This window comes from Janthinobacterium amylolyticum (assembly GCF_051380655.1).
GTDB lineage: Bacteria > Pseudomonadota > Gammaproteobacteria > Burkholderiales > Burkholderiaceae_D > Janthinobacterium.
Genome location: NZ_JBNYXL010000002.1, coordinates 623,117 through 667,728 on the forward strand (window position 1 = coordinate 623,117; position 44,612 = coordinate 667,728).

General features: G+C 63.0%; 37 protein-coding genes and 1 other RNA gene (1 of these 38 cut by a window edge). 19 read left to right on the forward strand and 19 right to left on the reverse strand.

All coding sequences use genetic code 11. From position 1 onward, the window contains the following. From ACQ4WR_RS06355 to ACQ4WR_RS06370, 4 genes are all read right to left on the reverse strand, one after another. A protein-coding gene (locus tag ACQ4WR_RS06355) for a PepSY-associated TM helix domain-containing protein (RefSeq protein ID WP_436486040.1) crosses the window boundary here: on the reverse strand, nucleotides 1-1,006 show its 5' portion. 617 nt of this gene lie to the left of the window's left edge; the window shows 1,006 of its 1,623 coding nt (coding positions 1-1,006); the start codon lies at nucleotides 1,004-1,006; its stop codon lies beyond the left edge, outside the window. Then, nucleotides 1,003-1,338, reverse strand: a complete 336-nt coding sequence (locus ACQ4WR_RS06360) for a DUF3649 domain-containing protein (RefSeq protein ID WP_436486042.1) — start codon at nucleotides 1,336-1,338, stop codon at nucleotides 1,003-1,005. The genes ACQ4WR_RS06355 and ACQ4WR_RS06360 overlap by 4 nt, the downstream gene beginning before the upstream one ends. Before the next feature lie 2 nt (nucleotides 1,339-1,340). Beyond that, nucleotides 1,341-2,087 carry a DUF4198 domain-containing protein gene (locus tag ACQ4WR_RS06365; protein WP_102292690.1) on the reverse strand — a complete coding sequence of 249 codons (747 nt, stop codon included), beginning with the start codon at nucleotides 2,085-2,087 and terminating at the stop codon, nucleotides 1,341-1,343. 72 nt (nucleotides 2,088-2,159) lie between these two features. Continuing rightward, nucleotides 2,160-4,421: a TonB-dependent siderophore receptor gene (locus tag ACQ4WR_RS06370; protein WP_436486044.1), complete on the reverse strand. Its 2,262-nt coding sequence runs from the start codon at nucleotides 4,419-4,421 to the stop codon at nucleotides 2,160-2,162. Nucleotides 4,422-4,896: 475 nt separating this feature from the next. Between ACQ4WR_RS06370 and ACQ4WR_RS06375 the strand changes: the two genes are divergently transcribed. Beyond that, a complete protein-coding gene (locus tag ACQ4WR_RS06375; RefSeq protein WP_436486046.1) occupies nucleotides 4,897-6,540 on the forward strand; it encodes an alpha-D-glucose phosphate-specific phosphoglucomutase in 1,644 nt (547 codons plus the stop codon). A gap of 113 nt (nucleotides 6,541-6,653) precedes the next feature. Here ACQ4WR_RS06375 and ACQ4WR_RS06380 read toward each other — a convergent pair whose 3' ends face one another. From ACQ4WR_RS06380 to groES, 5 genes are all read right to left on the reverse strand, one after another. Then, complete coding sequence (locus tag ACQ4WR_RS06380) at nucleotides 6,654-8,228, reverse strand: POT-type proton-dependent oligopeptide transporter (protein WP_102292687.1); 1,575 nt, start codon at nucleotides 8,226-8,228, stop codon at nucleotides 6,654-6,656. A gap of 81 nt (nucleotides 8,229-8,309) precedes the next feature. Continuing rightward, nucleotides 8,310-8,942 carry a GNAT family N-acetyltransferase gene (locus ACQ4WR_RS06385; protein ID WP_102292686.1) on the reverse strand — a complete coding sequence of 211 codons (633 nt, stop codon included), beginning with the start codon at nucleotides 8,940-8,942 and terminating at the stop codon, nucleotides 8,310-8,312. Between the two features lie 58 nt (nucleotides 8,943-9,000). After that, nucleotides 9,001-9,474 (reverse strand): hypothetical protein, encoded by a 474-nt coding sequence (locus ACQ4WR_RS06390; protein WP_436486048.1) that lies wholly within the window; start codon nucleotides 9,472-9,474, stop codon nucleotides 9,001-9,003. Nucleotides 9,475-9,775: 301 nt separating this feature from the next. Beyond that, on the reverse strand, nucleotides 9,776-11,425 hold the full coding sequence (gene groL, locus ACQ4WR_RS06395) for a chaperonin GroEL (RefSeq protein ID WP_010400981.1): 1,650 nt from the start codon (nucleotides 11,423-11,425) through the stop codon (nucleotides 9,776-9,778). 50 nt (nucleotides 11,426-11,475) lie between these two features. Continuing rightward, nucleotides 11,476-11,766, reverse strand: coding sequence for a co-chaperone GroES (gene groES, locus ACQ4WR_RS06400; RefSeq protein WP_010400979.1), 291 nt, complete (start codon nucleotides 11,764-11,766; stop codon nucleotides 11,476-11,478). A 516-nt stretch (nucleotides 11,767-12,282) separates the two neighbouring features. Between groES and ACQ4WR_RS06405 the strand changes: the two genes are divergently transcribed. The 5 genes from ACQ4WR_RS06405 (at nucleotide 12,283) to ACQ4WR_RS06425 (ending at nucleotide 14,696) form a co-directional block, all read left to right on the forward strand. After that, nucleotides 12,283-13,029, forward strand: coding sequence for a hypothetical protein (locus ACQ4WR_RS06405; RefSeq protein WP_436486050.1), 747 nt, complete (start codon nucleotides 12,283-12,285; stop codon nucleotides 13,027-13,029). Nucleotides 13,030-13,185: 156 nt separating this feature from the next. Further along, entirely contained in the window at nucleotides 13,186-13,449 is a 264-nt protein-coding gene (locus ACQ4WR_RS06410; RefSeq protein WP_099378049.1) for a DUF904 domain-containing protein, read from the forward strand. After that, nucleotides 13,449-13,760 carry a cell division protein ZapA gene (locus tag ACQ4WR_RS06415; protein WP_034747344.1) on the forward strand — a complete coding sequence of 104 codons (312 nt, stop codon included), beginning with the start codon at nucleotides 13,449-13,451 and terminating at the stop codon, nucleotides 13,758-13,760. Before ACQ4WR_RS06410 ends, ACQ4WR_RS06415 begins: the two co-directional genes overlap by 1 nt. 201 nt (nucleotides 13,761-13,961) lie before the next feature. After that, nucleotides 13,962-14,139, forward strand: a non-coding RNA gene (gene ssrS, locus ACQ4WR_RS06420) — 6S RNA. Between the two features lie 92 nt (nucleotides 14,140-14,231). Next, the gene (locus ACQ4WR_RS06425; protein ID WP_102292684.1) at nucleotides 14,232-14,696 is read left to right on the forward strand and encodes an EVE domain-containing protein; all 465 of its coding nucleotides are present in this window, start codon (nucleotides 14,232-14,234) and stop codon (nucleotides 14,694-14,696) included. 9 nt (nucleotides 14,697-14,705) lie between these two features. Here the strand turns inward: ACQ4WR_RS06425 and lgt are convergent, their stop codons facing one another. Together lgt and ACQ4WR_RS06435 are read right to left on the reverse strand one after the other, a co-directional pair. Beyond that, a complete protein-coding gene (gene lgt, locus ACQ4WR_RS06430; RefSeq protein ID WP_436486052.1) occupies nucleotides 14,706-15,536 on the reverse strand; it encodes a prolipoprotein diacylglyceryl transferase in 831 nt (276 codons plus the stop codon). A 93-nt stretch (nucleotides 15,537-15,629) separates the two neighbouring features. Further along, nucleotides 15,630-16,538: a LysR family transcriptional regulator gene (locus ACQ4WR_RS06435; protein ID WP_436486053.1), complete on the reverse strand. Its 909-nt coding sequence runs from the start codon at nucleotides 16,536-16,538 to the stop codon at nucleotides 15,630-15,632. Nucleotides 16,539-16,710: 172 nt separating this feature from the next. Between ACQ4WR_RS06435 and ilvD the strand changes: the two genes are divergently transcribed. Next, nucleotides 16,711-18,576 (forward strand): dihydroxy-acid dehydratase, encoded by a 1,866-nt coding sequence (gene ilvD, locus ACQ4WR_RS06440; RefSeq protein WP_436486055.1) that lies wholly within the window; start codon nucleotides 16,711-16,713, stop codon nucleotides 18,574-18,576. A gap of 227 nt (nucleotides 18,577-18,803) precedes the next feature. After that, nucleotides 18,804-19,103, forward strand: coding sequence for a c-type cytochrome (locus ACQ4WR_RS06445; RefSeq protein WP_102292700.1), 300 nt, complete (start codon nucleotides 18,804-18,806; stop codon nucleotides 19,101-19,103). 114 nt (nucleotides 19,104-19,217) lie between these two features. On the opposite strand, the gene ACQ4WR_RS06450 is transcribed toward ACQ4WR_RS06445, so the two are convergent. Further along, the gene (locus ACQ4WR_RS06450) at nucleotides 19,218-20,222 is read right to left on the reverse strand and encodes an NAD(P)H-binding protein (RefSeq protein ID WP_436486057.1); all 1,005 of its coding nucleotides are present in this window, start codon (nucleotides 20,220-20,222) and stop codon (nucleotides 19,218-19,220) included. 88 nt (nucleotides 20,223-20,310) lie between these two features. Between ACQ4WR_RS06450 and ACQ4WR_RS06455 the strand changes: the two genes are divergently transcribed. Beyond that, on the forward strand, nucleotides 20,311-21,213 hold the full coding sequence (locus ACQ4WR_RS06455) for a LysR family transcriptional regulator (protein WP_436486059.1): 903 nt from the start codon (nucleotides 20,311-20,313) through the stop codon (nucleotides 21,211-21,213). Here the strand turns inward: ACQ4WR_RS06455 and ACQ4WR_RS06460 are convergent. The 5 genes from ACQ4WR_RS06460 to folD all read right to left on the reverse strand — a co-directional run bounded on the left by ACQ4WR_RS06460 (nucleotide 21,206) and on the right by folD (nucleotide 26,702). After that, nucleotides 21,206-22,348 (reverse strand): branched-chain amino acid ABC transporter substrate-binding protein, encoded by a 1,143-nt coding sequence (locus ACQ4WR_RS06460; RefSeq protein WP_436486061.1) that lies wholly within the window; start codon nucleotides 22,346-22,348, stop codon nucleotides 21,206-21,208. The genes ACQ4WR_RS06455 and ACQ4WR_RS06460 overlap by 8 nt on opposite strands. Before the next feature lie 480 nt (nucleotides 22,349-22,828). After that, nucleotides 22,829-23,224: a DUF2486 family protein gene (locus ACQ4WR_RS06465; RefSeq protein WP_436486063.1), complete on the reverse strand. Its 396-nt coding sequence runs from the start codon at nucleotides 23,222-23,224 to the stop codon at nucleotides 22,829-22,831. Further along, complete coding sequence (locus ACQ4WR_RS06470; RefSeq protein WP_102292678.1) at nucleotides 23,221-23,646, reverse strand: DNA polymerase III subunit chi; 426 nt, start codon at nucleotides 23,644-23,646, stop codon at nucleotides 23,221-23,223. Before ACQ4WR_RS06470 ends, ACQ4WR_RS06465 begins: the two co-directional genes overlap by 4 nt. Before the next feature lie 5 nt (nucleotides 23,647-23,651). After that, on the reverse strand, nucleotides 23,652-25,721 hold the full coding sequence (locus ACQ4WR_RS06475) for a M3 family metallopeptidase (protein ID WP_436486065.1): 2,070 nt from the start codon (nucleotides 25,719-25,721) through the stop codon (nucleotides 23,652-23,654). A gap of 135 nt (nucleotides 25,722-25,856) precedes the next feature. Continuing rightward, complete coding sequence (gene folD, locus ACQ4WR_RS06480) at nucleotides 25,857-26,702, reverse strand: bifunctional methylenetetrahydrofolate dehydrogenase/methenyltetrahydrofolate cyclohydrolase FolD (protein WP_072455517.1); 846 nt, start codon at nucleotides 26,700-26,702, stop codon at nucleotides 25,857-25,859. A 974-nt stretch (nucleotides 26,703-27,676) separates the two neighbouring features. Between folD and aceE the strand changes: the two genes are divergently transcribed. The 4 genes from aceE to ACQ4WR_RS06500 all read left to right on the forward strand — a co-directional run bounded on the left by aceE (nucleotide 27,677) and on the right by ACQ4WR_RS06500 (nucleotide 35,623). Further along, a complete protein-coding gene (gene aceE / locus ACQ4WR_RS06485) occupies nucleotides 27,677-30,373 on the forward strand; it encodes a pyruvate dehydrogenase (acetyl-transferring), homodimeric type (protein WP_436486067.1) in 2,697 nt (898 codons plus the stop codon). Between the two features lie 93 nt (nucleotides 30,374-30,466). Continuing rightward, complete coding sequence (gene aceF / locus ACQ4WR_RS06490) at nucleotides 30,467-32,143, forward strand: dihydrolipoyllysine-residue acetyltransferase (RefSeq protein ID WP_436486069.1); 1,677 nt, start codon at nucleotides 30,467-30,469, stop codon at nucleotides 32,141-32,143. A 10-nt stretch (nucleotides 32,144-32,153) separates the two neighbouring features. Then, nucleotides 32,154-33,941, forward strand: a complete 1,788-nt coding sequence (gene lpdA / locus ACQ4WR_RS06495) for a dihydrolipoyl dehydrogenase (protein WP_436486070.1) — start codon at nucleotides 32,154-32,156, stop codon at nucleotides 33,939-33,941. 497 nt (nucleotides 33,942-34,438) lie between these two features. Further along, complete coding sequence (locus tag ACQ4WR_RS06500) at nucleotides 34,439-35,623, forward strand: hypothetical protein (RefSeq protein ID WP_436486072.1); 1,185 nt, start codon at nucleotides 34,439-34,441, stop codon at nucleotides 35,621-35,623. A gap of 19 nt (nucleotides 35,624-35,642) precedes the next feature. Here ACQ4WR_RS06500 and ACQ4WR_RS06505 read toward each other — a convergent pair whose 3' ends face one another. Next, nucleotides 35,643-36,368, reverse strand: a complete 726-nt coding sequence (locus ACQ4WR_RS06505) for a TetR/AcrR family transcriptional regulator (protein WP_436486073.1) — start codon at nucleotides 36,366-36,368, stop codon at nucleotides 35,643-35,645. A gap of 145 nt (nucleotides 36,369-36,513) precedes the next feature. Here ACQ4WR_RS06505 and ACQ4WR_RS06510 point away from each other — a divergent pair, with 145 nt between their 5' ends. Genes ACQ4WR_RS06510 through ACQ4WR_RS06520 form a run of 3 tightly spaced genes read left to right on the forward strand, consistent with a single transcriptional unit; the run spans nucleotide 36,514 to nucleotide 40,850 of the window. Beyond that, nucleotides 36,514-37,716: an HlyD family secretion protein gene (locus tag ACQ4WR_RS06510; RefSeq protein WP_436486075.1), complete on the forward strand. Its 1,203-nt coding sequence runs from the start codon at nucleotides 36,514-36,516 to the stop codon at nucleotides 37,714-37,716. Nucleotides 37,717-37,722: 6 nt separating this feature from the next. After that, nucleotides 37,723-39,321 (forward strand): DHA2 family efflux MFS transporter permease subunit, encoded by a 1,599-nt coding sequence (locus tag ACQ4WR_RS06515; protein WP_102292671.1) that lies wholly within the window; start codon nucleotides 37,723-37,725, stop codon nucleotides 39,319-39,321. 50 nt (nucleotides 39,322-39,371) lie between these two features. Next, complete coding sequence (locus ACQ4WR_RS06520; RefSeq protein ID WP_436486077.1) at nucleotides 39,372-40,850, forward strand: efflux transporter outer membrane subunit; 1,479 nt, start codon at nucleotides 39,372-39,374, stop codon at nucleotides 40,848-40,850. 9 nt (nucleotides 40,851-40,859) lie between these two features. On the opposite strand, the gene ACQ4WR_RS06525 is transcribed toward ACQ4WR_RS06520, so the two are convergent. Continuing rightward, nucleotides 40,860-41,777, reverse strand: coding sequence for a LysR family transcriptional regulator (locus ACQ4WR_RS06525; RefSeq protein ID WP_436486078.1), 918 nt, complete (start codon nucleotides 41,775-41,777; stop codon nucleotides 40,860-40,862). Between the two features lie 111 nt (nucleotides 41,778-41,888). On the opposite strand from ACQ4WR_RS06525, the gene ACQ4WR_RS06530 reads away from it, so the two are divergent. The 3 genes from ACQ4WR_RS06530 to ACQ4WR_RS06540 form a co-directional block, all read left to right on the forward strand. Further along, a complete protein-coding gene (locus ACQ4WR_RS06530) occupies nucleotides 41,889-42,488 on the forward strand; it encodes a short chain dehydrogenase (protein WP_102292669.1) in 600 nt (199 codons plus the stop codon). A gap of 114 nt (nucleotides 42,489-42,602) precedes the next feature. Beyond that, nucleotides 42,603-44,342, forward strand: coding sequence for a dipeptidyl-peptidase 3 family protein (locus ACQ4WR_RS06535; protein ID WP_436486080.1), 1,740 nt, complete (start codon nucleotides 42,603-42,605; stop codon nucleotides 44,340-44,342). Nucleotides 44,343-44,432: 90 nt separating this feature from the next. Continuing rightward, on the forward strand, nucleotides 44,433-44,612 hold a 180-nt coding region (locus ACQ4WR_RS06540), incomplete at its 3' end, for a transposase (RefSeq protein WP_436486082.1).

A 44,612-nucleotide genomic window follows, 5' to 3' on the forward strand; every position in this document is an offset into this window, starting at 1 on the left:
CTTGCGTGGCCGCCGCACCGGGCTGCGTGTCGCCATCGGCTGACAACAGCTTGCCGGAGACGCCATCGAATTCCATCGACGGCTGCTTCGATGACATGGCGCGCCCACCGGCGCGCGTCAGCGAGATGGTGGCGTTGGCGTCGCCCGGATGGTTGACGGAAATGCGCTCGACCTTGCCGCCGCCCCAGTGCTGTTCCGCCTGGCGCACGAGGGGCGCCAGCGGCGTCAGCGGCGCGGCCACGCCGGCCGGCTTGCTGTCGCCCGAGCGGCCCGGGAAGGCTTCGGCGAAGAAGGCGTCCTGGTCGCCCTTGTAGGCGGCCGTGGCGCCGGACGGCATGTACAGGAACATCAAGGTGACCAGGCCCGTGTAGGTAATCATGATGTGGTAGGGCAGGGCCAGCACGGCCGTCACGTTATGCGCGTCCAGCCACGAGCGCTGGCCCTTCTTCGGCCGGAAGGTAAACAGGTCCTTGAAGATGCGCTTGTGCGTGACGATGCCGCTGATGATGGAGACGAACATGAACATGGCGCAGAAGCCCACGATCCAGCGGCCCCAGATGGCCGACATGTAGTGCAGGTCGAAGTGCAGGCGGTAGAGGAATTCGCCGCCCCGCGTCTCGCGCGGCTTGGACAGCACTTCGCCCGTGGCCGGGTCGGCTTTTTCGCTGTGAAAATTGCCGCGCCGTCCGCGCTTCTTTTCACCGGGTTTCGACGGCTTGCTCCAGCCCAGCTGCGTGGCGGGGCTGCGTTCGCCGGGCAGGCTGATGAACCAGCGCGTGGCGCCTTCGGCCCGCTCTTGCATCGCCTGTTGCGCCACCCTGGCCGCTTCTTCCGTCGTCACCTTGCTGGCGGCGGCGCCGTGCAGTTCGGGCTGCATCCACAGGGTGATTTCATTGCGGTAGTAGCTGGCCGTGCCGGCGCAAAACACCAGCAGCAGGATCCAGCAGACGAGCAGGCCGGACCAGGTGTGCAGCCATGCCATCGACTGGCGAAAACCTTCTTTCATGCGAGACTCCAGGATAAGGCGTCCATCCATTGCAGGATGGCGGCGATGATGGCGGCCGGGATCAGCAGGCCCAGCCAGGCGCGCAGGGCGCTGCCGGTGGCGAAGACCCACATCACGGCGCAGGTGTAGATGGCAAACGACAGCAGGGTAGCCGTCATGACGGCTTCGGAACGGGCCATGGGCAGGCTCACCGACAGCAGCATGGTGACCAGCGCGGCCAGCACGTAGCCGCCGACGATGGCGGCCACGCTGCGCGAGGCCACGCCGAACCGGTACGCGGCGCCGGCGGAGAGCCGCAGGCGCGGCATTTTAGTGATGGCTGGCGCTTGCATGGTCAGTCGTGATCCTTGCTGGGTGGCAGGGCCGGACCGGCAGGCAGCGGCGCTACGCCTTGCGGCTGCACCAGGCTCAGGGTGGTCACATACATGGCCTTGTCATAGGCGACGCCTTCGTGCTGGCCGGCCTGCTTGTCCGTGTGCTGCACTTCCAGCACATAGGTACCCTGCCATGGCAGCGGGAAGCTGACCAGGCCTTGCGCGTCGCTCCAGGCTTCCTTGCCCCAGCCCGACTGCACCACGGCGTTGACCTTGGCTTGCGCCAGCGGCTTGCCCTGGTAGCTGACCTGGAACTGGCCTGCCGTGCCGGTCGGCACCAGGTCCAGGGTCAGCGCGGCGGCCTGCGCCTTGCCGTCGGCGACCAGGCGCGCGGCGGGGATCCACACGGTGCGCGTGGCCTTGCCATCCTTTTTCTCTTCCCATGACGGATAGTGGCGCTCCTCGGCGATGATGCTTTCGCCGGCCGCCACCTTGCCGTTCAGGACAAAGGCGCCGGCCGTCTTGCTGGCCTGCAGGGGCTTGCTGCCGGACGGCGAGATCCACGTCACGTTCCTGATGCTGAACTTGTCCAGCAGGCCGGGCGACGCTTCGCGCAGGTTGTCGCCGAATTCGCCGAAGTAGACGCTGGCCGACTTGCCGTCCTGCTGCAGCCAGATCTGGTGCGCGCTGGCCGTGCCGGCCGCGAAGACGCCGGCCAGCAAGGCGGCGGAGAGGGCGCCGCGGCGGGCGATGGTAGCGATGTGCATGGTGTATCCCTTATCTTTTTATAGGAAATGGTAAAACGGCCGCGTCCCGGAGAACGCGGCCGGCATGGTGCATCAGTACTGGTAGCGCAGGTTCAGTGCCACGTTGCGCGGTTCGCCGTAATAGCCGCCGTTATAGAAGCCCACGCGGCGGAAATACGTCTTGTCGAACAGGTTGTTGACGTTCAAGGTGGCGGCCAGCTTGGGCGTGATCTGGTAGCGCGCCATCAGGTTGGCCAGCACATAGCTGCCCTGGCTGACGCGTATCTTCGTCTTGTTCGGCAGGGTGGCCGTCGTGTAGATCTCGTTCTGCCAGTTCACGCCGCCACCGATGGTGATGTTCTGCAGTGCGCCCGGCAGGCGGTAGGTGGTCGAGGCGCGCAGCATGTTGGTCGGCTGGATGGTGTTGGTCACCACGCCCTTGCCCGTCTTCGATTTGCTGTGCGTGTAGCCGGCGAACAGCTGCCAGCCGCTCAGGGGGCTGCCCGACACTTCCGCTTCGTAGCCGCGGCTTTTCGTGCCCTTGCCGGTCGAGACATACGGACGGCTGCCATCGGGCAGCACGAAAGTCAGCGGCACCGACTTGTCTTCCTCGCCCAGGTTGTCCTGCCTGGCCTCATACACGGCAAACGAGGCATTCAGGGCCTCGTCGAAGAATGCGCTTTTCACGCCCGCTTCCACGTTGCTGCCCGTGATCGGGTCGAGGAAGGCGTTGTTCTTGTCCTTCAGGTTTTGCGGCTTGAACAGGTCCGTGTAGCTGGCGTACAGCGAGGTGTTCTTGCTCACGTCGAGGACCACGCCCGCGTATGGCGTGACGACATCGTCTGTCTTGTAGGCCGAGCTGCGCTTGACGAAATTGCCCTTGGCGTCGTAGCGGTTGTTATACGTTTCCCACTTCGAGACGCGCGCGCCGGCCAGCACCTTCAGATTGTCCATGACGTTGATGCGCGTGGCGACAAAGGCGCCCGACTGTTTTGTCGTGGCGACGTCGCGCGCGCCCGTGCGCGTCAGTACCGGCTCGGGCACGTCGCCCGTCCAGTTGCGGAAGTCGGGGATGCGGGTGGCGTAGGGCAGCGGATCGGGCAGCAGGGTTTCATTCGTCGTGCCCGTGCGCTTCCAGCCATTCACGCCCAGCACCAGGTCGTGCTGGCGGCCGAACAGGGGGAAGGTGCCGTTGGCCGACAGGTCGAAGTTGTCCTGTTTTTCATCGTAGGGGAAGGCGCCGCTCCACACTTCCAGGCCGCTGCCGTCGCGCTTCGGATAACCGCTGCCGCCGTAGAACAGCTTGCCGTTCGACGAGCTGTCCAGGCGGCCGTACGCGGCCTTGATCTTCCAGTCGTTGGCGAAGCGGTGTTCGAGGTAGACATATTTGTTCTCGAATGCACGCTCCCAGCTGCTCCACTTGGCCGCCATGTTGAACGAGCGGGGCATGTTGGCCGGCGTGCCGTCCGCGAAGAACAGGGGCGTGGTGCCCCAGCTGGTGCCCTTCGGCGTGTTTTTCTGGTAGTCGATGCCGGCCGTCAGCAGCGTGTCCGGCGTCAGGTCCGCCTCGACGATGACGGCGCCCACCAGCTTGCGTTCCTTGTACAGGTCCATGTAGGAGTGGCGGTTCTGGCCCGCCACGACGACTCTTCCGCGGATGCTGCCGTCGGCATTCAATGGCGCGCTGATGTCGCCTTCGAGGCGGACCTTGCTCCAGGAGCCCACCGTCATGCCGGCCGAGGCGGCCAATTCCTTGCCCGGACGCTTGTGCAGCATGTTAATGGTGGCCGACGGGTCGCCATTGCCGCTGACCAGGCCCGTGGCGCCGCGCACGATTTCGATGCGGTCATAGATGGCCGTGTCGAACAGCGCATTGCTGCCCGAATTGACGGCCACGCCATCGATCTGATAATTGCCGATGGAAAAGCCGCGCGCGGAAAAATTCGTCCGTTCACTGTCGTTTTCCTGCACCGTCACCCCCGTCGACTGCACCAGCACCTCGGCCAGGCTGTTCAGGCCCATGTCATCCATGCGCTGGCGCGTGACGACGGAAATCGATTGCGGCGTTTCGCGGATGGACAGGCCCATGCGCGTGGCCGTGGCCATCTGCTTGGTGGTGTAGGACCCTGTGTGCTCCGTCGACGCCTTGTCTTGCTGTCCCAGTACCTTGATTTCGCTCAAGGTTGTTTCGTCCGGCGTGGCGGGCGCATCGGCTGCCCAGGCCGCGCCTGCGCCCAGCACCAGCGTCAGCAGGGCGGAATGCACGGCCAGTGCCAGCGGACGCAGGGCAAGCTGGGAAACGGGTGGGGAAAACGGGCCGGCAACCATGCCGGTCCGCGAATGTACTCGCGCCATGAAAGATCCTTCTTCTCGTTTGCCTGCCGTCGTGCGGCTGGCGTTTTTGATATGGGAGGCTTGCTTGGCGGTAGGGCCTGGCTGGCGCAGCGTGTCATCCAGCCGCGCACCTCTCATGCCAGTCTGGCGACGCACCGGCGATGGCGGCAGGCGTGAGAGGTTTAGTGCAGACCTCGTCGAGGTCCAAATGTGAATGAGAACTATTCTTATTATAGTGTCAGCTTGTGAGACATGCAAGAGTAGGCTGTTGCAATTAGGCAGCAAGCAAGCGCGGCCAACGCAGGGCAGGCGGTTGCCGCGTCAGCAGAAGTTCAGCAGTTCCTGCCACCGCGCGCGGGCACTGCCTCCCGTGCGGGTATGTGCAGCCAGGCAGGTGGCGATGCGGCGCTAAGCGTGCTGACGCACCCTCGCAAGCGTACGACGCTTTGCCGCTGGCCACGCATGCGTTAACATGGGAAGTTATTAGGGAGGCAACATGGCTATTCAAATCATCAACACGGCGCCGGTCGCCGGCCAGCAGCCTGGCACCTCGGGCTTGCGCAAGAAGGTTGGCGTGTTCAGCGCGCCGCAATACCTGGAAAATTTCGTGCAGAGCGTTTTTGACACGCTGGGCGACTGCCGTGGCCAGACGCTGGTGCTGGGCGGCGATGGCCGCTATTACAACCGCACGGCGATCCAGACGGTGCTGCGCATGGCGGCCGCGCACGGCTATGCGCGCGTGCTGCTGGGGCAGGGCGGCATCCTGTCGACGCCCGCCGTCAGCTGCGTGATCCGCAAGCACGGCGCCAGTGGCGGCATCATCCTGTCGGCCAGCCACAACCCGGGCGGACCCGATGGCGATTTCGGCATCAAGTACAACATCGCCAATGGCGGCCCGGCACCGGAAAAGGTCACGGAAGCCATGTTTTCGCGCACGCAGAGCATCAGCGAATACCGCATCAGCGACGCGGCCGACATCGACCTCGATGCCCTGGGCACCGTGCGCATCGAGCAGATGGCCGTTGAGGTGATCGATCCGGTGCTCGATTACGCGGAACTGATGCAGCAGCTGTTCGACTTCGACGCCATCCGCGCCCTGTTCGCGGGCGGCCTGCGCATCTGCTTTGACGGCATGCACGCCGTCTCCGGCCCGTACGCCACGGCCATCCTGGAAGGCATGCTGGGCGCGCCCAAGGGCAGCGTCATCAACGGCGTGCCGCTGGAAGACTTCGGCGGCGGCCATCCGGACCCGAACCCCGTCAACGCGCACCAGCTGATCGCCATCATGGCCGGTGACGATGGCGTGAATGAGGCGCCGGACTTCGGCGCCGCTTCCGATGGCGATGGCGACCGCAACATGATCGTCGGCCGGCGCTTCGACGTCACGCCCTCGGACAGCCTGGCCATCCTGGCCGCCAACGCCACGGTGGCGCCGGGATACCGCGCCGGCTTGACAGGCATCGCCCGCTCCATGCCGACGTCGGGCGCGGCTGACCGGGTCGCCAGCGCGCTGGGCATCCCGTGCTTCGAGACGCCGACGGGCTGGAAGTTCTTCGGCAACCTGCTCGACGCCGGCATGGCCACCCTGTGCGGCGAGGAAAGCTACGGCACGGGCTCGAACCATGTGCGTGAAAAAGATGGCGTGTGGGCGGTGCTGTTCTGGCTCAACCTGCTGGCGGAAAAACAGCAATCGGTGGAAGAGATCGTGCGCGCGCACTGGGCCGCGTATGGCCGCAACTACTATTCGCGCCACGACTACGAGGACATCGACAGCGCCGGCGCGCAGCAGCTGATGGCGGCCGTGCGCGCGCGGCTGGCATCCTTGCCTGGCCAGCAGTTCGACGGCTACACGGTGGCGATGGCCGACGACTTCAGTTATACCGACCCGGTCGACGGTTCGGTGGCCACGCAGCAGGGTATCCGCATCATCATGACGGATGGTTCGCGCATCGTGCTGCGCCTGTCCGGCACGGGCACGCAGGGCGCCACCCTGCGCCTGTACCTGGAACGCTACGAAGCCGATACGGCGCAGCACGACATCCCGACGCAGCAAGCGCTGGGGGGGCTGATCGCGGTGGCGCAGCAGGTCGCGCAGATCCGCGAGCGCACGGGGCGCGATGCGCCCACGGTGACGACGTAAAAAAGAAGGACGCGCAGGTCGGATTAGCGTGGCATCGCCACGCGTAACCCGACGACATTGTCAGCAGCGTTGTCGGATTACGCCCTTCGGGCTAATCCGACCTACTTGTATGATTACGCCTTGCCCGGCACCACCGCCTGGCGGTAGTTGTCCACCATCTTGTAGCGCTTCGCATACAGGCCGAAAGCCAGCATGGCGACGGCGGCGAAGGCGGCAAAGAAGAACATCTGGAAGGCCGTCACGCTGATGCCGCTTTCGGCGATCTTGCCGATCACGCCTTCGTTCATGACGCTGCGGTTGACGATCAGTACCCACAGGTTGCCGACGGTGGTCGACAGGTTCCAGAAGCTCATGATGGCGCCCTTCATCGAGACGGGCGCCTGGCTGTAGGCAAACTCCAGGCCTGTCGCCGAGACCAGCACTTCGCCGAACGTCAGCAGGGCATACGGCAGGATCTGCCACATGATGGAGACGGCGCTGCCGCTGTCGAGGGCCAGTTGCAGCAAGCCGATGACGATCCAGGCCAGCGAGGAAAAGCCGATACCGGCCGTCATGCGGCGCAGGGCCGTCGCTTCCCAGCCGAAGCGGTTCAGCATCGGGTACAGCACCAGGTTGTTGAACGGGATCAGCAGCATCACCAGCATCGGGTTCAGCGCCTGCATCTGCGCTGGCAGGAACCAGCTTGGTTTTTCCATGGTGTTGGCCTGCACGATCCAGGTCGAGGCCTTCTGGTCGAACAGCGAGAAGAACGGCGTGACGAGGGCGAAGATGACGAGGATGCGCAGCACGGCGCGCACGCCTTCGACGGCTTCGTCAGGGTGGATGCCGCGTGCGCGTTCCAGCTGCATGGCCGTGCCGATGCTGCCGAAGGCCAGCAGCAAGACCAGCGCGGTACACGCGGAAATCACGAAGCCCCATTCAGGAATGCTGTAGAACGCATACAGGGCGCCGATCACGCCGACGTAGGCCACGTACAGGCCGGGACGCGAACCGCCATCGACGCGCGCCAGCAGGGCGGTGCGGGCCACGCGGGTGAACGAATCGGGGTTCGGCGGCGCTGGCGGCACGTGCACGTATTTCTTGGCGCCCATCCAGAAGACGATGGTGGCGGCCAGCATCATCAGGCCGGGGATGCCGAAGGCGATCGACGGGCCATACTTTTTCAGGAACAGCGGCATCAGCAGCGACGCGAAGAAGGAGCCAAAGTTGATGATCCAGTAGAACAGGTCGAACACCAGCTTGGCCTTGTGCTTGTTGGTCTGGTCGAACTGGTCGCCTACAAACGAGGCCACCAGCGGCTTGATGCCCCCCGAGCCGAAGGCGATCAGGAACAGGCCGAAATAGAAGCCGTTGACGCTGCTTTCAAAGATGGCCAGGCAGGCATGGCCGGCGCAATACACGAGGCTGAGCCAGAAAATGGTGTTGTACTTGCCAAAGAAGCGGTCGGCCAGCCAGCCGCCCAGCAGGGGGAAGAAATACACGCCGATGACGAAGGTGTGGAAGACGTGCTTGGCTTCGCCCGTGCGCTGGTCGATCGGGATCATCAGCAGCAAGGTGCTGATGAGGAATGGCGTCAGGATGTTGCGCATGCCATAAAAGCTGAAACGTTCGCAGCCCTCGTTGGCGATGATGTACGGAATTTGCCGCGGCATTTTGCCCGTGGCGGTGTGTGTCTCGGCCGATGACATTGGCTCTCCCCAAGTATTTTTTGTAAGCCGCGATGCTAAGGCCTGTTGCGCTTGCTTGCAACAGAAAAAACGGCATCTTGGTTATTTCGCAAGGATTTGTAAGGTATTGATTTTCATAAAGACATTATTTTTGGCATCTGCGACGCCCGCTTGCGCGGGACGGGGCAGCAAGAATTGCATCTGCAGCATGTCCAGCCGCGCCTGTTCGCTGGCCAGCGTGAAGCCGCAGCGCAGGTAGAGCTTGAGCGCCGCGTGGTTGTCGTGCGCCACGGCCAGGCGCAGCAGGGCCAGTTCGGGAACGGCGCAGGCGTGTGTGATGGCGGCCTGTACCAGTTGCCGCCCGGTGCCCTGGCCGCGTGCCGGCGGCGCCACATAGATGCCCCACAGGCTGGCCTTGTCGTGCAGCACGGCAATCGGCTCGCGGCGCAGGCCGGCAATGGCGAGCAACTGCGGTCCCGCGAATGCGCCGAACATTATTTGGTGCGGCGTCGTGCGCAAGCGCTCGGCGATCTGCGCCAGCGGCACGGCGCTTTCCGCCGCATGCGTGGTGCAGAAGGCGGCCGGCAATTCGGCGATGCCCTGCAGGCGCAGCGCGCGGTAGGCGCAAGCGTCGTCAGGGGTGAGGGGGCGAACGGTGGTGGCTGGCATGCCGCCGAGTATCGGGCTTTGATGGCGGAAAGTAAACCGTGCGCTGCGGCGGGGGCTTGGGGGCATGCCTGGTGCCGGATGGGCGCATGCATGGCGCCGCGGCGGGCGCCAGCGCGAGGGGGCGTTACTGGGTGGCGATGCGCTGCATGGGCGCGCTGTCCTTGCGCCATTGTTCCAGGCTCAGCAAGTCGCCGCTGACGCTATCGTCGACGAGGATGCGCTTGCCATCGGGCGAGACGACGAAACTTTCCCAGCGGTGGGCCGCTTCCGGCGTGCTTTCAAAAAAGCTCAGCTGATAGTAGGCGGCGCCATCGACGAGGCGCGTCTCGGGCGCCGTTTCCATCACGGCGCCATGCGCGCGGCCGCCCGAGGCTTTTTCGATGTGCGCCGACCAGGCCTTGATTTCCGGCAAAGCCATCAGCGCATCGATGGCGCGCGCACTGTGCTCCGCGGCGGGCGCGCCGCTGCTGGCGGCCGGCGCCTTGCCGTCCTGCGGCGTGGACTGCTGCAGGTAAAAAGCGCCGAGTCCGGCGGCCAGCAAGCCGGCCAGGATGCCGGCGATGATGGCGGTTTTGGAAGAAGAGGCGCGTGGCGGCATGGTGGCGTGATGACGGGATAAGGGTGGATGATGGCGGCCATGCTAAAGCAAAACGGGCAGGCGGGCAATCGCCGGCCCTGCCAACGGGCTGACAACGGGCCTGGCAGACGGGTTTGCCAAACGGGTTTGCCAAACGGGTTTGTCAAACGGGCTTGCCAAATCCCTGGGCGAAAAAAAAGCCACCTTCCGTAGAAGATGGCTTTCGGGGCTGCCGGGAAGGCGCTGGCAGCTTTTGGCCTGCCAGCTGCCGCCCGGCGTAGGCGGCTGCGCGCGCCGTCGCCTGCGCGCGTGGCCGCCGGACTTACATCATGCCGTCCATGCCGCCCATGCCGCCCATACCACCCATGCCGCCGCCCATGCCGCCGCCTGCCTTGTCGTCAGCGATTTCGCAGACCATGCAGTCGGTCGTCAGCATCAGCGAAGCGATCGAAGCGGCGTTTTGCAGCGCCGAACGGGTCACTTTGGCTGGGTCCAGGACGCCCATTTCAACCATGTCGCCATACGTGCCGTTGGCAGCGTTGTAGCCGTAGTTGCCCGTGCCAGCCAATACGGCTGCCACGACGACCGAAGCTTCTTCGCCAGCGTTTTGCACGATCATGCGCAGTGGCTCTTCCATTGCGCGCAGGACGATCTTGATACCAGCGTCTTGATCAGGATTGTCGCCCTTGACCGTGATGTTGGCGCGTGCGCGCAGCAGGGCTACGCCGCCGCCTGGCACGATGCCTTCTTCCACGGCAGCGCGGGTCGCGTGCAGTGCATCTTCAACGCGGGCTTTTTTCTCTTTCATTTCGACTTCGGTGGCTGCGCCAACCTTGATCACGGCAACGCCGCCAGCCAGTTTGGCGACGCGCTCTTGCAGTTTTTCACGGTCGTAGTCCGAGGTCGCTTCTTCGATCTGTACACGCACTTGTTTCACGCGTGCTTCGATCGAGGCAGCTTCGCCGGCGCCATCGATGACGATGGTGTTTTCCTTGCCCACTTCGATGCGCTTCGCTTGGCCCAGTTCGGCCAGGGTCACTTTTTCCAGGGTCAGGCCGACTTCTTCAGCGATCACTTGGCCGCCGGTCAGGACAGCGATGTCTTCCAGCATGGCTTTGCGGCGGTCGCCGAAGCCAGGTGCTTTCACTGCGCAGGTTTTCAGGATGCCGCGGATGTTGTTCACAACCAGGGTGGCCAGCGCTTCGCCTTCGATGTCTTCCGCGATGATCAGCAGTGGACGGCCAGCTTTGGCGACTTGTTCCAGTACCGGCAGCAGGTCACGGATGTTCGAGATTTTCTTGTCGCACAGCAGGACGAATGGGCTGTCCAGTACGGCAACTTGTTTCTCTGGGTTGTTGATGAAGTATGGCGACAGGTAGCCGCGGTCGAACTGCATGCCTTCAACGATGTCCAGCTCGTCGTTCAGCGACTTGCCGTCTTCCACGGTGATGACGCCTTCTTTGCCGACTTTTTCCATCGCTTCAGCGATACGCTCGCCGATCGAGTAGTCCGAGTTCGCCGAGATCGCGCCAACTTGGGCGATTTCTTTGGTGGTGGTGCAAGGACGGGCGATTTTCGCCAGTTCTTCGACGGTCGCGGCAACCGCTTTGTCGATACCGCGCTTCAGGTCCATCGGGTTCATGCCGGCGGCAACGAACTTCATGCCTTCGCGCACGATGGCTTGGGCCAGCACGGTTGCGGTGGTGGTGCCGTCGCCGGCGTTGTCGCTGGTGCGGGAAGCAACTTCCTTGACCATTTGCGCGCCCATGTTCATGAGCTTGTCTTTGAGTTCAACTTCTTTGGCTACCGAGACACCATCCTTGGTGACGGTAGGGGCGCCGAACGAGCGCTCCAGGACCACGTTGCGGCCTTTCGGGCCCAGGGTCACTTTGACTGCGTTGGCGAGGATGTTGACGCCTTCGACCATCTTGGCGCGCGCTGCGTCGCCGAATACTACTTCTTTAGCTGCCATGTTCAATTCTCCAGAAATTTCGGAATGAGTTATCTAAAACGTGGAAACAATTACTTGACGACGATCGCCATGATGTCTTCTTCGCGCATGACCAGCAGCTCATCGCCGTCAACTTTGACGGTTTGGCCGGCGTACTTGCCGAACAGGACACGGTCGCCCACTTTGACATCCAGAGGACGGACTTTGCCGTCGTCGAGAATCTTGCCATTGCCTACGGCAAGGACTTCGCCTTGATCCGGTTTTTCAGCAGCTGCATCAGGAATGATGAGGCCGGACGCAGTTTTGGTTTCCTGGTCGAGGCGTTTGACGATGACGCGATCGTTCAATGGGCGCAGATTCATACAAAACTCCTTAAAGTTCAATGGATAAGTGTTGCTGAATGAATACATGCCTGGCACAGCGCCAGGCGTGCTTTCAGTGACCGCCGTTGAAAGCAGCCCGCAACGGTCAAGCAAACCCCATGGCATCAGTACGTACCAGCCTGGGCAGTGGTGGCATCGCGGCGTCGCCCGCCGCGTAGCGTTCCCTGCTGTTGTCCGGCATGCACCATCATGTCCTGAGGATTGCTACGAAAGAGTTTGTTAGCACTCTCTACTAACGAGTGCTAATTATAGGGACGGTAGGGGGCTTATTCAAGGGGAACATATTGATACTTGTTCCGCGCAGCCTGCATTTACTCAGGGTTTGCGCAAACGCAAGCCTCGTTCCCGGGCGTCAGCAACAGGCGCGACTCTAGCATGCCCGTCAGGCGGAGGGCGTTCCTGTACGCATGGGAAACAGAGTTTTGCTATGGACTTTGATAAGATGATTAGAATTGCATATCAATATCGCCATTCGCACCTGAAAGCTCACTCACCATGCCATCGATTCTTTCCCGTCCCGCCCTGCGCCTGCTGGGCGCCGCCGTCCTCGGCCTCGCCTGCCTGGGCAATGCCACTGCACAGCCTGCCACCATTCTCGACGAGATCACCGTGGCCACCCTGACGCCGCTGGAAAAAGAGACGCTGCTGAACGAGCTGTTCAACGACTTGAACAAGGACGATGACGATCAGCAAGCCCATGTGTGGGACAACGGCGCCGACAATGGCGTGCTGGTGAAGGTCACGTACAATTTCAGCAACTCCGGCATGACGGAGCACAGCCTGAAGGCGCATGTGTGCCGCGACCTGAAATTCGTCGTCACGGCGGCCGACAAGACGCAGGACCTCAGCCGCCGCACCTGTTCGCAGAACAGCGGGCGCTGGGATGTGCAGGGCAAGGACCCGGCGCCCGTCGTGTCTCCGCCGTTCCTGTCCGACGTGACGGTGGCCAGGCTGAACGCGAAAGAGCAGGCCTCGCTGCTGAAGGCAGCAGTGCGCACCCTGAAGGATGAAGAGGATGGCAAGACGCGCCAGTGGAGCAACAAGGGCCTGGGCAATGCGCTACCGCTGGCGGTACGCCTGACGCCCTCGGGCACGGACGCCAAACCCGGCAGCTACAGCCGTACCTGCCGCGACTTGACGATGGTGCTTGACGGCAAGGGCGGACAACAGACCTTGACGCGCCGCTCTTGCGAAAACCGCTATGGCGGACTGGATATCGAAGCCGATTACGTCGACGAGTAAAACGCTGCCATCGCGGCGCTGGCAGATGCGCGCAGTTGGCGAAAAGCGCCGGAAAAAGCGTGTATTTTCCGCCAACTGCCCTGCATTGATGTAAATATGTGTGACAGCCGCGTGATTCGATTGACGCCCATGGAGCGTCCGCCCTATAGTGGCGGGATGATTTCCGAATTCAATGAATTATCCGACAAAATAGGCCTGCTGGCCGAAATGACCCATGCGCTGCGCCGTGAAAACGCGCAACTGCGCAAGGACAATGCCGCCCTGGCCGCCGACAACGCGCAGTATGTGCAACGCATGCGCGAAGCGCAGGAGCGCGTGGAAGCCTTGCTGGAAAAAATTCCGGAACTGGTGCAGGCCGGCCTGGAGCAAGCCGCTTCGGAAGCGGGCGCCTACATTGCCGAGAACGAGAAGGAAGCGTAATGCCGCGTGTCGATGTGAATATCATGGGCCAGTCCTACAGCATGGTGTGCCGCGATGGCGAGGAGCGCGCGCTGCGCGAAGCGGCGATCTACCTGGACAGCAAAATGAAAGCCATCCGCGACGCGGGCAAGGTCAAGGGCAATGACCGCATCGCCGTGCTGGCCGCCCTGGGCGTGGCCGCGGAATTCCTGTCCGTGAAGTCGCCGCAAGGTCCGCTGTCGGAACTGACCATCCTCGAAGTGAAGCAGAAAATCTCGGCCATGCATACCGTCCTGGACAGCGCTCTGACGCCCCAGGAAAACCTTTTTTAAACACCGAACCAAACCTACTGCGCGTCGCGACTTGCGGCCTGCGATGCGCGCTCCCTCGGCGGCCCCGTGCAAGCACAGCTGCGCTTCTTGGCCACAATTCATCGCCGCTCGCCACGGTTTTGTTCCGTGTTATTAATTGGATTTTAAGCGGACACGGTACGATTTGTCTTTGCGATGCGCGATCAAAGGAGTAAACTTGTGTCTACCCTGCGGTGTTCGCGATTGCCATATATTCCTTGAACCATTTATGCGCATCGGTTGCGAATTTTGTTTGATGGGAGTGAGCGTCGCTCGTTCGACGAACCCGAAATTGAACTAACGTGACCACCTTGAACCGTTTGGTTCGGGATGCCGGCATAGCGGCACAGGCGGGGCCCAATTCGCAGTATATTTGCAGTACAAACTGAAAACGGTTGCAGCATTGATGCGCAACCGTTTTTTTACGCCTGTTGCTTTTGATAGGGAATGCACATGAAACAATACTGGCTGATGAAATCCGAACCCGACGAAGTGAGCATCGACGACCTGATGGCCGCGCCCGGGCACACCTTGCCCTGGTTTGGCGTGCGCAACTACCAGGCGCGCAATTTCATGCGCGATGGCATGCGGGTGGGCGACGGCGTGCTGTTCTATCACTCCAGCTGCCCGCAGCCGGGCGTGGCGGGCGTGGCCGAAGTAGCCAGCACGCCCTATCCCGATCATAGCCAGTTTGAAGAAGGTGGCAAGTATTTCGATCCGAAGGCCACGCAGGAACAGCCGCGCTGGATCAGCGTCGATGTGCGCGGCGTGAAGAAGACGGCGCTGCTGCCCCTGTCGGAGATGCGCCAGATGCCGGAGCTGGAAGACATGCTGCTGCTGAAGAAGGGCAGCCGCCTGTCCATCACGCCGGTGACGCCGGCGCAATGGAAGGTGATTACGGGTAAATTGAAGGCCTGACGCGGCTTCTTATGCGTCCGCCGGGCGCGCCTTGGTGGGCGGCGTGCCCATCACCTGGCTTTTATGCGCCCACACCAGCAGCACGATGGCGCCGACGATCATCGGCAGCGACAGCATCTGTCCCGAGGTGATCGGCACGCCCAGCCACACGACTTCCCAGTCTGGCGTGCGGAAGTATTCGGTGAAGAAGCGCGCGCAGCCATACAGCAGGGTGAACATGGCGCCCACGGCCATGCGCGGACGCTGCTTGCGCGCAAACAGCCACAGGATGATGAAAACCAAAATGCCGTCGACCAGCATCTGGTAGAGGGGCGACGGATGCACGGGATACGGAATGCCCGGCCACTGCATGGCCCACGGCAGGGTGTCCGGCGCGATGCGGCCCGGCAGTTCGGCATTGATGAAGTTGCCCAGGCGGCCGGCCGCGTAGCCGAGCGGCACCAGCGGGGCGATGAAGTCGAGTACGTCGAACAGGTTGCGTCCCGACTTGCGGCTCCACAGGTACATGGCCAGGATGACGCCGAGGAAGCCGCCATGGAAGGACATGCCGCCATGCCAGACCATGAAGATTTCCAGCGGATTGTGCATGAAGTATTCGGGGCGGTAGAACAGCACTTCACCCAGGCGTCCGCCGATCACCACCCCCAGCATGCCGTAGAACAGCATGTCATCGAGATCCTCCTTCTTCCAGCCCAGCTTGGCGATATGCGGCTGCTTGATGCGCACTCTGCCCAGGAGTATGAACAGGGCAAAGGCCAGCACGTACATCAGGCCGTACCAGTGCACGGCGAGCGGGCCGATCTGGATGGCTATCGGGTCAGGCATCGGGTGTATCAGCATTGGAGTTCTTTCTTTGTTTAAAGCCAAGGTTGCGTAGTATGGGGGCGCCGGCGGTTTTCTGCCTTAGCCGCCCCTTAATGTATTGCGCCGCGTTTAACCAGCATCGGCCATCTGCTTGCGCAGCAGCGCCAGAAAACCTTGCAGGACGGCCGACGGATTGTCGCGGCGCCAGGCCAGGCCCGTTTCCACCAGCGGCGTGGCGTCCTGCAGCGGCCTGTATTCTACGCCGGGGCGCATCAGATTCGATACCGATTGTGGCACAAGCGCGATGCCCATGCCAGCCGAGACGAGGCTGACGATGGTCTGCATCTGGATCGCTTCCTGGCCGATCTGCGGCGTGATGCCCGCTGCGCGGAATACGCCGAGGATCGCGTCGTGCAGGGCGGGCGAGATGGCGCGCGGGAAAACGATCAAGGGCAGGGGCGGCACGTCGCGCAGGCGCACGGGTCCCGGTGTATTCAATATGTCGAGGCCGGACGGCGCTGCCAGCACCAGCGGTTCGGCCAGCACGGGCAGGTAATCGAGTTCCCCTTTCGCCTTCTCGGGCAGCGGCGGGATCAGCAGGCCCGCATCCGTGCGCCCGGCCAGCAGTTCATCGAGCTGCAGGTCGGAGGTGGCTTCCTGCAGCGCGATCTGAACCTGCGGATAGGCTGCCTGGTAAGCGCGCAGCAGGGGTGGCAGTACGCTGTAGTCGGCCGACGAGACGAACGCCAGGCTGAGGCGCCCGGCGGTGCCCTGGGCGGCCCGCTGCACCAGCGCGGATAAATCCTGCGCCTGCGCCAGAAGCCGGCGCGCCTCGGGCAGCAGGGCAGTGCCGGCTGGCGTCAGCTGCACTTCGCGCCGCGTGCGCAGGAACAGGGGCGCACCCAGCAGGTCTTCCAGGGCCATGATGGTTTGCGACAGGGGCGGCTGCGTCATGTGCAGGCGCGCGGCGGCGCGGCCGAAGTGCAACTCCTCGGCGACGGTGACGAAATAGCGCAGCTGGCGCAGTTCAAGGTTCATATGCGTTTCCATGCGGACTGATTGCTGTGATATGTAAAACGACTCACAGACGCGTGCATCATATATTTGACAGGGGCGCGCGCGCAAGGCAATCTGGCGTACCCCCACTGCACGCAGGGTTTTGCGAACGCCCGCGCAGTCAGGCATCAATCATCCTTGGAAGGACCCCATCATGCCGCAATACCGCTCCCGCACCACCACCCACGGCCGCAACATGGCTGGCGCCCGCGCCCTGTGGCGCGCCACCGGCATGAAGGACGGCGACTTCGACAAGCCGATCATCGCCGTCGTCAACTCGTTTACCCAGTTCGTGCCGGGCCATGTGCACCTGAAGGACCTGGGGCAGATGGTGGCGCGCGAAATTGAAAAGGCGGGCGGCGTGGCCAAGGAGTTCAACACCATCGCCGTCGATGACGGCATCGCCATGGGCCACGGCGGCATGCTGTATTCGCTGCCTTCGCGCGACCTGATCGCCGACTCCGTCGAATACATGGTCAACGCCCACTGCGCCGACGCCATGGTCTGCATCTCGAACTGCGACAAGATCACGCCGGGCATGCTGATGGCCGCCATGCGCATCAACATCCCCGTCGTCTTCATCTCGGGCGGGCCGATGGAAGCGGGCAAGGTCGTCAAGGTGGTCAACGGCACGCAAAAGATCATCAAGCTGGACCTGGTCGACGCCATGATCAAGGCGGGCGACAGCACCGTGTCCGACGCCGACGTGGCGGAAATCGAACGTTCGGCCTGTCCCACCTGCGGTTCCTGCTCCGGCATGTTTACAGCCAACTCGATGAACTGTTTGACCGAAGCGCTGGGCCTGGCCCTGCCCGGCAACGGCACCATCCTGGCCACGCACTCGGACCGCCAGCAGCTGTTCCTGCGCGCGGGACGCCTGATCGTCGACCTGGCCAAGCGCCACTACGAGCACGATGATTACACGGTGCTGCCACGCTCGATCGCCACCAAGGCCGCGTTTGAAAACGCCATGGCGCTCGACGTCTCCATGGGCGGCTCGACCAACACCGTGCTGCACCTGCTGGCCGCCGCCCACGAGGCGGAAGTGGCATTCACGATGGCCGACATCGACCGCATCTCGCGCAAGGTGCCGTGCCTGTGCAAGGTGGCGCCGATGACGGACAAATACCATATCGAAGACGTGCACCGCGCCGGCGGCATCGTGGGGATCCTGGGCGAACTGGCCCGCGCCGGCCTGCTCAACACGACTTTGCCGACGATTCACGCGCCGACCCTGGCCGACGCCATCGCGCAAAACGACATCAAGTGCACGGACGACCCGGCAGTGCATGAACTGTTCCGCGCCGCCCCGGGCGGCGTGCCGACGCAGACGGCGTTCTCTCAGTCGGAGCGTTTCGCTGGCGTGGATACGGACCGTGCCACCGGCTGCATCCGCGACAAGGCCCACGCGTATTCGCAGGATGGCGGCCTGGCCGTCCTGTACGGCAACCTGGCCGAGAAGGGCTGCATCGTCAAGACGGCCGGCGTGGACGAAAGCATCCTTAAATTCTCGGGCAAGGCGCGCGTGTTCGAAAGCCAGGATGCGGCCGTCGCTGCGATCCTCGAAGACACCGTGCATGAAGGCGACGTCGTCATCATCCGCTACGAAGGCCCGAAGGGCGGCCCGGGCATGCAGGAAATGCTGTACCCGACCTCGTACATCAAGTCCAAGGGACTGGGCAAGGCGTGCGCGCTGTTCACGGACGGGCGCTTCTCGGGCGGTTCCTCGGGCCTGGTGATCGGCCACGCCTCGCCGGAAGCAGCCGAAGGCGGCGCCATCGGCCTGGTGGAAGAGGGCGACTTCATCGACATCGACATTCCCGAGCGCACCATCAACCTGCGCGTGACGGACGCCGAACTGGCCGCGCGCCGTGCCGCCATGGAAGCGAAGGGCGATGCGGCCTGGCTGCCCGTCAACCGTGATCGTTACGTGTCGCAGGCGCTGCAGGCGTATGCGGCCCTGACGACGTCGGCCGACCGTGGCGCCGTACGCGACCTGTCGCAGCTGAAAAAACGCTGAGCGTTGTAAAAACGCCGCACCGCCGCCCTGTTTCCCGGGGCGGGGCGGCGGGCGTTACATCGCCTTACAAACAACATGGGAATTGGTGCGCGCTTGGGGCAAAATAGCCTTGCCTCGGGTGTTTATGTATTTGAAACGCTTGATCTGGGCTCGTGGTGAACCTGCCGAAACACGGTAGAATGCCGGCAGGAAGTTACTCTGGAGAAAAGACAATGAAACGTTCCATGATGTTGGTAGGTGTATTGGCTGTGTCGGCATTGACTTCGCAAGTGGCGATGGCCAATCCGGACCTGGCGAAAGCCAAGAATTGCATGGCTTGCCACGCGGTGAGCACGAAACTGGTCGGCCCTGCGTTCAAGGACGTGGCTGCCAAGTACGCGGGTCAAAAAGACGCGGAAAACAAGCTCGTGGCGAAAGTCATGAAGGGCGGCTCCGGTACCTGGGGTGCGATCCCGATGCCAGCGAACCCGCAAGTGAGCGATGCCGAAGCCCACACCCTGATCAAATGGGTACTGGCACAGAAATAATCTGTGCCCTGGCAACACCCCATCAATGCGCCGGCAATCCCGGCGCGTTTTTTTTGTCCAAACCCAAGAGCACATACCGGGGTCGGCCCCTCAGGGTCCGACCCCGGCCCTCGCTTAAGGAGTCCGGGTATGTCCGCCGGCCAGCAAATTGCCCATGCCAGCCAAGGTGGCCCGCACCGCCTCGTCGAGCGGCGTATGCGGCTCCTGCCCCAGCACGGCCAGCAGCCGCGCATTGTCCATTGCCAAGGGTGTTTGCCACAGATAGCGCATCTCGCGCAGCTCGCGCACGGCTGCCACGAATGGCGACGCCAGGGCCATCAGCCACCAGGGGAAACGCCGTACGGCGGGCGTGGCGCCCTCCGCATGTTCCACCGCGCGCACTATCGCCGTCGTCATTTGCCGCCCGTCATGGTCCCAGTGCCCGGCCATATGAAAGCGCGCGAATGGCGGCAGGCGGTCGCGCACGCCCAGCAATTGCAGCATGGTGCGCGCCACGTCGGGCAGGTAGGACCACTGGTGGCCCACGCCGGGCGCGCCCGGGTACAGGATGCTGCGCACGGGCTGGCCCGCTTTCACCAGGCCCTGCGAAAACCAGTTGTTGCCGGCGCGGGGACCGAAGAAGTCGCCCGCGCGCACGATGATGACCTTCGCGCCCTGCGTGCTGGCCCGTTGCAGGCGCGCTTCCAGCTCCACGCGGATGACGCCCTTGCGCGTCAGCGGGCGCTGCGGCGCGTCTTCCGCCAGGACGTTTCCCGCTGCGGGGAAAACGTCGGGGCCAAAGTTGTACACCGTGCCTGGCAGCACGATGGTGGCGTTCCCGGCGATGGCCGCCGCGATGGTGTTGTCGAGCATGGGCAGCACCAGCTGGCCCCAGTTCCGGTAGCCGGGCGGGTTGACGGCATGCACGATCACCGAGCAGCCCCTGGCGGCCGCCATCACGTCCGCGCGCACCAGCGCATCGCCGCGCAACCACTCGATGCCGTCGCTGCGCGCCGCTTGCAGCTCGCCCCGCTTCAGGGCGCGCACCGTCCAACCCGCCGCCAGCAGCTGGCGCAGCATCTCGCCGCCGATGCCGCCCGTGGCGCCCAGTACCAATGCTGTTTTCGTCGTATCCATCATGTCCTCCTTGTGGTTGATGGCCCCAGTATCTGCCGCGCGCAGCTATTTGGGAATTGACGAACATCGGGCACACGCTATACATTTATGTATGACTACCTCGATTGCCTGGGAATACTATCGCTCGCTGCTGGCTGTGCTGGAGCACGGTTCGCTGTCGGCTGCCGCCCGCGCACTGGCCATCACGCAGCCGACAGTCGGCCGGCACATCGCCGCGCTGGAGCAGGCGCTGGGCGTGACCTTGTTTACGCGCTCGCAGCTGGGCCTGTTGCCGACGGAGGTCGCCCTGGCCCTGCGTCCGCATGCGGAAACCATGGAACACACGGCTGCGCTGATGCAGCGCGCCGCCAGCGGCCAGGGGCAAGGCGTCGTGGGCAGCGTGCGCATCGCGGCCAGCGAAGCGGTGGGTGTGGAGGTGCTGCCGCCGATCCTCGCCGGCTTGCGCGAACGCCATCCCGGCCTGGTCATCGAACTGGTACTGAGTAACAAGGTGCAGGACTTGCTGCGGCGCGAGGCGGACATCGCCGTGCGCATGCTGCGTCCGCGCCAGGAACAGCTGGTGGCGCGCAAGGTGGGCAATATCGAACTGGGCCTGCATGCGCATGAAGACTACCTGGCGCGCCACGGCATGCCGCAGGACTGGGCTGCGCTGGCGCAGCACGCCGTCATCGGCTACGACGAGGCGAGCCCGTTCGTGCGCAATGCGGGCGCGGCCTTCCAGGGATTGACGCGGGAACAGTTTGCCTGGCGCTGCGACAGCGACGTGGCGCACCTGGCCCTGATACGCGCGGGCGCCGGTATCGGCGTATGCCAGGCGGGCCTGGCGGCGCGCAATCCCGCCTTGCGGCGCGTGCTGCCGCAGGCGTTTTCACTGCCGATGGAAACGTGGGTGACCATGCATGAGGATTTGCGCGGCAGCCTGCGCTGCCGCGCAACCTTCGACGCGCTGGTCGAAGGCTTGCAAGCTTACGTGGCGACGCAGCCGCTTATTTGACCACTTCCATCTTGGTCTTCTTCCCGTCGCGATACGTGAACAAGGTCAGCGCGCCATCCTTGATGTCGCCATTGGCATCGAACGAGATCGGCCCCGTCACGCCCTGGTACTTGACCTTGGCCAGGAAGGGCAGGTAGACGGACGGTTTCGACGACTTGGCGTCGGCCATGGCGGTGGCCATGGTCATCACGGCGTCGTACACGTAGGGCGCGTACAGCTGCACTTCCATATTGTATTTCTGCTTGTAGCGGGCGCGGAAATCGTCCATGCCTTTTTGCTGCTCGCCCGTCACGCCGCCCGCTTCCGCGCACGTCACCACGTTTTCGCCCACGGCGTCGCCGGCCAGCTTGCCCAGCGGCTCCGTGCACAGGCCATCGCCGCCCATGAACTTGGCCTTGATGCCCAGCGCCTTCATCTGGCGCAGCATCGGGCCGCCCACGGAATCCATGCCGCCGAAGAAGATCAGGTCGGGATTTTTCGACTTGATGCTGGTCAAAATGGCATTGAAGTCGGTCGCGTTGGCGTTCGTAAATTCCTTGCCGACGATTTGCACGCCTGGCGCCGCCTTCTTGGCGCCCTTGACGAACTGTTCCGCCACGCCTTGTCCGTAGGCCGTGCGGTCGTCGATGACGGCGATTTTCTTCGCCTGCAGCTTGCCCACGGCATAGGCGCCCAGGGTGCCGCCCAATTTATTGTCATTGGCGACCACGCGGAAGGCCGTGTTGAATTTCTGCTGCGTGTAGGTGGGGTTGGTGGCGGCCGGCGAAATCTGCGGAATGCCGGCATTGAAGTAAATGCGCGAGGCGGGAATCGTCGTGCCCGAGTTCAAATGGCCGACGACGCCGTTGACCTTGGCGTCGACCAGCTTTTGCGCCACCGCCGTGCCCTGCTTGGGGTCGGCCGCGTCATCTTCGGCAACCAGCACGAATTTGACGGCCTTGCCGTCGATCTTGAAGCCTTTGGCGTTCAAGTCCTCGATGGCCATCTTGGCCGCGTTTTCATTATCCTTGCCCAGGTGGGAACTGGCGCCGGAGACCGGGGCGACATGGCCTATCTTGATGATTTCCTGCGCGCCCGCATGGCCGGCAAAGGTGAGGGCGATGGCGAACGGAAGGACTTTGGTCTTGAGCAGCATAAACATTCTCCAATGGATAAAGATACGGCGGCGTCTCGTGAAAACCGCTTCGAGGGGCGGTGCATGTGAAGAAAGGTACAACAAAAAACAGGCCGCGCAAAGCCGCATTTCGGGCTTTTTACATTTTGTCGCGACAATCACCAAACTGAGGCGCGATGCACCGATTTTATGGGCGTGAGTGCACCAAAGAATGGCGCTGGGAGGGGGAAGGGTGTAGGGAGGTGCTTGCTGCTAACCCCAACAACATCCGGGGTCAGACCCTGAGGGTGTTTAGTCGGCAGACATGGGTAACACTTTGTCGGGAGACATAGGTTACACATCAGACTTGCATTTTACGGCGAATCACGCAGGTTGATTCGACGTATTTCCTTGTGATAGTGGGTAGGGCGGCTTGCTTGTGCAGGTCGGCTGAGGGGACGCCGGCATAGTCGCGTAGGTCGGCTTAGCGCGCAGCGCGCAAGCCGACGATGCTGGCGATGCTCAGGGCTGCGCCGGTGGATGCAGGTGACCGAGTTCATGGCTCACCGCATGCGCCACGATCTGTTCCAGCGATTGCTGCAAGTCTTCGCGCAAGGCGCCGCGCATGCCGATCAGGGCGTTTTGCAGGGCCGTCTGCAGCACGTGGGCGATGCGCTCTTCCAGCAGGTGGTCGATCTTGCCTTGTACTTGATGCAGGATGCGCTGCGTCAGCCGCTGTTCGATGGCGTCCCAGTCGGGCTGCGCGCCGCTGGGTGGCAACGCTGGCGCTGCTTCGACTGCAGGCAAGGACGCAGGCACCGGCACCGGCGCGGACTCGGGCGCCGTTTCTGCCACGTCCGGCCCCAGCAGCACCTCCGTCAGCAGAGGGATGCCCTGGTCGAATGGCTGCTGGCTCATGCTTTGCCTGCCACGAAGTGGGTTGGCTGCACATTTTGCTGGCGATAGTGCAGGAAGCGCTGGCGGCCCGCCTGCGCATCTTGCTCGTCCATGGAAACGATCTCGAAGACGCGCTGGAATTGCGCGTAGCTGGCCGGAGGCAGCTGCGACAGGTTGACGAGGATGTCGTGGTGGGGCAACGCGGCCGTCTCGTCATCCGTCAGGATGATGGGCGTTTGCGCCGCCAGCGGGTCGCCGGCCAGCACGTGCGGCAGGAAATCCGTGGCGGAAAAGGTCCACATGGCGGTATTCAAGGCATCAAGCTGGACCGCGTCCGCGGCCAGCACGACGACCTTGTTGCCGGCCATGTAGGCCTTGCGCGCCAGGCGGCAGGCATAGGCCAGCTTGTCCGGCACGTTGCTGTGAAAGTCGACGCGGCTCATGGCGATCAAGCAGCCATGCCGCTGTGGCGCAGCAGGGCGTCGATCGACGGTTCGCGGCCACGGAAGGCCGTAAACGATTCCAGCGCCGGGCGCGAGCCGCCGACGGACAGGATCTCTTCCAGGTAGCGCTTGCCTGCCTGCGCGGTGGCGGCCGGTCCCAGCGCCCTGGCTTCCTCGAAAGCCGCATAGGCGTCGGCGGACAGCACCTCGGCCCATTTGTAGCTGTAGTAGCCAGCCGCGTAGCCGCCGGCAAAGATGTGTCCGAAGGCATTCTGGAAGCGGTTGAAGGCAGGCGGGATGAGCAGCGAAAACTGGGCGCGCACGCCGTCGATCAGCTGCTGCACGCTCTGGCCCGTGGCCGCGTCGTAGTCATAGTGCAAATGCATGTCGAGCAGGGAGAATTCCACCTGGCGCAGGGTTTGCAGGCCGGACTGGAAATTCTTGGCCGCCAGCATCTTGTCGTACAGCGCGCGTGGCAGCGGCTCTCCCGTGATGGCATGCGCCGTCATGTGTTCAAGCACTTCCCATTCCCAGCAGAAGTTTTCCATGAATTGCGACGGCAGTTCGACGGCATCCCATTCCACGCCGGCAATACCCGACACGCCCAGCTCGTCGACCACCGTCAGCATGTGGTGCAGGCCATGGCCGAATTCATGGAACAGGGTGATCACTTCATCGTGCGTGAACAGGGCAGGCTGGACTTTGCCATCGAGCACGGCCGGTTCCGTGAAATTGCAGGTCAGGTAGGCGATCGGCGTTTGCACCTGCTTGGCGTCGGCGCGGCGTCCCCGCGCGTCGTCCATCCAGGCGCCGTCGCTTTTCCCCGCGCGCGCATACAGGTCCAGGTAGAACTGGCCCACCAGCTTGCCGTCGCGTTCGATGCGGTAAAAACGCACATCCTTATGCCAGACGGGTGCTGTATCAAGCTCGATTGCGACGTTGAACAGGTTCTGGATCTGGCGGAACAGGCCGTCGATTACCTTGTGTTCAGGGAAATATTGTTTGACTTCCTGGGCCGAGAACGCGTAGCGGCGTTCCTGCAGCTTTTCGGACGCGTACGGCACGTCCCACGCCTGCAGCTCGGCGATGCCCAGTTCTTCGCGGGCAAATTGCTTCAGTTCCGCCAGGTCCTTCTCGGCGTACGGACGCGCGCGTTTGGCCAGGTCTTCCAGGAAGGCGATGACTTGCGCGGGCGAAGTGGCCATTTTCGACACCAGCGACACCTCGGCGAAATTGGCGTAGCCCAGCAGCTTGGCTTCCTCGTCGCGCAGTTTCAACAGGGTGACGATGTTCTGCGTATTGTCCCAGTCCTCTTTCTTGCTGAAAACCTCGCCCTGGTCCGACGCCTTGGTGGCGTTGGCGCGGTAGATGGTTTCGCGCAGGGCGCGGTTGTCGGCAAATTGCAGGATCGGGTAGTAGGACGGGAAGTGCAGCGAGAATTCATAGCCAGGCTTGTCTGCTTTCTCGGCGGCGGCGCGCGCGGCCGCCTTCACGTCGTCGGGCAGGCCGGCCAGGTCAGCTTCGCTATCGACCCGCAATTTGTAGTCATTGGTGGCATCGAGCACGTTTTCGGAAAAGCGCGTAGCGACGGCCGCATGTTCTTCCTGGATGGCGCCAAAGCGCTCCTTCTTGTCTTCTGCCAATTCGGCGCCACCGAGGCGGAAGTCGCGCACGGCATTGTCGACGATGCGCCGGCGTGCCGGCGACAGGCTGGCGAAATCGGCGCTGGCCTGCAATTGCTTGTATTTGCCGAACAGAATTTCGTTCTGGCCCAGCTCGGTCAAGAACTCCGTCACCTTGGGCAGGTTCGCATTGTAGGCGGCGCGCAGCTCGGGCGTATCGATCACGCTGTTCAAGTGGTTGACGATGCTCCAGGCGCGGCCCAGGGTTTCGGCGATCTGGTCCTGCGGCGCGACGAAGTTTTCCCAGCTGACTACTTCCATGGGCGCTTCCAGCTGCGCCACGGTGGCGCGCGCCTGTTCCAGGAGGGTATCGATGGCAGGCGTGACATGCTCGTGCGTGATCGCGTCGAAGCGTGGCAGGCCGGAAAAATCAAGCAGGGGATTGGTAGTCATCGTTAGTTCGTCCATTCTGTCTTCACATATGGAGCGCCTGAAAAACGTTCAGGGCAAGGCGCGGTGCCGAAGGCAGTACGAATAGTACGGCGAGGCACTGCAACGCAGCCATGGACGTTTTCTCAGGTGCTCCTCTTAGATGCGTTCGGCAGCTTCAACCGTATTCATCAATAACATGGTGATCGTCATCGGACCCACGCCACCCGGTACGGGGGTGATGTGCGAGGCGACTTCTTTCACGCCAGCAAAATCCACGTCACCGCAGAGCTTGCCTTCATCGTCGCGGTTCATGCCCACGTCGATGACGATGGCGCCCGGCTTGACCATGTCGGCCGTCAGGGTATTGCGGCGTCCGACGGCGGCCACGACCACGTCCGCCTGGCGCGTGTACAGGCCCAGGTCCGGCGTCGCACTATGGCAGATGGTGACGGTAGCGTTCGCTTGCAAGAGCAGCAGGGCCATCGGCTTGCCGACGGTGTTGCTGCGTCCAATGACGACGGCGTGCTTGCCGCGCAGGTCCACGCCCGTGCTTTCGATCAGCTTCATGCAGCCATACGGCGTGCAGGGGCGGAAGCCGGGCAGGCCCGTCATCAGTTCGCCGGCGCTCAGCACCGAGTAGCCGTCCACGTCTTTCGTCGTGGCGATCGCTTCGATGACCTTGTGCGGGTTGATGTGCTTGGGCAAGGGCATTTGCACGAGGATGCCGTGGATGGCGGGATCCGTGTTCAGGCTGGCGATGCGTGCCAGCAAGTCCGCCTCGGACAGGTCCGCTTCATATTTTTCCAGCACCGAGTGGAAACCCACGTCGCCGCAGGCCTTGACCTTGTTGCGAACATATACCTGGCTGGCCGGGTCTTCGCCGACGAGAATCACGGCCAGACCGGGCTGGATGCCCTTGGCGGTGAGGGCGGCGGCGCGCGTGGCGATCTCGCTGCGCAGTTTTTGGGAGAGGGCGATTCCGTCGATCAGTTGTGCTGGCATGATGGGGGCTGAGAGCTGTGGGAGGGAAAAGACAGATTATAAAGCCGGGCGGCGCAAAGGGGCGGTTTTGGCTTTTGGCGCCAAGCCGTTCAGTGAAAAAGTCATGACAACAGCGGGCCGGAGATGCAGGCCTGAGAAAATGCCGATGGCGGCGTTGCAGCTTCCTTGTCGTACTGGCGTACTGTCTGCGTCGCTGCGCCTTGCCATCGACATTTTTCAGGCCCGCTTGGCCCGAACAATAGCGGGCCGGAGACGCGGGCCTGAGAAAATGCCGATGGCGGCGTTGCAGTTCCTTGCCGTACTGGCGTACTGTCTGCATCGCTGCGCCTTGCCCTCGACATTGTTCAGGCCCGCTTGGCCCGAACAACAGCGGGCCGGAGACGCGGGCCTGAGAAAATGCCGATGGCGGCGTTGCAGCTCCTTGCCGTACTGGCGTACTGTTTGCATCGCTGCGCCTTGCCCTCGACATTTTGCAGGCCCGCTTGGCCCGAACAACAGCGGGCCGGAGACGCGGGCCTGAGAAAATGCCGATGGCGGCGTTGCAGCTCCTTGCCGTACTGGCGTACTGTCTGCGTCGCTGCGCCTTGCCATCAACATTTTTCAGGCCCGCTTGGCCCGAAGTGCCTGGGCGGGCGACTGGGGTTTTTTTTCATTTTGCCGGTGTGCTCGCGGGTCGTACCCCTGCCGAGATTTGCTTTCAAGGGGAAGAGGGCGCCAACCTGGCGGCATGATGGTGTTGGCGCCGCTATTTGCTACTCTGCTCATCCTAATTTCCGGACAGAATTTGCGGCACTGCAGCATAAATTCCATAGGGTGATTTCACGATACGAAATGCTATATCGTAATTTGAAAAATACTAAATACGCTGTTAGAATCCCCACACTAATCCATCTTAATAGTAAATAATCAGCGAAATACCGTCCGACAGCGATCCGGAAAATCGGGGTGGGGCGATCACAAAGGAGACTCAACAGATGTCAGCTCAACTGAACCAGGTAACGACACAGATCGGCACCGACCCGGATATGCAGGAAACCAAGGAGTGGCTGGACGCGCTCGAAGCCGTACTGGAAAATGAAGGTCCGGAACGCGCGCATTACCTGATGGAACGCCTGGTTGACCTGGCCCGCCGCCGTGGCGCCCAGATCCCGTTCTCCAGCACCACCGCCTACGTCAATACCATCCCCACCAAGCAAGAAGCACACTGTCCCGGCAACCTCGAATACGAAGAGCGCCTGCGCTCGTGGATGCGCTGGAACGCCATGGCGATGGTCGTCAAGGCCAACCGCGCCGACGGCGACCTGGGCGGCCACCTGTCGTCGTTTGCCTCGCTGGCGAACATGCTGGGTATTGGCTTCAACCACTTCTGGCACGCGCCGACGGCCGACCATGGCGGCGACCTGCTGTACATCCAGGGCCACTCCTCGCCTGGCGTCTACGCGCGCGCCTTCCTCGAAGGCCGCTTGACGGAAGAGCAGATGCTGAACTTCCGCAAGGAAGTCGACGGCAAGGGCCTGTCCTCGTACCCGCATCCAAAGCTGATGCCTGACTTCTGGCAGTTCCCGACCGTGTCGATGGGCCTGGGCCCGCACATGGCGATCTACCAGGCGCGTTTCCTGAAGTACCTGCACGCACGCGGCATCGCCAAGACCGACAACCGCAAGGTATGGGCTTTCTGCGGCGACGGCGAGATGGACGAGCCGGAATCCCTGGGCGCGATCGGCCTGGCCGCACGCGACATGCTCGACAACCTGGTCATCGTGGTCAACTGCAACCTGCAGCGCCTGGACGGCCCGGTACGCGGCAACACCAAGATCATCCAGGAACTGGAAGGCGAATTCCGTGGCGCCGGCTGGAACGTCGTCAAGGTCATCTGGGGCCCGGGCTGGGACGCCCTGCTGGCACAGGACAAGGATGGCATCTTGCAGCAAGTGATGATGGATACCGTCGATGGCGAGTACCAGAACTACAAGGCCAAGGATGGCGCCTACGTGCGCAAGCACTTCTTCGGCAAGCATCCGAAGCTGCTGGAAATGGTTGCCAACATGACGGACGACGACATCTGGCGCCTGACCCGTGGCGGCCACGATCCGCACAAGATCCACGCGGCCTTCAAGATCGCCCAGGAACACAAGGGCCAGCCGACCGTCCTGCTGGTGAAAACCATCAAGGGCTACGGCATGGGCAAGTCCGGCGAAGCGCGCAACACGGCGCACCAGACGAAAAAACTCGACGACGAAGCCATCCGCGAAATGCGCGACCGCTTCTCGCTGCCGATCCCGGACGACAAGCTGGCCGATATTCCATTCTTCAAGCCAGCCGACGACGCGCCGGAAATGATCTACCTGCACGAGCGCCGCAAGGCCCTGGGTGGCTACCTGCCGCAGCGCCGCCAGAAAGCCGAAGAAACCCTGCCCGTGCCTGCCCTGGACGCGTTCAAGAACGTGCTGGAAGCAACGCCGGAAGGCCGTGAAATCTCGACCACGCAAGCGTTCGTGCGCGTCATTTCGACCCTGCTGAAAGACCCGAACCTGGGCCAGCGCGTGGTGCCTATCCTGGTCGATGAATCGCGTACCTTCGGCATGGAAGGCCTGTTCCGCCAGATCGGCATCTACAACCCGAAAGGCCAGTTGTACGAGCCGGTCGACAAAGACCAGGTCATGTACTACCGCGAAGACAAGGCTGGCCAGATTCTGCAAGAGGGCATCAACGAAGCAGGCGGCATGAGCTCGTGGATCGCGGCGGCGACGTCGTATTCGACCAACGACCGCATCATGATCCCGTTCTACACCTTCTACTCGATGTTCGGCTTCCAGCGCATCGGCGACCAGGTGTGGGCTTCGGCCGACATGCGCGCCCGCGGCTTCCTGATGGGCGGCACGGCTGGCCGTACGACCTTGAACGGCGAAGGCTTGCAGCACGAAGATGGCCACAGCCATATCTTCGCCGCGACCATCCCGACCTGCATGCCGTACGATCCGACCTTCAGCCATGAAGTCGCCGTCATCATCCAGGACGGCCTGCGCCGCATGATCGCCAACCAGGAAGATGTGTTCTACTACATCACGATCATGAACGAGAACTACGCCCAGCCAGGCATCAAGCCAGGCCAGGAAGAAGGCATCCTGAAAGGCATGTACAAGCTGCAGGAAGGCTCGGCGGACGCCAAGCTGCGCGTACAGCTGATCGGCTGCGGCACCATCCTGCGCGAGTCGATCTTCGCCGCTGAGCTGTTGCAAAACGACTGGGGCGTGGCCGCGGACGTGTGGTCGGCGCCGTCGCTGACCCTGGTGGCCCGCGATGGCCAGGATGCGGAACGCTGGAACATGGTCAACCCGTCGAAAGAACAGCGCGTGCCTTACGTCACGTCGCTGCTGCAGGACACGGACGGCCCGATCGTCGCCACGACCGACTACATGCGCGCATTTGCAGAACAGATCCGCGCCTTCATGCCGAAGGGCCGCACTTATAAAGTGCTGGGCACCGATGGCTTTGGCCGCTCGGACAGCCGCGCCAAGCTGCGCGAGTTCTTCGAAGTGAACCGTTATTATGTCACCGTGGCCGCGCTCAAATCGCTGGCTGACGAAGGCAAGATCGACGTATCGGTAGTGGAGCAGGCGATCGCCAAGTACGGCATCGACGCGAACAAACCGAATCCGGTGACCCAGTAATCGTTAAGGGATCCGATCACGCCAGGGCAGTGCGCAAGCGCCGCCCTGGCGTGTCTGCGGGTCCATCTGACAAATAAAATAACGGAGCAAGCTATGAGCATTGTGGAAGTCAAAGTCCCGGATATCGGCGATTTCAAGGAAGTCGAGATCATTGAACTGATGGTCAAGCCAGGCGATACGGTCAAGGTCGACCAGTCCCTGATCACGGTCGAATCGGACAAGGCCAGCATGGAAATTCCATCGAGCCACGCCGGTGTCGTCAAGGAATTGAAAGTCAACGTGGGCGACAAGATCGCCGAAGGTTCGCTGGTCCTGCTGCTGGAAGTGGCGGACGACGCGTCGGTCCCGGTATCGGCGCCTGCGCCAGCCGCTGCCGCACCAGCTGCCGCACCTGCCGCTGAAGCCGCACCTGCCGCCGCTGCCGCGCCAGCACCTGCCGCCCCTTCCGGCGCGCCGGCCCTGGTCGAAGTGACCGTGCCTGATATCGGCGACTTCAAGGAAGTCGAAGTCATCGAACTGATGGTCAAGGTCGGCGACAGCATCAAGGTTGACCAGTCGCTGCTGACGGTGGAATCGGACAAGGCCAGCATGGAAATTCCATCGAGCCATGCCGGTATCGTCAAGGAATTGAAAGTCAAGGTCGGTGACAAGGTTGCCAAGGGTTCGCTGGTGCTGGTCGTGGAAACGACGGGCGGCGCTGCTGCTCCTGCAGCCGCTGGTGCGCCAGCGCAAGCAGCCGCCGCACCAGCCGCCGCCGTCGCTTCGGCACCCGTGCCTGCCGCAGCACCTGCTGCAGCCCCGGCTCCTGCCGCCGCACCTGCCGTCAACGGCAAACTGGCGCATGCATCGCCATCGATCCGCAAGTTCGCGCGCGAACTGGGCGTGGACCTGACCCGCGTGGGCGGTTCCGGCCCGAAAGGCCGCATCACCCAGGAAGACGTGCAGAACTTCGTCAAGGGTGTGATGTCGGGCGCTGTCGCCGCGCCAAATGCGCCGGTCGCCGCCAAAGGTGGTTCGGGCGTGGGCCTGGATCTGCTGCCATGGCCGTCGCTGGACTTCAGCAAGTTCGGCGCGACCGAACTGCTGCCGCTGTCGCGCATCAAGAAAATCTCCGGTCCGAACCTGCACCGCAACTGGGTCATGATCCCGCACGTCACGCAGTTCGACGAAGCGGACGTGACGGACCTGGAAGCGTTCCGCGTCGACACCAACGCCGCCAACGCGAAGAACAAGGATGCGGCCAAGCTGACCATGCTGGCCTTCGTCATCAAGGCGTCCGTTGCCGCGCTGAAGAAATTCCCCGCGTTTAACGCGTCGCTCGACGCCAAGGGCGAGAATCTGATCCTCAAGCAGTACTACAACATCGGCTTCGCGGCCGACACGCCGAACGGCCTGGTGGTTCCCGTGATCAAGGGCGCGGACCAGAAGTCGGTGTCGCAGATCGCCCGCGAAATGACGGAACTGTCCTTGCAGGCACGCGAAGGCAAGCTGAAACCGGCCGACATGCAGGGCGCCAGCTTCACGATTTCGTCCCTGGGCGGCATCGGCGGCACGCACTTCACGCCTATCGTCAATGCGCCGGAAGTGGCGATCCTGGGCCTGTCGAAAGCTTCGATCAAGCCGGTATGGGATGGCAAGGCCTTCCAGCCGCGTTTGATGATGGGCACCTCGCTGTCCTACGACCACCGCGTGGTCGATGGCGCGATGGGCGCGCGATTCTCCGTGTACCTCGGCGAAGTCCTGGCCGACATGCGCAAAATTCTGCTGTAAGGAGCGATTGATGAGCACAGTAGAGGTAAAAGTACCGAATATCGGCGACTTCAAGGAAGTCGAAGTCATCGAACTGATGGTCAAGGTCGGCGACACCATCAAGGTGGACCAGTCCCTGATCACGGTCGAATCGGACAAGGCCAGCATGGAGATTCCATCGACCCACGCCGGCGTCGTCAAGGAGTTGAAAGTCAAGGTTGGCGACAAGATCGCCGAAGGCAGCGCGCTGCTGGTGGTGGAAGCGTCGGAAGGTGCTGCAGCTCCCGCAGCCGCTCCGGCGGCCGCTCCCGCACCAGCAGCAGCTCCGGCTCCTGCAGCGGCGGCACCAGCTGCAGCCGTTGCCGCCATCCCGGCCGGCAATTACAGCGGCCAGGTCGACATCGACGTCGACATGATGGTGCTGGGTGGCGGTCCTGGCGGCTATTCGGCCGCATTCCGCGCGGCCGACCTGGGCATGTCGACGGTCATCGTCGAGCGCTACGCGACCCTGGGCGGCGTGTGCCTGAACGTGGGCTGCATCCCGTCGAAGGCGCTGCTGCACGTGGCCTCCGTCATCGATGAAACGGCGCACATGTCCAACACGGGCGTGACGTTTGCCAAGCCGACCATCGACATCGACCAGGTACGCAAGTACAAGGAAGGCGTGATCTCGAACATGACGGGCGGCCTGGCCGGCATGGCCAAGGCGCGCAAGACGCAAGTGGTCACGGGCGTGGGCCAGTTCCTCTCCGCCAACCACATCGAGGTGACGGCAGGCGACGGCTCGAAAAAAGTCGTGCAGTTCAAGCAAGCCATCATCGCCGCCGGTTCGTCCGTGGTGAAGCTGCCATTCGTGCCGGAAGATCCGCGCATCGTCGATTCGACGGGTGCGCTGGAACTGCGCCAGATCCCGAAACGCATGCTGGTCATTGGCGGCGGCATCATCGGCCTGGAAATGGCCACCGTGTATTCGACTTTCGGCGCGCGCATCGACGTGGTCGAAATGATGGATGGCCTGATGCAGGGCGCGGACCGCGACGCCGTCAAGGTGTGGCAGAAGTTCAACGAGAAGCGCTTCGACAACATCATGACCAAGACCAAGACGGTCGCGGTGGAAGCGCTGCCGGAAGGCATCAAGGTCACGTTTGAAGCTGCCGAAGCAGGTGCCACGGCACCGGCGCCACAGATCTACGACCTGGTATTGGTGGCCGTGGGCCGCAGCCCGAACGGCAAGAAGCTGGCCGCCGACAAGGCGGGCGTGCAAGTGACGGACCGCGGTTTCATCAACGTCGACAGCCAGATGCGCACCAACGTGCCGAACATCTTCGCCATCGGCGACCTGGTGGGCCAGCCGATGCTGGCGCACAAGGCCGTGCATGAAGCCCACGTTGCAGCGGAAGCGGCTGCCGGCCAGAAGTCGCACTTCGACGTCAAGGTGATCCCGTCGGTCGCCTACACGGACCCGGAAGTGGCATGGGCCGGCATCACGGAAGATGAAGCGAAAGCCAAGGGCATCAAGGTCGAGAAGGGCCACTTCCCATGGGCAGCTTCGGGCCGCGCCGTGGCCAACGGCCGCGCCGAAGGCTTCACCAAGCTGCTGTTCGATGCGGAAACGCACCGCATCATCGGCGGCACCATCGTCGGTACGCATGCGGGCGACATGATCGGCGAGATCGCGCTGGCCATTGAAATGGGCTGCGACGGCACCGACATCGGCAAGACCATCCACCCGCACCCGACCCTGGGCGAGTCGATCGGCATGGCCGCCGAAGTGTACGAAGGCGTATGCACGGACCTGCCGCCACCGCGCAAGCGCTGATGTTGTAGCACTAAAAACCCCGCAAGCGATTGCGGGGTTTTTTATTATTCAACTGCGATGAAACACTTCATCGTCCGCTCGCATGCGGGGGACAGGTGAACGATGAGGCGGCGAAATGGGCTGCGACGGCACCGACATCGGCAAGACCATTCACCCGCACCCGACCCTGGGCGAGTCGATCGGCAGGTCGGCAAAAGCGCGCGGAAGCAGGCGTGTGCACGGACTTGCCGCCACCGCGCAAGCGCTGATAAAACATTAACTTTCAGTACGGAAAAACCGGGACTTGTTCCCGTTTTTTTTATATTCCTTGCCTTCAGGATAGTAAAACGTGGCGCGGCGGCGTCATGTGAAAATTGGTGAGTATTGCCACACGGAAAAAGTGGCAGAATGGAGGCCTGTAACCATGTTTCGCTCGCGCTTGCCCAGGGGCGTGTGAATTTTCCTGAACGTTGCCAGTGTCCGGTCAAGTTCGGCTGTACTGTGAAAGTTTTGCAACAATGAAAAAATTTACCGCCCTCCATATTTCCGATGTCCGCTTGCGCCGGAACGATGAGCAAGAGCAGGCCGTGATGTTGCATGCCTTGTATCAGGACGTGTCAGCCATGCTGGCGGCGGGCAGGCAGATCGATGCGATTTTCTTCACGGGCCAGCTGGTGGCGCCTGATGCCTGCGATGACACGACGCCCGTGTATGTCTACGAATACTTCCTGCGTCCCTTGTTGCAGGCGGCTTGCCTGCCTGGCGCGCGCTTTTATCTGGTGCCGGGCAGCCGCGTGCAGGGCGTTGCGGCCGCGGCGCTGGGCAATGCCGGTTTCAGTTTCTTTGCTGCCGATGAGCAGGCCAGTGCGGAGCAGCGCGCGCGCTACAAGAATATTCACGCCGTCTTCCATGGACACCAGCATACGGGCGACGCCAGTTCGCTGATGAAGTCGCTGGGAATCTTGTTTAAAAGCAATCCTGGCAGTCTGTATGGGGCACACGGCCAGATGGCCGCGTATGCCGTGCTGGAATTTGGCACCCAGGCGGCCGAGGGCGGCGCGCCCGCCTCGCCCTGGACGGTGGCCTTGCGTGAATTCGATGATGTGAGCAAGAGCTTTGCCCTGTCGGTGCTGTACACGCCGAATGGCCAGGAAACGGGGCAGATGGATGCGGAATACGTGTTTGCCACCCTGCTGCCGCAACTGGCCGGCGAACCCGTGTATTTTGAAGGCTTGCTGGGCAAGGCGGCGCAGCAGCAGCGCGTGCCCGTGGGCGGCGCCGCCGATGCGCGGGAATTCCTGATTGAACTGGCCTTTGTCATGTTCGAGGCCAAGACCCTGTTCCTGGAGCAGGCGCAGCTTGAGCGCTTTGCCAGCGACTATTGCGCCGTGAAGGGCTGGGGCTTGCCGGCTTCCGACTGGCTGGCGCCGCTGTACCGCCATGGTTTGCTGCTGCAGGCCGATGGGCAAGTGGCGTTTGCCTTCGATTACTTCCGCACCTATTTCCTCGCGCAGCGCTTTGAAACCTCGTTCGACCTGATGCGCTATGGTCCCGAACGCCATGACGGCAGTGAGTCTTCACTCAGCTTTGACGGCGCGTCGGCGGCCCAGCCATTCCTGCGGGCGCTGGGCCTGGGCGGCGAACGCCCAGAGGCGCCAGCCGCGCCGGCGGCCATGCCGCAAGACTGCAGCCGCCCTGGCTGAGCCTGTGGCGTGAGGCGCTTCAGCCGGCCGCTGGCGGCTGGCGCAAGGTGCCGCGCAGGAACAGGTCGAGGCCGGCTGCGACCTTGAGGCGCAGCTGCGCCACATCGGGTTGCGCCGGCGGCGGGAACAGCAGACGCGACATCTGGTCGCCGAGCAGGCAGTTGAGCAGGTGCAAGGCCATCACGGAGGCCGTCAATTCTGCGCGAAACAGCGGCGCGATATCGGGCCGGCTGAAAAATCGCGTCAGCATCTCGCGCGTCTGCCCCGGTCCCACTTTATAAAACGTTTCCGCCAGTTCCGGGTGCGTGGCCGCTTCCGCCACCACCATGCGGTTCAGGCGGATGGCCGCCGGCATGGTTACCAGCTGCACGAACAGCAGGCCGAACTCGCCCAGGATGGTGGCCAGCGGACGCATGTCCGTTTCCAGTGCCGGCATGGTGGAGAAATACGCGGCGCGGCGCTGTTCCACCACGGCGTTGAACAGGCCCGACTTGCCGCCAAATTTCACATAAATCGTCCGTACGGCCACGTGGGCTTCGCGGGCGATCATTTCCAGACTCACTTTTCCATACCCTTTTTCCAGGAACAGGCAACCGGCCGTGTGCAGCAGGTTTTCCATGCGTGCCTCCATGTCGGCGGCACGCGGGCGGCCGGCCGGCTTGCCGCAGCAGCTCAGCTCCTGGGCAGTGTCGGTGTCGGTAGGGCTGTCGGTAGGCAAGGTGTCGCTGAGGCCGGGATCGGGCATGGTCGGGGTCTCTTTACAGGTTGGAAGGTGAGTGATGGCTCACACTGTAGTGCAAATTAAAATGAAATGCAATCGTTTCATTTCTTGACTTTGCCTTTTCTTTGACCAATAATGAACATATATCATTTCATTTTCGGAGCGCAGTATGTCGAACCAGCCTGGCCAAGCAGAACAAAAAGTGCTTAGCGCCGTCCCACCCGCGGCACCCGCCGCACCGTCCACGCCCGCCGCACCTGCCAGCTCCGCCGCACCGAACCACCGCGTGAAGATCATCGCCGGCCTGATCGTGCTCGTCGCCCTGGGCGCCGGCGCCCGCATGTGGTACCGCAGCCACTATTTCGTGGAAACGGAAAACGCCTATGTGGCCGGCCACGTGCACCCTGTATCGGCGCGCATTTCCGGCGTCGTCACCAAGGTCTTCATCGACGACAACCAGATGGTGAAAGAGGGCGACGTGATCGCCGAACTCGATCCTTTCGACCAGCGCGTGAAAACCGAGCAGATCGCCGCGCAGATCGCCAGCGCCGAGCAGCAAGTGCTGCAGGCCGAGGCGCAGATCGCGCAAGTGCAGGCGCAAGCGAGCGCCAGCCAGGCGCAAGTGGCGCAAGCGGACGCGCAATTGCTGCGCGCGAAACAGGATGCCGAGCGTTTCGGCCAGCTGTATACGAGCCAGATGAAAGCCGTCTCGAAAGCGGAACTGGACGCGGCCAACGCGGCCCGCTCCAGCGCCGTGGCCGACCTGGCCGCCCGCCGCGACAGCGCTTCCGCCGCCAAGGCGCAGATCGGTGCGGCGCAAGCTGCGCGCGACGTCGCCAAGGCGCAAGTGGCCGTGCTGCGCGTGCAATTGAAGGACGCGGAACAGCAGCTGCAATACAACCGTATCCTGGCGCCCGTCGCCGGCCGCATCGGCAAGCGCAACGTGGAAACGGGCATGCGCGTGCAGCCTGGCCAGCAGTTAACGGCCATCGTGCAGGACAACGTCTGGGTCACCGCCAACTTCAAGGAAACGCAACTGGCCGACCTGCACCGCGGCCAGAGCGTGCACGTGTCCATCGACGCCATGCCGGGCAAGAAACTGGTGGGTACCGTGGACAGCTTCGCGCCGGCATCGGGCGCGCAATTCGCGCTGCTGCCAGCCGATAACGCCACCGGCAACTTCACCAAGATCGTCCAGCGCGTGCCAGTGAAAATCGTCTTCCAGCCGCAGGACATCAAGGCCATGAATGGCCGCCTGGTGCCGGGCATGTCGGTGATCGCCGAAGTGGAAGTCAACCAGCCTGACACGCAGCCGGCCGCGCAGCACGCCGCCGCGCCAGCTGATTCTGCCGCACAGACCGCCGCCCGCTAAGTTTCCATGAGCAGCCCTTCCACCACACCGGCGGCATCGCCGGCGTTCCCCGTGATCAGCGAGAAAGTCTCCGGGCGCACCTGGCTGGCGGTCGCCGCCGGCATGCTGGGCGCCTTCATGGCGGTGCTCGACATCCAGATCACCAACTCCTCGCTCAAGGATATCCTTGGCTCGCTGTCGGCCACCCAGGAAGAGGGCTCGTGGATTTCCACGGCCTACCTGGTGGCGGAAATTATCGTCATTCCCCTCACTGCGCTGCTGGCGCGCGTGTTCGGTCTGCGTACCTACATGATCGGCACCACTGCCTTCTTCCTGCTGTTCTCCACCCTGTGCGGTACGGCCTGGAACCTGGAAAGCATGATCGTCTTCCGCATGCTGCAAGGGTTCACCGGCGGCGCGCTGATCCCGATGGCCTTCACCCTGGTGATGCTCAAGCTGCCACCGTCGAAGCGCGCCGTCGGCATGGCCATTTTCGGCCTGACGGCCACCCTGGCGCCGGCCATGGGCCCGACCCTGGGCGGCTACCTTTCCGAGCTGTATGGCTGGCCCTCGATCTTCTACATCAACTGGGTGCCGGGCGTGCTGCTGATCGCCGGCATGATCTATGGCCTGGACAAGGAGCCGATGAAGCTGCAGATGTTCTGGAAGGCCGACTGGCTGGGCATCTTCTTCATGGCCCTGGGCCTCGGCTGCCTGACCATCTTTCTGGAAGAGGGCAATTCGAAGGACTGGTTCGACTCGGGTTTCATCATCACCTTCGCCGCGCTGGCCCTGGTGGGCATCCTGGGCTGGGTCGTCACCAGCGCCACGCGCGCCGAGCCGTTCGTCAACCTCGCTTTGTACGGCCAGCGCAATTTTCTGGTCGCCACCGTGCTGTCGGCCGTGACGGGCATGGGCCTGTACGGCTCGGCCTTTTTGCTGCCTTTGTTCCTGGGCCAGATCGCCGGCTACTCGCCGATGCAGATCGGTGAAGTGATCATGTGGGTAGGCTTGCCGCAGCTGTTCATCATGCCGTTCGTCGCCAAGCTGTCATCCGTGGTGGACAACCGCATCCTGTGCTCGTTCGGCCTGCTGCTGTTCGGCGGTTCGTGCATGATGAACGCCTACATGGACGCGTCGACCGGCTACGACCAGCTGCTGTGGTCGCAGGTGGTGCGCGCGCTGGGCCAGCCCTTCGTCATGCTGACCCTGTCGAACTTCGCCATGAAGGGCATCGCGCCGAAGGACATGCCGTCCGCGTCGAGCCTGTTCAACATGACGCGCAACCTGGGCGGCTCCATCGGCATCGCCCTGCTGGCCACGGCCCTGAGCACGCGCGAGCATTTCCACTCGCAGCGCCTGGGCGAGGCGATCAACGCATTTTCCAGCGCCACGCAGCTGCGCATCGACCAGCTGACGTCGTCGTTCATGGCCAAGGGCTTCGATTCGGTCACGGCCGGCAACCAGGCCTTGCAGGCGATTGACGGCATTGTGCGCCGCGAAGCGTATGTGATGGCCTACAACGATGGCTTCTTCCTCATCGGCGCCATCCTGCTGGCCTGCATCGTGCCTCTGTGGCTGGCCGACAAACTCAAAGCTCCCGGTGGCGGTGGCGGCGGTCACTGACCGTCCACAGCCCGCACGTGCAGCACCTCAAGAACAAGAAGGTAATCATCATGCAAACAGTATTGACGAAAATCGCGCTGGCCGCTTCCCTTGCCGTGGCGCTTGCAGCCTGCGGCACCGTGGGCCAGGATTTCACCGCACCGGCCAATGTGGCCGGCATCGACAACGCCGCCTTCCGCCACGGCGCCAGTGCGGCGGACGCCGCGCGGCTGCCGAAGCAATGGTGGAGCATCTACGGCGACGCCACCCTGAACCGCCTGGAACAAAGCGCGCTGCAGGACAACCCCGGCGTGAAAGCGGCGGGCGAACGCCTGCTGCAGGCGCTGGCGCAAAGCGGCACGGCGCGCGCCAACCAGGGTCCGAGCGTGAACCTCAGCACGGGCATCTCGAACTCGCGCACCTCGGCCAACACCTCGCAGGGCCTGGCCCTGGGCAACCGCTCGATCAGCGGGAATAACTTCTCGGTCGGCGGCTCGCTGTCGTACGAAGTCGACCTGCTGGGCCGCGTAAAGCGCATGGTCGAAGCGGCCGATTCGCAAGCGCTGGCAGCGCAGGCCGACCGCGACGGCGTGCTGCTGATGCTGTCGGCGCAAGTGGCCAGCAATTACTGGCAGCTGCGCGGCCTGGATGCGGAAATGGCCATCTTGAATGGCGCGCTCGACACGCGTCGCGAGTCGGCGCAGCTGGTCGAGGCGCGCTTCAATGCGGGCCTGACGAATGAGCTGGACCTGGCGCGCGCGAAGGTGGAACTGTCGAACGCGCAGGCCGACCTGCATGAAGTCAAGCGCCAGCGCAACCAGCTGGAAAACAGCCTGGCCACCCTGACGGGCAAGCCGCCATCGGCGCTGCAATTGCCGGTGGCTGCCGATCCATCGGCCCTGCCGCTGCCGCCAGGTATTCCTGTCGGCCTGCCCGCCAGCCTGCTGGCGCACCGGCCCGACCTGGTTTCCAGCGTGGCGGGCCTGCGCGCGGCGAATGCGCAGGTGGGCGTGGCCGAAGGCGCGTTTTATCCTTCGCTGCAATTGACGGGCAATTTCGGCTATGCGTCGGAAAAGCTGCGTGACCTGGCGCAGGGCGGTTCGCGCCAGTTCAGCTTTGGTCCGCTGGCCCTGTCCCTGCCGATCTTCGACGGTGGCCGCAACCAGTCCAATCTTGACCTGTCCAAGGCGCGCTATGCGGAAGCCGTGGCGAACCATGAAACCAAGCTGCTGACGGCCTTGCGCGAAGTGGAAGATGCCCTGTCGGACGTGGAGCAGCGCCAGTTGCAGGGCGATGCCCAAGCCTTGTCGCAGGCGGCCGCCGCGCGTGCCTACCTGGTGGCGCGCACGCGCTACGAGCGCGGCATCTCGACCTACCTGGATGTGACGGATGCGCAGCGCAGTTCCCTGGCCGCCGACCGCGCCGCCGCGCAGATCAAGACGCAGCGTTTGCTGGCGACGGTCGCCGTGGCCCGCTCTTTGGGTGCCGGCTGGCAGCCGGACGGCGAGTTGGCCAAGCTGGCGTCCGCACCCGCCGCGAAGGTCCGATAAGGGCCCTGGTTACGTGAGCGTGGCCGGTGGCGGTGGCGCCGCCGGCCCGTAGCGTTCCAGCAGAAAATCGATGAAGGTGGTCAGCTTGGGCGTGGGCTGGCGGTCGCGCGGATACAGCAGATGCATCAGCCGCGGCGCCGGCACGTAATCGTGCAGCAGCGGCACCAGCCGTCCCGCGGCGATATCGTCGGCCAGTAAAATCTCCGCCTGCATGACGATGCCGAAGCCGTGCAGGGCCGCCATGCGCAGCGCCTGCCCATTGTTCGAACGGAAGCGGCTCTCGACTGTCGCGCCATCGTGGCGCGCTTCCTTGTCGCTCAGGCGCCAGCGCATGTGGCGCGCCCACTGCATGAAATCCACGCACTCGTGCCGCGCCAGGTCATCCGGCGTGCGCGGCGTGCCATGTTTTGCCAGGTAGGCGGGCGAGGCGCAAATGACCATCGCGTAGTGCCGCAAGGGCCGCGCCACCATGCCGGAGTCTTCCAGCGCACCGATGCGGATGGCCGCATCAAAACCTTCCTCCACCAGATCCACCATCCTGTCGTTCAGGTTCAGTTCCACGCTCACGTCCGGATACGCGGTCAGGTAGTCGGCCAGCAGCGGCGCGATGCGTTCGCTGCCGAAGGACACGGGCGCCGTGATTTTCAGCTTGCCGCGCGGCGTGGCGCGCATCGCTTCGGCTCCCGTTTCCGCCGCCGCGATCTGCGCCAGGATCTGCCGGCACTGTTCCGCATATTGCCGGCCGATTTCCGTCAGGCTTTGCCGACGCGTCGTGCGCGCCAGCAATCGCGTGCCCAGCCGCTCTTCCAGCTGCCTGATGTGCTTGCCCACCATCACGGGCGAGATGCGGAAGGTCTCGGCGGCCGCAGTGAAACTGCCCTGGTCGACGACGGCGACAAAGATTTCCATGCTGCGCAGCTTGTCCATGGGAGTCGATTCCGAACTGTGGGTTGGTAATCTTGTAAATTCTAGCGTATTTATTCCTTTTTGGAAGCGGCGCATACTGGCTCCATCGTTCAACCCAGACAGGAAAACAGCATGAAAATCGTCATCATCGGCGCCAGCGGCACCATCGGCAAGGCCGTCTCGGCACAACTGGCGCAGCGCCATGAAATCATTGAAGTGGGCAGCCGCACGGGCGCGCACCAGGCCGACATGGGCGACATCGCGCAAGTGCGCGCCCTGTTCCAGCGCATCGGCAAGGTCGACGCCGTCGTCGTCACGGCCGGCAAGCTGCATTTCGGCCCGCTGGCCGAATTTACGCCTGAACAGTTCCAGCTGGGCCTGGACAGCAAACTGATGGGTCAGGTCAACGTGGCCCTGGTGGCACAGGAATACCTGAACGACGGCGGTTCGATCACGCTCACCAGCGGCATCGTGGCCGAGCAGCCGATCCGCTTCGGCGCGGCCGCCAGCATGACAAACGCGGCCGTGGAAGGCTTCGTGCGCGGCGCCGCCATCGAACTGGCGCGCGGCGTGCGCATCAATGCCGTCAGCCCCACGGTGCTGGAAGAATCGCTGGAAGCGTATGGCCCCTTCTTCTACGGCTTCGAGCCGGCCGCCGCCAGCAGGGTGGCGCTGGCTTACAGCCGCAGCGTGGAAGGCGCGCAGACGGGGCAGGTGTACAAGGTCTGGTAGAGCTGCCCTGCAGGCGGGGACGCAGGTGGATTACAATCGCAGGCTGAACAAGGAAGCGGCCGCGCCGTGACAGCGCGGGGCGCTTTCTTGCTGTGAACCATACACCGAGGCCCCATGAAAAACATCCTGATTCCCCTGCTGATGGCCGCCGCCGTCGGCAGCGCCTGCGCCGCGCCGCAAGCTGCGACGCCAGCGAAACCGGCCACCGCCGCCGAACTGACCAGCATGAGCGCCCGTTACGCGCCCGTCGCGCTGACCGCCGATACGGCGCACCTGTCCGCAGGCGACCGCCAGGCCATCGCCAAGCTGGTCGAAGCGGCCAAGCTGGTCGACGTGCTGCAATTGCGCCAGCGCTGGTCCGGCAACGAAGCGCTGTGGGCGGCGCTCAAGAAAGACAAGTCAACGCTGGGCCAGGCCCGCTTGAATTATTTCTGGATCAACAAGGGCCCGTGGTCGGTGCTCGACGCGCACGCCTCGTTCATGCCGGCCAGCTATGCGGGCATCGCCATTCCCGCGCACAAGCCGGAAGCGGGCAATTTCTATCCGCAGGGCGCCACCAAGGCCAGCGTGGAAGCGTGGATGAATGGTTTGCCGGCGGAAGACAAGCAGCAGGCGCAATGGTTCTTCACGACGATTCGCGCGGGCAAGGACGGCAAGTACCAGACCGTCAAGTATTCCGATGAATACAAGGTGGAGCTGAAGCAGCTGGCCAAATTGCTCGATGAAGCGGCGGCCGCCACGGACAACGCATCGTTGAAGAAATTCCTCACCCTGCGCGCCAAGGCCTTCCTCGACAATGACTATTTACCCTCCGACTTTGCCTGGATGGATCTCGATTCGCCCGTCGACATCACCATCGGCCCGTACGAGACGTACAACGACGAGCTGTTCGGCTACAAGGCCGCGTTTGAAGCGTATGTGAACATCCGCGACCAGGCCGAGACGCAAAAGCTGAATTTCTTCGCCAAGCACATGCAGGAGCTGGAAGACAACCTGCCGCTCGACGCCCAGTACCGCAACCCGAAAGTGGGCGCGCTGGCACCCATGGTGGTGGTGAATCAGGTGTATGGCGCCGGCGATGGCAACATGGCCGTGCAGACGGCCGCCTACAACCTGCCCAATGACGAGCGCATCATCAGCGCGCGCGGCTCCAAGCGCGTCATGCTGAAAAACGTGCAGGAAGCCAAGTTCAAGGCCACCCTGACGCCGATCTCGAAGCTCGTGCTGACGCCCGAAGCGCAGCAGGACGTGGATTTCAATTCTTTCTTCACGCACATCCTCGCGCATGAAATCATGCACGGCCTGGGCCCGCATGCAACCGTCGTCGACGGCAAACCATCGACGCCGCGCCAGGACTTGAAGGAAGCCTATTCCACCATCGAGGAAGCCAAGGCCGACATCACGGGCCTGTTCGCGCTGCGCTACATGATGGACAAGGGACAGCTGAACGATACCCTGGGCCAGGGCGACGCGGCCGAGCGCAAGCTGTACAACACCTTCCTTGCTTCGGGCTTCCGCACCCTGCATTTCGGCCTGACGGATTCGCATGCGCGCGGCATGGCCATCCAGATGAATTACATCCTCGACAAGGGCGGCTTTGTCTCGCTGGGCGATGGCAAGTTCGGCGTCGACTTCGGCAAGATCAAGCAGGCCGTGATCGACTTGGACCGTGAGTTCCTGACCATCGAGGCGACGGGCGACTACGCGCGCGCGAAAGAGCTGATGACCAAGTACGTGGTGATCCGTCCGGAAGTGCAGGTGGCGCTCGACAAGATGAAAGCCGTGCCGAACGATATCCGCCCGGAATTCGTCACGGCGCGCGCGCTGGACCAGGCGGCGAAGGCCAAACCATAAACAGTGTGGCAGGCAACTGTTGTCAGTGTAAAAAGCCGGTGCCACGTGAACTGAACCCCAAAAGTTGGACACCAACTTTTGGGGTTTTTCATGTCGAAGTACAGTGAGCAATTTAAGCTCAGCATTATCGAGCAATATTTGTCCGGTTCGGTAGGGTATAAACAGATTGCCGACAAGCACAATCTTCATCATTCAACTGTGAGATTGTGGATTAAATTGCATGCAGCGCATGGTATTGGCGGTCTGGTAAAAAAGTTCAGCCATTACAGT

What these genes read in the sequence shown, in the direction of transcription:
- ACQ4WR_RS06450 (WP_436486057.1), bottom strand. Translation starts at nt 20,222, where the DNA reads ATGATGGATACGACGAAAACAGCATTGGTACTGGGCGCCACGGGCGGC.
- ACQ4WR_RS06410 (WP_099378049.1), top strand. Translation starts at nt 13,186, where the DNA reads ATGATTTCCGAATTCAATGAATTATCCGACAAAATAGGCCTGCTGGCC.
- groES (WP_010400979.1), bottom strand. Translation starts at nt 11,766, where the DNA reads ATGAATCTGCGCCCATTGAACGATCGCGTCATCGTCAAACGCCTCGAC.
- ACQ4WR_RS06380 (WP_102292687.1), bottom strand. Translation starts at nt 8,228, where the DNA reads ATGTCATCGGCCGAGACACACACCGCCACGGGCAAAATGCCGCGGCAA.
- ACQ4WR_RS06535 (WP_436486080.1), top strand. Translation starts at nt 42,603, where the DNA reads ATGAAAAACATCCTGATTCCCCTGCTGATGGCCGCCGCCGTCGGCAGC.
- aceF (WP_436486069.1), top strand. Translation starts at nt 30,467, where the DNA reads ATGAGCATTGTGGAAGTCAAAGTCCCGGATATCGGCGATTTCAAGGAA.
- ACQ4WR_RS06425 (WP_102292684.1), top strand. Translation starts at nt 14,232, where the DNA reads ATGAAACAATACTGGCTGATGAAATCCGAACCCGACGAAGTGAGCATC.
- aceE (WP_436486067.1), top strand. Translation starts at nt 27,677, where the DNA reads ATGTCAGCTCAACTGAACCAGGTAACGACACAGATCGGCACCGACCCG.
- ACQ4WR_RS06530 (WP_102292669.1), top strand. Translation starts at nt 41,889, where the DNA reads ATGAAAATCGTCATCATCGGCGCCAGCGGCACCATCGGCAAGGCCGTC.
- ACQ4WR_RS06360 (WP_436486042.1), bottom strand. Translation starts at nt 1,338, where the DNA reads ATGCAAGCGCCAGCCATCACTAAAATGCCGCGCCTGCGGCTCTCCGCC.
- ilvD (WP_436486055.1), top strand. Translation starts at nt 16,711, where the DNA reads ATGCCGCAATACCGCTCCCGCACCACCACCCACGGCCGCAACATGGCT.
- ACQ4WR_RS06510 (WP_436486075.1), top strand. Translation starts at nt 36,514, where the DNA reads ATGTCGAACCAGCCTGGCCAAGCAGAACAAAAAGTGCTTAGCGCCGTC.
- ACQ4WR_RS06465 (WP_436486063.1), bottom strand. Translation starts at nt 23,224, where the DNA reads ATGAGCCAGCAGCCATTCGACCAGGGCATCCCTCTGCTGACGGAGGTG.
- ACQ4WR_RS06475 (WP_436486065.1), bottom strand. Translation starts at nt 25,721, where the DNA reads ATGACTACCAATCCCCTGCTTGATTTTTCCGGCCTGCCACGCTTCGAC.
- ACQ4WR_RS06505 (WP_436486073.1), bottom strand. Translation starts at nt 36,368, where the DNA reads ATGCCCGATCCCGGCCTCAGCGACACCTTGCCTACCGACAGCCCTACC.
- ACQ4WR_RS06520 (WP_436486077.1), top strand. Translation starts at nt 39,372, where the DNA reads ATGCAAACAGTATTGACGAAAATCGCGCTGGCCGCTTCCCTTGCCGTG.
- ACQ4WR_RS06385 (WP_102292686.1), bottom strand. Translation starts at nt 8,942, where the DNA reads ATGCCCCCAAGCCCCCGCCGCAGCGCACGGTTTACTTTCCGCCATCAA.
- groL (WP_010400981.1), bottom strand. Translation starts at nt 11,425, where the DNA reads ATGGCAGCTAAAGAAGTAGTATTCGGCGACGCAGCGCGCGCCAAGATG.
- ACQ4WR_RS06445 (WP_102292700.1), top strand. Translation starts at nt 18,804, where the DNA reads ATGTTGGTAGGTGTATTGGCTGTGTCGGCATTGACTTCGCAAGTGGCG.
- ACQ4WR_RS06370 (WP_436486044.1), bottom strand. Translation starts at nt 4,421, where the DNA reads ATGGCGCGAGTACATTCGCGGACCGGCATGGTTGCCGGCCCGTTTTCC.
- lgt (WP_436486052.1), bottom strand. Translation starts at nt 15,536, where the DNA reads ATGCTGATACACCCGATGCCTGACCCGATAGCCATCCAGATCGGCCCG.
- ACQ4WR_RS06470 (WP_102292678.1), bottom strand. Translation starts at nt 23,646, where the DNA reads ATGAGCCGCGTCGACTTTCACAGCAACGTGCCGGACAAGCTGGCCTAT.
- ACQ4WR_RS06405 (WP_436486050.1), top strand. Translation starts at nt 12,283, where the DNA reads ATGCCATCGATTCTTTCCCGTCCCGCCCTGCGCCTGCTGGGCGCCGCC.
- lpdA (WP_436486070.1), top strand. Translation starts at nt 32,154, where the DNA reads ATGAGCACAGTAGAGGTAAAAGTACCGAATATCGGCGACTTCAAGGAA.
- ACQ4WR_RS06455 (WP_436486059.1), top strand. Translation starts at nt 20,311, where the DNA reads ATGACTACCTCGATTGCCTGGGAATACTATCGCTCGCTGCTGGCTGTG.
- ACQ4WR_RS06390 (WP_436486048.1), bottom strand. Translation starts at nt 9,474, where the DNA reads ATGCCGCCACGCGCCTCTTCTTCCAAAACCGCCATCATCGCCGGCATC.
- ACQ4WR_RS06435 (WP_436486053.1), bottom strand. Translation starts at nt 16,538, where the DNA reads ATGAACCTTGAACTGCGCCAGCTGCGCTATTTCGTCACCGTCGCCGAG.
- ACQ4WR_RS06515 (WP_102292671.1), top strand. Translation starts at nt 37,723, where the DNA reads ATGAGCAGCCCTTCCACCACACCGGCGGCATCGCCGGCGTTCCCCGTG.
- ACQ4WR_RS06460 (WP_436486061.1), bottom strand. Translation starts at nt 22,348, where the DNA reads ATGCTGCTCAAGACCAAAGTCCTTCCGTTCGCCATCGCCCTCACCTTT.
- ACQ4WR_RS06525 (WP_436486078.1), bottom strand. Translation starts at nt 41,777, where the DNA reads ATGGACAAGCTGCGCAGCATGGAAATCTTTGTCGCCGTCGTCGACCAG.
- ACQ4WR_RS06415 (WP_034747344.1), top strand. Translation starts at nt 13,449, where the DNA reads ATGCCGCGTGTCGATGTGAATATCATGGGCCAGTCCTACAGCATGGTG.
- folD (WP_072455517.1), bottom strand. Translation starts at nt 26,702, where the DNA reads ATGCCAGCACAACTGATCGACGGAATCGCCCTCTCCCAAAAACTGCGC.
- ACQ4WR_RS06375 (WP_436486046.1), top strand. Translation starts at nt 4,897, where the DNA reads ATGGCTATTCAAATCATCAACACGGCGCCGGTCGCCGGCCAGCAGCCT.
- ACQ4WR_RS06500 (WP_436486072.1), top strand. Translation starts at nt 34,439, where the DNA reads ATGAAAAAATTTACCGCCCTCCATATTTCCGATGTCCGCTTGCGCCGG.
- ACQ4WR_RS06365 (WP_102292690.1), bottom strand. Translation starts at nt 2,087, where the DNA reads ATGCACATCGCTACCATCGCCCGCCGCGGCGCCCTCTCCGCCGCCTTG.